Source organism: Martelella sp. FLE1502, from assembly GCF_053484255.1.
Map to the genome: position 1 here is coordinate 1 of NZ_JBAKFQ010000005.1, position 53,962 is coordinate 53,962.

The following is a 53,962-nucleotide window of genomic DNA, read 5'->3' on the forward strand; positions in this document are numbered from 1 at the left end:
GGGGGGTAGCGGGGGGGGCGGGTTTTTTGGGGGGGGGGGGGGGCCGGCGGCCGGGGGGGGGGTTTTTTTTTTTGGGGGGGGGGGGGGGGGGGGGGCCCCCCCCCCCCCCCCCCCCCCCCCCCCGCCCCTTGTTGTCGAAGACCTTTGGAGGTGAGCATGTTTGTGACCCCGGCTTTGGCCCAGACGTCGCATGGTGCAGAAGCACAGCACACGGAAACCACGCTGGCCGAATTGGAGCATCACGAACAGGCGGTGTTCCCGCCCTTCGATTTCGCGACCTTCCCGTCGCAGATTCTCTGGCTGGCCATCACGTTCGGTCTCTTCTATCTGGTAATGAAGAAGGTGATCGTTCCCCGCGTCGGCTCCATTCTGGAAGACCGCCACGATCGCATTGCCCAGGACCTCGACGAGGCGGAACGCCTGCGCAGCGAGGCCGATGCCGCGATCAAGGCCTATGAAAAAGAACTCGCCGAAGCCCGCAACGAGGCCCGCAGCATTTCCGCCGCCGCCGCCGACAAGGCGCGCGCCGAAGCCGATGCCGAACGCGAGCAGCTGGAAGCCGAGCTTGGCAAGAAGCTTGCGGCCGCCAATGAGCGCATCGCCGCGGTTCGTAACGAAGCGCTTCAGGAAGTCGGCGGCATCGCCGAGGAAACAGCCGCTCTGATCGTTACCCAGCTGATCGGCGGCCGGGTCGCCAAGGGCGACATCGAAAGCGCGGTTTCGACCGTCAGGGAGGGCTGAGCCCATGTCTCTCGATGCAACATTCTACGCCTTTGTCGGCCTGATCCTGTTCTTCATCGTCGTTGCCTATTTCAAGGTGCCCGGCATTCTGCTGCGCTCGCTTGATTCGCGCGCCGACGAGATTCGCGACGAGTTGGCGGAAGCCAAGCGCCTGCGCGAGGAAGCCCAGCACGTGCTTGCCGATTATCAGCGCAAGCGCCGCGAGGCCGAGGAAGAGGCCAAGGATATCGTTGCCGCCGCCGAGCGCGACGCAAAAGCGATCAAGGAAGAAGCCCGCCGCAAGACGGAAGAATATGTCGAGCGCCGGACCGCCTTTTCCGAGCAGAAGATCCGTCAGGCCGAGCAGGAAGCCGTTGCAGCCGTGCGCGGCGCTGCCGTCGACGTCGCCGTCGATGCCGCGCGCATCGTTCTGGAAAAGAAGGCGACACCCGCGGTGCGCTCCAAGCTGTTCTCGCAGTCGGTCGACGCGGTCAAATCCCGCCTGAACTGATCCGGCCGGGTTAAGTGTGAAAGACATTGGCAAGCGTTCCGGCGCTTGCCGTTTTTGTTTCTGGCGTCCGGTTGAACGATGGCAGGACGCCTCGGAAGAGGGCTGCAGACATGGCAAAGCGGATAGACGGCAAGGCGATCGCGGCGGATGTGATCGGGAAGGTCACGGCGGCAAGCGCCGCCTTGAAGGCGGAAAAAGACGTCGTGCCGGGACTGGCCGTGGTCATCGTCGGCGACGATCCGGCAAGCCACACCTATGTCGCGGCCAAGGGCCGACGCGCCAAGGAATGCGGGTTCCATTCCGTCCAGGTCACGCTTCCGGCGGAAATCAGCCAGGCGGAACTGGAACAGGTTGTCCGCGAACTGAACGAGGATCCCGCGATCCACGGCATTCTGGTGCAGCTCCCCCTGCCCGGCCATCTCGACGAATTTCCCGTCATCCAGCTGATCCGTCCGGAAAAGGACGTGGACGGGCTTTCGATCGTCAATGCCGGCAAGCTTGCACTCGGCGACACCCAGACAGGCCTGATCTCGTGCACGCCCGCAGGCGCAATGGTGCTGATCCGCACCGTCCACGGCAACGATCTTTCCGGCCTAAACGCCGTCGTGATCGGCCGGTCCAATCTGTTCGGCAAGCCGATGGGCCAATTGCTGCTGCAGGCCAATGCCACTGTCACCATGGCCCATTCGCGCACCGCCGACCTGCCGGAAATCTGCCGCCGCGCCGACATCCTGATCGCCGCAACCGGCCAGGCGGAAATGGTGAAGGCCGATTGGGTGAAACCCGGCGCCACGGTGATCGATGTCGGCATTACCCGGATACCCGCACCCGAGCGCGGCGAGGGCAAGACTCGCCTGATCGGCGATGTCGATTATGCCGCCGTCGAACCTCTCGCCGGCGCCATCACGCCGGTGCCCGGCGGCGTTGGCCCGATGACCATCACCATGCTGATGGCCAACACCATGATCGCCGCCTGCCGCGACAATGGCGTGACCGTTCCCGATTTCTGAGATCCGGGTAGCCCGCACAAAGAGAAAATCAATCCTGTTTTGCAAGCAGCCCCGCGGCCAGCTGTCTGAAGGTCTCGACGGCTTTCGGCAACGCCTCACGCGGGTCATCGCTCGACGCCACCCACAAGGCCGCGTTCAGCGCCGCTCCGTTCAGCAAACGCGATGCCGCTTCGACATCGACGGGTTTCAGGACCTGATCGGCAACCAGCCTGGCGATCTTCTGCCTTGTCTCCTGAAGACAGGCATTCTGGCTCGGCCACTGCGATGGATCGCCAAGAAAGGCGGGACCATCTCGCAGGACAATCCGTTGAACCTCGGGGTTCAACGCGGTTTCGATATAGACTTCCCCCTCGACGAGCAGAGCGTGCCAATCGTCCCTGGCTGAAGCGGCCGCCTCCTTCGCACGCCCCGCCATTTCCCCATCGATCTGATCGACCACGGCGGCCAGAAGCCCCTTCTTGTCGCCGAAATTATGATAGAGCGCGCCGCGGGTCAGGCCGGCATCCGCCGTCAGTTCATCCATCGAGGCTGCAGAAAACCCACTTTCAGCGAACGCTTTGCGCGCGGCGGCGATCAGCCTGACCCGGTTTTCCGCCATCGTATCGACCCGTCGCTTTGCCATAGCTAAATTGCTCCAATTTCAAATACGCGCCGTATGCCAATTGACATACGATCCGTATATTATATGCTCACATACGTTACGTATATAAAGAAGATTGCCCCAATACCATGGCAATCCATCGACATCGTATAATTGCAAACAGGAAGAAATGACTCCCATGCCGACACGTGAAGCTATATTTCCCGCCGATCGCCACGCCCTTTACGAACAGCACGGATACTCGGCCGCGATCCGCTCCGGCGATCTGCTATTCGTTTCGGGCCAAGTCGGCAGCCGCAGCGACGGTTCTCCGGAACCGGATTTCGAAGCGCAGGTAAGGCTGGCTTTCGCCAATCTGGAGGCAACGCTGGCAGCTGGAGGATGCGGTTTCGGCGACATCGTCGACGTGACGTCCTTCCATACCGATCCCGAAAAGCAGTTCAGCACGATCATGGCCGTCAAGAACGGCGTGTTTTCCGAGCCACCCTACCCCAACTGGACCGCCATCGGCGTGAACTGGCTCGCCGGTTTCGACTTCGAGATCAAGGTGATCGCTCGCGTCCCGGACAGAGTTTGACGGGCACACCACGAACACAGTGACCGGATCAGCTAACGCATAGGCCGGCGTCAGCCGGCCTTCAACATCCGCAAATATGGCCTCCGTTCGCCGCGCCTCGGACGGTTTGCGGACGGCTCCGCTTCCGGCCCCTAGCTGAATGCCTTGAACGTCACCAGGGTGAAGGTGTCCTTCACGCCTTCAATTGTCTGCAGGTTGCTGGTGACGAAGTGGCCGATATCGGCATCCTTCGCCAGATAGAACTTCGCCAGCAGATCATAATCGCCGGAGGTCGAATAGATTTCCGAGGTTTCCTCAAGCGTGCGCACCACCAGATCGGCGACGTCATACGCTTGTCCGGGATGGCATTTGAACTGAACGAATATCGTCTGCATCGGCTACTAGATCCTCTTTGCGCATCATCATGGCATCGCCGCTTCGTGTATAGCACCAGCCGGCAGAGGGAGGCCAGATGGTTCGATGCCAGAGATTGACTATCACAAAAATAAAACTTAATTCCATTATACGTTATTTATTACCTCAGGACAAAGGGCGCTTCCGCGAAAGGTGATGTGGATTTGTCGCCGGCGGCATGAGAATCGATGGGAGACGACGCATTTCCGGCACGCCTATCCTGAGCGGCGATAATCTTCGGAACCGGCGCGCCAGAATTTAGTTTGGCGAATGAAACGGCCGGTCTATATGCATTGTGAGCGTCGACCGCGGCCTTTCAGTCACGGGCCGGCAGACGAATGAAACAGGGAGTATACATCATGGCCATCGCAAAAGCGTTATCGGGCAAACTCAAGAAGGCGGACCTCGCCGAGCCGCGCGCCTATATCGCCGGCGAATGGCGTGACAAGGTCGCCAGCGGCAAGACCTTCGATGTCGTGAACCCGGCCAACGGCGAGGTCATCGCCACGCTCCCCGACTGCGGCAAGGAAGAAGTCGAGGAGGCCGTCGCCGCCGCCTATGAGGCCCAGAAGGCCTGGGCGAAGAAGACCGGCAAGGAACGCGCGGCGATCCTGCGCAAGCTCTACGACCTGATGGTCGAGAATGCCGATGACCTTGCGGTGATTCTGACTGCGGAAATGGGCAAGCCGCTTGCCGAGGCGCGCGGCGAAGTCCTCTATGGTGCGGCCTATATCGAATGGTTCGGCGAGGAAGCCAAGCGCGCCTATGGCGACATCATTCCCGGTCATCAAGCCGACAAGCGGATCATGGTGATCCGCCAGCCGGTGGGCGTCGTCGGCGCGATCACGCCGTGGAACTTCCCGAACGCGATGCTGGCCCGCAAGATGGCCCCGGCGCTCGCCGCCGGCTGCTCGATCGTCTCCAAGCCCGCCCAGCAGACGCCGCTTTCGGCGCTGTCCATGGCGCTGCTTGCCGAGCGCGCCGGCCTGCCGAAGGGCCTGCTGTCGGTCGTCACCTCGACAAGTTCGTCCACCGTCGGCAAGGTCTTCAGCGAGGATGACCGGGTGCGCAAGATCACCTTCACCGGCTCCACCGAGGTCGGCCGGATCCTGATGCGCCAGGGCGCCGACCAGATCAAGAAAATGGGTCTCGAACTCGGCGGCAATGCGCCGTTCATCGTGTTTGACGATGCCGATCTCGATGCCGCTGTCGAAGGCGCGATCGCGTCGAAATTCCGCAATGCGGGTCAGACCTGCGTCTGCGCCAACCGCCTTTACGTGCAGGCCGGCGTCTATGACGCATTCGCCGAAAAGCTTTCCAAACGCGTTGCCGGCCTCAAGGTTGGCTCCGGCATGGAAGACGGCGTCGAAATCGGCCCGATGATCGAAAAGGCGGCGGTCGAGAAGGTCGAGGATCACATTTCCGATGCCACCGCCAAGGGAGCCTCGGTCAAGCTCGGCGGCAAGCCGCACGAGCGCGGCGGCCTGTTCTTCGAACCGACGGTGCTGACCGGCGTGACGCCCGACATGAAGTGCGCGCGCGAGGAGACCTTCGGCCCGGTGGCGCCGCTGTTCAAATTCGAGACCGAGGACGATGTCGTCGCCATGGCCAACGACACGGAATTCGGCCTCGCTTCCTATTTTTTCTCGCGCGATGTGGCGAAGATCTTCCGGGTCGCAGAGGCGCTGGAATACGGCATTGTCGGCGTCAATACCGGCCTGATCTCGACCGAAGTCGCCCCGTTTGGCGGCGTCAAGCAGTCCGGCCTCGGCCGCGAGGGCTCCAAGTACGGCCTCGATGACTACACCGAGCTGAAATATATCTGCCTCGGCGGCATCGCCTGAGGGCGGGCAACATTGTTGGAGGGTATTACAGCCTGACCTTTTTACGGACGTCATCCTCGGGCTTGTCCCGAGGATCTAACCACCGCACCACACGAGCGGAGCTGGCGTTTCGCAACGGATTGTATTCAAGCCGAATTTTTGCCCGAGACGCTTGTCGTGTTGATACGTGCTTAGATGCTCGGGACAGGCCCGAGCATGACGGCGGAGAGATGGGCGGGCTTTGTCAACAAATTGGGAGCAAGGCTCCCCGTTGCCATTAACCGCGGCCCCTCACACCGGCGTCGCAATCGACCGGATTGCCGCTTCGACCCGCTCACGTTCGGCCAGAAGCCGCGCCTCGGCCTCGTCCTGGCTGATGCGGACGAAGTGAAACGGCTTACCGGCCGGCATCTGCGCAAGGCGCGGCAGGTCGGCGGAAATCACGGTGGCGATCTTGGGATAGCCGCCGGTCGTCTGCCGCTCCGCCGTCAGCACCGTGGCGATGCCCGAGCCCGGCACCTGGATCGAACCGGCGGGCGTTGCATCGGAAATGATATCGTGGCCGCCGATGGCGCGCAGCAGCGGCCCGTCGAGCAGGCTCGCCATCCGGTCGCGCCGGCTGGAGACGGAAAACGGCTCGGTGAGAAGCAGCGCCCAGGCCCGGGCATCGAAGCGATCGTCCTGCGGCCCGGCGACGATCCGGATCGGCCCCTGCGGATAGTGGAAAATCTCCGTCAGTCTCCGTGGCGGGGCGAGTGCGCTCTCGCCGAGCGGCAGCATATCGCCCTCGGCAAGCACCCTGCCCTCAAACCCGCCCATCGCGTTCCGGACATGGGTGGCGCGCGAGCCGAGCAGTTCCGGCACCGCGATGCCGCCCGAAAAGGCGATATAGCCCCAGACCGCGCCTCTCATCGGGCCGATCTCCAGCGTTTCGCCCGGCCGCAGCGCATGGCTTTCCCAAAGCGGCATGGCGCGCCCGTTGATCGTCACCTGCGCGGCCCCGCCGGTGACGGCCACCATGCAAGGCGCGGTGACGCGATAGCTGCCGCCGAACTGGGCGAATTCCAGCGCGGCCGCGCCATCCTCATTGCCGACAAGCGCCTGCGCAATCCGAAAGGCCGCCTCGTCCATCGGCCCCGAAGGCGAGACGCCGGCAGCGAGATAGCCGGTGCGCGGCCGCGCCTGCACGGAAACCATGAGCCCGGCCCTGACGACCTCCAGCCTGTTCATGCCGCCTCCGGTTCCACAATGGCCTCGCCGGACTCCACGCGACGTTCCAGCGCCGCCATGTCGTCGGCACCGATCTCGAAAAACCGGATCATGTCACCGGCGCGGAAGAAGGAGGGCTCGGCGCGCTCCGGGTCAAAAAGGCGCAGCGGCGTGCGGCCGATATAGCGCCAGCCGCTGGGCCCGGAAACCGAGTTGATCGCCGCCTGCGCGCCGCCAATGCCGACCGCGCCCGCCGCCACCTTCTGGCGCGGTACGGCGAGGCGAGGCGTATGTAGCGCCTCCGGCAGGCCGCCGAGATAGGTGAAGCCGGGCGCAAACCCGATCATGTAGACCCGGTAGTCAGCCCCGGTGTGCAGCGCGATCAGCTCTTCAGGACTGATATTCTTGATTTCGGCAAGGTCTGCGAGATCAAGCGCGTCATCGCCCCGATAGCAGACGGGCACCCGGAAATGCCGGCGGGCGGTGTTTTCCCCGTCCTCGGTGAGATGCTCCACCCGTTCGAAAAGCAGCGGCGCGAGCGCACTCCCGCGAATGCGGCCGGGATCGTAAAAGACGAGCAGCGAGCGATAGGTCGGAACGGTTTCGACAATCCCTTCCACCGGCCGCACCTTCAAAGCGTCGGCAAGCGCGATCACGCGGGCGTTTACGGCCGCGTCGATCCTGTCGTCGAATTCCACGGTCACGGCCTGGTCGCCGGCCGGCTCGATCGTTACCACTGTCCACTGCTCCCGAGCGGCGCCCGCCAGCCGGGCGCGCGCTCAGGCTATCAGCTTTCCACAGTTTCGCGAAAGACCTCGATCGTCCGCCGCGTTCCTTCCACAAGCGAGATTGCCGGCCAGGTTCCGAGAAAGGCGCGCAGCGGGGCGTTGTCCATGATTTCCGGCACGGGGCGCGGATTATCCGCCACGGTGATCGCGGCACCGGGCACGACCGTGCGGATGGCATCGGCGACATCATGCATGGACTCGATCTCGGTCGTCAGGTCGCTGACGACGGGTTCGCTTGCCGGCTTGTCGAGGCAGCGCAGGAATATCTCGGTCACCTCATCCACATGCTGGAAGCACATCTTGCCGGAGAACGGCAGCTCATATGCCTCGCCCCGGGCAGCGGCCTGCATGGCAAGCGTGATCGCGGCGGTCTCGCCGCTGGTGCGGCCGGGACCATAGACGACATTCGGCCTCAGCCCGACCGATCCCAGTCCGTGATCGAGGAAATAAACCTTCGATATTTCCTCGCAGCAATGCTTGAACACGCCATAGAGGTTCGCCGGTGAGGCCAGCGGGCCACGCGGGCGGGCGGCGAGCGAACTGGCATAGACCACGCGGTCTATCCCCGCCTTGACCGCCGCTTCGAGAATATTGATATGGCCGATGACATTGACCTTGGCGCCGAGCACCGGGTTGGAGCGGCAGGCCGGGATGACGAGGGCTGCCAGATGCAGGATGGCATTGATCCCGAAGCGGGCGATCACCGCGTCAATCGCGCTCGACCGGGTGATGTCGCCTTCCACATAGGTAACGCCCGGAAGGCGGGCCTCTTCCGGCGGCAGGTTGAGATCGAACACGATCACCGTGTCGCCGCGCTCAGCCAGCGCATCGGCAAGCGACTGCCCCAGAAAACCCGAGCCGCCCGTGACCAGCACCGTCAGCGGCATGCGCTTTTCGTTGTGCCCGCTCATGACGCCATCCCCTGCCCGCCATTGACGTCCATCAACTGGCCGGTGATGAAGCCGGCCTCATCGGCAGCGAAGAAGGCGACGGCGGCGGCGACATCCTCGACCCTTCCGTTGCGGCGCACGGGAATGCTGTCCACCGCCTTTTGCCGCTCTTCCGGCGACATCCGCTCGCTCAAAAGCCGCTCCACCCGCGGCGTCAGGATCGCGCCGGGGCAGACGGCATTGCAGGTAATGCCATGGGGGCCGAATTCCTGCGCCATCTGCAATGTCATCGACTGGATCGCGCCCTTGGCGGCAACGTAATTCGCGCCGGTGAACAGGCTGCCATAACGCCCGGCCTTGGAGCCGAGATTGATCACCCGGCCGAAGCCTGCCCTGACCATGCCCGGCAGGACATGGCGACTGACGCGCACGGCCGCCGTGACGTTGAGCGCCATCACCCGCTCCCAGTCGTCATCGCTTTCCTCCAGAAAGGCCTTCGGCGTATGCAGCGATCCGCCGGCATTGTTGACAAGGATATCAAATGTCATGCCCTTGTCGGCAAACTCCGCCATCATCCGGGCGATGTCATCGCCATCGGTCAGGTCGCCGGCAATGAAGACGGCGTCGTGCAGTTCCGGGGATTGGCGCGCCTTGTCGATCGCCTCCGGGCTGCGGTCGATGATGCCGATCCGCGCGCCCTCGGCGGCGAGCCTTGCCGCGATCGCCGCGCCCAGCCCGTCCGCAGCACCCGTCACCAGCGCGGTTCTGCCTTTCACCCTTTCCATATATATCCTCCCTTTGGCCATCCCTTTTGAATGAGGGATTGACCCGTATTAAAAATGGTACATAATACCACTATGCAGAACTTTTGGCATTCTGCCAACGGTTTTTGCTTGAGCTCCTGGCGGAGCGCGTGAATATTTGGGAGGAGATTCATGATGAAATCAGCCAAGGGGGGCGCTGGCCGCCTCGCATCCGTAATGGCAGTGGCCGCGACATTTGTCGCCTTCACCGGCGGCGCCGAGGCCCAGTCCAACCGTCCTGTCACGATCGTCGTGCCGTTTGCCGCCGGCGGCGGCACCGACATCACCACCCGCGCCATGCAGGAAGGCATGTCCAATTCACTGGGCGTCAGCGTGGCGGTGAAGAACACCGCAGGCGCCGGCGGCACGATCGGCGTTGGCGAGGTTGCCCGCGCGAGGGCAGACGGCACCACGCTGGGCATGGCCCCGGTCGGCCCGCTGACCACCCAGCCGCATCTGCGCAAACTGCCCTATGACGTCGACAGTTTCGACTATATCTGCCTTGCCTATTCGGCGCCGACGGTGATCGCGGTCGGGAAGGATGCCCCCTTCAACAACCTCGAAGACCTCGTCAAATATGCCAAGGAAAACCCGGAAGGGGTGACATTCGCCGTGCAGGCGATCGGCTCGATCCCGCATATCGCCGGTCTGGCGCTTGAAGATGCCGCCGGCATCAAGATGACCTATCTGCCGGTCGACGGCGACGGTCCCGCGCTGAAGGCGCTGCTGGATGGCACCGCCGACGTGTTCATCCCGCATGTGTCCTTCTACACCAGCAATGCGGACCAGCTGAAATCGCTGGCGCTGCTTGCCAAGGACAAGCTTGCCGAACAGCCGAACCTGGTGACAGCCGCCGAGCAGGGCTACAATCTCGACTTCCCGATCTGGGGCGGTCTGGTTGCGCCGAAGGGGCTTGAGGCCGCCGACATCACCAGGCTGGAAACCTCCTGCAAGGCAGCGATCGATTCCGCGCCCTTCCAGGAACGTATGGAAGCGGTCAAGCAGCCGATCGCCTACATGAATTCGGCCGATTTCGACGCGTTCGTTCACGAAAAATACGAAACCAACCGCAAGCTGCTCGAAAAGGCCGGGCTTCTGGCAAACTGATCGGCTGACGGCTGCCGCCGCTTGCGGCGGCCGTCCCGGAAAGTCCGCAGTTTCTGAAGACGACGAAAATACGGTATCTATTGTTTTGCGGTTCCGGCAGGCCAGCGCCCGCCGGCGCCATCTTTGTCACGTCGAGACAGGCTTGGAGGAAGCATGGACGACCGGCAGATCAGCGACGGCAAGGTGTCACGGGCAGCGCGCCTCAGCGAGGCCGCGGTCATCGGCGCGCTTGCGCTCCTTGTCCTTGTGTTCTTCATCCAGACCTTCGAGGAAATCAGCGCCTTTGCCCGCGCGAGCCAGGGTCGGGGCCCGTTCTTCTTTCCGCGCTTCGTGCTTGGGGTCATGGCGCTGCTGATCGCGCTTTTGATCCTGCTGTTGCCGGGCGCGCGCCATCGCGGTTCGGAACTGCCGGCGCTCAAGCCGGCGCTGCGCATGCTGGCGCTGATGGCGGCAACGGCCGGTTATTGCGCCGCGATGCCGGAGATCGGGTTTCTCGCATCCAGCATCGTCTTCGCGATCGTGGTTCCCGCGATTTTAGGCCGGCGCGATATTCTTGTGCTCGCCGCCGTCGCGGTCAGCTATTCGCTCGCCGTCTGGTTCCTGTTCGAGCGGGTGTTCCTGATCCTTCTGCCCGGCTTTTCATGGCCGTGGTGACCTCGTCAAACCGTTAGCCAGGGACGTTTCATGGACCTCATAGTTTCGGCCGCAACCCAGATCGCGACACCGCTCACGCTTCTGGCCATTATCGCGGGCACGCTGGTGGGCGTGATCGTCGGCGTCCTGCCGGGGCTCGGCTCGGTGATCGGGCTCACCATGGTGCTGCCCTTCACCTTTTCCATGCCGCAGATACCGGCGATCGCGCTGATGCTCGGCGTCTATTGCGGCTCGGTCTATGGCGGCTCGATCACCGCGATCGTGCTCAACACGCCCGGCACGCCGCAATCGGCGGCGACCGCGCTCGAGGGCTTCCCCATGGCCCAGCGCGGCGAGGCCGATCTGGCGATCGGCTGGGTCACGACCGCCTCCACCATTGGCGGGCTGTTCTCGGTTCTGGTCTTCGTGCTGGCCGGCCCCTCGCTTGCCGCCTTTTCCCTGCAGTTCACGCCGATCGAATATTTCGCGCTCGGCCTGTTCGCAATGACCTGCATCGCCGGCGTCTCCTCCGGTAACCTCTTGAAGGGGCTCGCCGCCGGCGCGCTTGGCGTGCTGCTTGCCACCGTCGGCAATGATCCGGTCACCGGCGATCTGCGCTTCACCTTCGACAGTTTCCAGCTCTCCGCCGGCATCGGGCTGATCCCGGTCATCGTCGGCCTGTTCGCCTTTTCCGAAATGTTCATGCGGGTGCTGACGATCGATAATGACGGGCCGCCGCCGGAACAGATGCGGGTCGGCTTCCGCATGCCGCCGCTTGCCGCCTGGAAGGGCCGTCTCGGCATGCTTTTGCGCGGCTCGCTGATCGGCTCCTTCGTCGGCGCGCTGCCGGGGACGGGCGCCGCCACCTCCGCCTTCATCGCCTATTCGGAGGCCCGGCGCGCCTCGAAGCGCAAGGATAATTTCGGCAAGGGCGAACCCGATGGGTTGATTGCCTGCGAAAGCGCCAACAATGCCGTCACCGGCTCGGCGCTGGTGCCCACGCTCTCGCTCGGCATTCCCGGCGATCCGGTGACCGCCGTCATGCTCGGCGCGCTGGTGGTGCAGGGCATTGCGCCGGGCCCGCAGCTCTTCGCCAACCATCTCGACCTGATCTACGCGATCTTCTTCTGCCTGATCATCGTCAATCTGGCGATGTTTGCGATCGGCGCGCTCGGCGCCTCGCTGTTTACCCGGGTGCTGCGCATTCCCGAACCGATCCTGATCGGGCTGATCCTGATCATCGCCACGGTTGGCGCCTATGGCGTTAACGGCAATCCCTTCGATGTCTGGGTGGCATTCATCGCCGGCGTTGTCGGCGTGGTGCTGCGGCATTTCCGCTTCCCCGTCGCCCCGATCGTGATCGGCATGGTGCTGCAGCCGACCATCGAACTATCCCTGCGCCAGGGCCTGATCCTGACCCACGGCAATTTCTGGGCGTTCTTCGAACGCCCGATCGCCGCCATCCTGTTCGTCATCACCGCGCTGACGCTCTGCTGGCCGCTGCTGCGCAAGGGGTATGCCCGTTTCAAAAGCTGAGGCCTGTTACGCCGGCGTTCCTTTCACCGTTGCAGGGCACCGCAATCCGGCAGGCGCTCAATGCCGCGGGCGGCCAGCAGCGCGCCAAACTTCGCGTTCTTCAACAGCGGAACCGCCGGCTCGCCGGGCCGGAGCGTGAGCGCGACATCCACGACCATATCGGAAAGATCCCCGCCGCCATCCACACAGCGCGCCGTAAAGGAAACGGAGAACGCGCCCTTGCCCTCAATGCCGGCCTCTCTGTCCTTCCTGATCTCAGACAACAGTGCCGACATGCGTTCTGCCTCATCGGGCGCAAGCACAAGCTCGACCCTATCGCGACCGGGCGCAGCGTCGAGGCGGCGGGCGACCTGCAGGCCCGCCTGCTCCTCCAGCGCCGCCCGCCCCGGAACGGCCCAACTGAGCGCAAGGGCGAGATCGCCATCGCCCACCCGCAAGGCCTTCGGCTTGGTCAATGCGACGACAAGCGCATCGGGATCGGCGTCGAGCGGCGAAGCTGCCTCGAGCGCTCCCGGTGCAACGCCGCCCATGGTGGAACACGCGGCCGGAAGCGCCAGGACTACACAACAGAAGGCGCGAAGCAAAAAACGTCGAAACATGGCATCCCTCTCGATTGACAGACATTTATTATTGTTTTACGAGAATTTTATATCGTCAATCAAGAGGCATCACGATGAACAATCAAAATTCCCCCGCCATGATCCGGCTATGCAAGCGGATGAAGCTCCTGACGCGGGTTCTTCAGGCCATGCTTGCAGCCGGCCTGATCTACGTGGCCTGGACGGCACTTTTCCGGACTGACGGGCTTGCCGCATGGCTGGCGGACGCTCTTGACCTGAACGTCGCCGTGACCATCACCCCGGCGATCGGCCTTGCCTTCGTCGCCATTGCGGCGATCCTGGCGGGGCTGGCGCTTACGGGATTGCAGACCGTCTGGCAGCTTTTCGACCGGCTCCAGCGCGAGCGCCCGTTTTCCTATGAGGCGGCCGCCCTTTTGCGCCGCGCGGGCCTGATCGCGCTTACCGGCGCGATCGCGGGCATGGCTCTGCGCCCGGTCGCCACGCTGCTTGCAACGCTTGCCAATCCACCGGGCGCGCGGGCGATATCGATCGGTGTCGGCAGCGATCAGCTGATGCTGTTCCTGCTTGCCGGATTCCTGTTCGTGATGGGCCATGTGATGGTTCTCGCCACCGCGATCAACGAAGATTACGAGCGTTTCGTCTGACCCATGCCGATCATTGTCAATCTCGATGTCATGCTCGCCCGCCGCAAGATGCGGGCGAAGGTCCTCGCCGAACATGTCGGCATCACCGAGCAGAATATTTCGCTGTTGCGCTCGGGCAAGGTGAAGGGCGTGCGCTTTGAAACGCTCGAAAGGATCTGCGCCGCGCTTGACTGCCAGCCCGGCGATATCCTCGAATACCAGCCGGAAGAGAGCGGCTGAGGGCGAGCCCTAGAAATTGCTGGCTGAAAGCGCCGAGATTTCCTGGGCGGCGCGCATCAGCATCGGCAGATGGACCGATTTCAGCTTTTCCGGCGGCAGGTTGCGGGCATTGCCGCCAACGCTGAGCGTATAGATGTCGCCGGTCATAGGCGCGCGCAGGACAACGCCGATGGCGTTATGCCCTTGCTTCCATTCGCCGAAGGAATCCGAATAGCCATTGCCCGCCATGCGCGACAATGCCGCCTCGAGCGCGGGCCGCTTTTCGGCTCCCCAGGCATCGCCGTGAATATCGGCCAGCAAGTCAAACGCCTCCGCGCGCTCCTCCTCGCCCATCGCGAAAAAATAGGCCCGGCCCGGCGCGCTTTCGGCCAGCGGAATGCGGGAGCCGACATTGAGGTTGAGCGCCACCGCCGTCGGCCGGCGCACCAGTTCCACGAACATCATCTCGGCGCCGTCACGCACCGACAGCGCCACGACGCAATCGCCTTCGGCGGCCATCTGGTCCATATGGGAACGCACAAGTTCGCCGAAGCCGAAACGGCCGATCGCCGCATAACCGAGCGTTAGCACCTGGTTGGACACGGCGTATTTGCCGTATTCGGGCATGTAGCGCAGATAGCCGAGCTTGGTGAGCGTGCCCAGCAGCCGCGAGACCGTGGTCTTGTGCAGGCCCGTCCGCTCGGCAAGCGCCTGGGTGCCCAGCACCTTGTCGTCCGCCCTGAACGCGCGCAGAATCGAAAGGCCGCGCGCCAGCGAACTGACGAACGGCCGCTCCTCGTTCAGGGCCGCTGCCCCGATATCCTGCCGCGGGCGGCCGCGCCGCCGCACAGGTTGATCATTTGTCTGATTGTCCTCGCTCATGACCCTTATTTAGCCCATCCCGCGCCTGCTTGTCATCGTGTTTGACAGGCGCGGGAAGGACAAAATTCCTATTTGAGCGCTGAGGGGTCCGGCAGATCGTCGTAATCCGAGCAATCGCGGTGGCTTGCCGCCGGATCGACCTTGACGTCGACCACGACCGGACCGCCGCGGCCATGGGCCTCGCGCAGAGCGTCGCCGATCTGGTCGGCCTCCGTCACCGTGATCCCGGAGCCGCCAAGCCCCTCGGCCACCTTGGCGAAGTCATGATCGCCGAAGTCGACGCCGATCGCCTTGTTGCCGAGATTGTCGCGCACCATGCCGAGACCGGCATTGTTGGCGACCACATAGACAACGTCGAGATTGTGCTCGGCCGCCGTGGCAATCGCATCCATGGTCATGACAAAGCCGCCATCGCCGATCACGCCGGTGACGCGCTTTTCCGGGCAGGTCACCTTGGCGCCGGTTGCCGCCGGGGTCGACCAGCCCATGCCGCCGATGCCGCCCGGGGCGACAAGCTGATGCGGCGTTCTGAGCGGCAGCGACGAGGTCGCCCAGATGCGGTTGGTGCCGGCATCGAGCGTCAGCAGGTCGTTTGGCGTCAGGAAGCCGTCAAGCCCGCGCATGATATCGGCATAATGCACCGTGCCGGGGCGGGTCTTGTAATGCGGCAGGTCGCCATAGCGGTTTTCGGCCTTGATCCTGCCGATGAAATCGCTGCGCCTCGCCGCCTGCGCGGCATCGACGCCGATGGCATCGAGCAAATAGCGGATCACATCGGCGGCATCCGCCGTCACCGCCATGTCGACCGGCACGACCCAGCCGGCATTCAGCGGATCGAGATCGACCTGGATGATCGTCTGCTCGCCCGGCCGCATCATTTTCTCGTCACGGAAGCGGGTATATTCCGGGCCGAGGCTGCAACCGAGCACGAGGATGACATCGGCGGCCTGAACCATGCGGTTGGCCGATTTCGCGGCCCAGTTGCCCATCATGCCGACGGCTACCGGCGTGGTTTCATCGATGACGCCCTTGCCGTGATAGCTGGAAGCGACCGCGATCCCCTCGCGATTGGCGAACCGCGACAGCATCTCGCCCGAACGGCTCATATAGACGCCATTGCCGGCGATGATGACGGGGCGTTCGGCAGACTTCAGGGTCTCGGCGATCCTGTGCAACGCATCGCCATCCGGCTTCATTGGCGTCGAACGCAGGTAACCCTCGGTCGGATAAAGTTTGGCGCGCGGATGATCGGGCACCTCCTCCTTGATGATGTTGGTGCGCATCACCACCGCGGCCGGTCCCTGGCGCGGGGTCGAGGCGTGCTTGACCGCAAGCTGGGTGCCGTAGATCGCCTCCGCCGGCGTGGTCGCGTAGGTGGCGTATTTGGTCATGGTCTTCATCACCGCGAAGGCATCGCCCGCGCCGTAATCGCCGGTCATGGTCTGGTAGACGCCGTATTGGGCGAAGCCGTCATAGCATGACGTGTCGGTGAGCACGACCATCGGCGTCGAGGAGAAATAGGCCTCCAGAATGCCGAACGCGCCGGTGGAACTCGCAAACGGCCCCTGTGCCATCAACAGGCCCGGACGGCCGGTGAGCTTGCCGGCGACCTGCGCCATTACCGAGGCCGACTGTTCCGAGCGCGCCAGCACCAGCTCGAACTCGTCCTTGCGATCAAAAAATGCCGGCAGCGACCATGTGATGCCCAAACCCGGCAGCGTGAAGCCGCGCGTGATGCCGGCCTCGATAAACGTCCTGATGACGCCCTCATTGGTTTTCATCGATTTCCTCCATTTTGAGAGGAGGATAATCAATCGCATTAATTCTGCCAAGCGCAATTTTGTAGTGATATGTGGATTTAGTGAATGCGTCAGCCCGACTTTCGCAAACCGTTTTCCCGACCCGCGCAAGAAGTCCTGCAAACGCAAGCAGGGGGCGGATCGCTCCGCCCCCTGCTCAATCTGTCGTAAAGGATGAACCTTCCGGGCCGCTTATTTCCAGTCGCGGATGTCCACGAAATGGCCCTCGATGGCGGCAGCCGCCGCCATGGCCGGGGAGACCAGATGGGTGCGGCCCTTGTAGCCCTGGCGGCCCTCGAAATTGCGGTTCGAGGTCGAGGCGCAGCGCTCCTCCGGCTTCAGACGGTCGTCGTTCATAGCCAGGCACATGGAACAGCCTGGTTCGCGCCATTCGAAACCGGCCTCGAGGAAGATCTTGTCGAGGCCCTCGGCTTCCGCCTGTTCCTTGACGAGCCCGGAGCCCGGCACGATCATGGCGTTGACGGTGCTCGCCACCTTGCGGCCCTTGGCAACGGCGGCAGCAGCGCGCAGGTCCTCTATACGGCCATTGGTGCAGGAACCGATGAAGACGCGGTCGACGGCGACGTCGGTCATCTTGGTGCCGGGCGTCAGCCCCATGTATTTCAGCGCCCGCCACTTGGAGGTGCGTTTGTTCTCGTCCGGAATATCGTCCGGGTTCGGCACTTCGCCGGTAACGGCGATGACATCTTCCGGCGACGAGCCCCAGGAGACGATCGGCGGCAGGTTGGCGGCATCGAGCACCACCACGCGGTCATATTCCGCGCCCTCATCGGTCGTCAGCGATTTCCAGTATTCCACCGCCCGGTCCCAGGCCTCGCCCTCAGGCGCGCGCGGACGGCCCTTGATATATTCGAAGGTCTTTTCGTCCGGCGCGATCAGGCCGGCGCGGGCGCCGCCTTCGATCGTCATGTTGCAGACGGTCATGCGGCCTTCCATGGAAAGGTCGCGGATCGCCTCGCCGGCGAATTCGATGACGTGGCCGGTGCCGCCGGCGGTGCCGATCTCGCCGATGATCGCCAGGATGATATCCTTGGCGGTGACGCCTTCCGGCGCCTTGCCATCGACGCGCACCAGCATGTTCTTGGCCTTGGACTGGATCAGCGTCTGGGTGGCGAGCACATGCTCGACCTCCGACGTGCCGATTCCGTGCGCCAGCGCGCCGAAAGCGCCATGCGTCGAAGTGTGGCTGTCGCCGCACACGATCGTCATGCCCGGCAGCGTAAAGCCCTGCTCGGGGCCAACGATATGGACGATGCCCTGGCGCTTGTCCTTCTCGGAATAATATTCAACGCCGAAATCGGCGGCGTTTTGCGCAAGGGCGGCCACCTGGATGCGGCTTTCCTCGTTCTTGATGCCGTTGACGCGGTCCGGCGTGGTCGGAACGTTGTGGTCGACGACGGCGAGCGTCTTGACCGGCGCATGGACCTTGCGGCCCGCCAGCCGCAGCCCTTCGAACGCCTGCGGACTGGTGACTTCATGCACCAGGTGGCGATCGATGTAGATGAGACAGGTTCCGTCATCCTGGCTGTCGACCAGATGATCGTCCCAGATCTTGTCGTAAAGTGTGCGCGCTTTGCTCATGGTTTCATGACCCATATGTCGAGATAAAAGGAAAAATACGGCGTGAAGCCGACTGCGAGGCTGAAGGCGATCAGCTAAGTCGGGCGTTGAGCGCGCCGGAAATCATCGCAAAGAACCGGCCCGGCAGGCGCTTCCTGTCCTGCAGAACGAAGGGCCGCGGCGAAACGGCCTGATTGCGATGGTCTATGGTCCTCATGGACCGGGTTATTAACAGCTTTCCGCGGGGACGGCAATCATTTCCGGCACGGCGCAAAACCGGCCCAAGCCCGTCATGCCGGCGGGAAAGCGCCCGGCGAGGCGTCGCGCGCAAGCCTGGCCTTCTGCCGCATCCGCCGTTCAATCCCGCGCAGGATCAGCGACAGGCCGATGGTCAGGAGCAGATAGATATAGGCGACGATCGAATAGGTTTCGAAGAAGCGGAACGAGCTTGCCGCATAGACCTTGCCCATCTGGGTGATATCGGCAACGCCGAGCACGGAAACCAGCGAGGAATCCTTCACCATCGACACGAAATCATTGGAAAGCGGCGGGAAGATGGTGCGGATCGCCTGCGGAAACACGATCAGCCGGAACCGCTGAAACCGCGTGAGGCCCAGCGCCTGCGCGGCCTCGATCTGCCCCTCGTCGACCGCCTGAATGCCGGCCCGGAAGATTTCTGCAATGAAGGCCGCATAGCCGATGGTGAGTGCGATGATCGCCCGCCACATCAGCGAGAAATCCCGCACCACGATCCTGTCCATGACGCCGGCATCGATCAGCGGCGTCAGGGCGAAATTGGCGAACGCCACCATGGCCGGCGCGCCAACGAAGGCGACGTAGAACAGCAACACCAGGATCGGGATGCCACGAATTATCTCGACATAGAAACGCGCGATCTGGCGCAACGCCACGTGACCTGAAAGCCCCATCAGCGCGATCAGCATGCCGATGATGGTCGCCAGCGCGAAGGCCACCAGCGTCACGAACACAGTGACGCCGATGCCCTTGGCGACGATGGCGAAGACCTCGGCATAAAGCCCGTTGACGGCGATCGCGATGCCCGCAGCGCCGGCGAGCGCCAGAAAGGCGTAGAGCCACCATGGCCGCTCGCCCGCATTGCCGGCGGGCAGTTTCTGGAAGCTCATGGCCCGCCTACTGGCCCATGGCGTAATCGACGAACCATTTCTGGTTCAGCGCATCGAGCGTGCCGTCGGCTTCCATGTCGGCGATCGCGGCATTGAACGGCGCCACGAGATCGGAGCCGGGCGGGAAGATGAAGCCGAAATCCTCGGCGCCGAGCGGCTCGCCGATCAGCTTCAGCGCGCCGTTGGAAACTTTCACATAGCCGTTGGCGGCCGTGCTGTCGGTCAGCGCCAGATCGACATCGCCGATTCTGAGCGCCTGAATTGCCGCCCCGATGGTTTCGTAAAGCTTGATGCGCGGGTTCTGCTCGTCGCCGTCCAGCACTTCATAAACCGCGGTGTAGAACGGCGTGGTGCCGGGCTGGGAGCCGATCAGACCGTCCTCGAAGGCCGCGAAGCTTTCCGCATCGTCGAAGCGGTCCTCGTCGCCGCGCGCCAGCATCAGCATTTCGGAATGCATATAGGGCTCGGAAAAATCCACCATTTCCTTGCGGTCGTCGCGAATGGTGATGCCGTTCATCGCCATGTCGTACTGGCCGTCATGGATCGCCTGGATCATCGCATCCCAGCTTGTCGTGGTGTATTCGATGTCAAGGTTGAGGCGCTTGGCAATCTCGGCGACGGCGTCATATTCCCAGCCGATCGCCTCACCCGTCTTGGGATCGATGAATTGCAGCGGCGGATAGGTGTTTTCGGAAACGACGGTCACGGTCCGTCCGTCAAGGTCAGGCAGTTCGGCGGCGAAAACCGGGCTTGCAAACGCGCCCAGCGAAACCAGAACCGCGGCGCAAAGGGCGCGTCTCGACAGCATGCTATAACTCCTTGCAGCAGATGATTGCCGCAAGGTGTCACAACCCGGCAGGAAAGCGCAAGGGCGCAGCCGCGCCAAACCGCTCCTTCGCCAGGCCGTCAGGCGATATCAGTGTGCAAGCCCGCCTTGTTTCGGCGTCTCTTCGGCGGGGCGATAGCCGGAAGGGTCCGGATCGTCATCGTCGCGCAGAAACTCGAACACGTCGCGCGTGAGCATTCTGGCGTGGAGGACGGGCGTGGCGATGGTGCCCAGCGTCGGGGCTGCGCCAGCCACTTTGGCGCGTCTCATGAACATTTCTGCTCCGTTTCGCCGGTCGTCTTTCGGCGGCAACCGGCTTTTCGTTTCAAGGACGCCGTAGATAGGAAGCGATTTCGACTTTTTCTTGTCAAGCAAAGCCGCCGCAACCGTGAAACGCAAAAGAGCCGCACGACGGCGGCTCTTTCAAAAACATGTGCCTGACGGAAAGCTTATGCTTCGTTCGCCTTTTCAGCGGCAGCGGCTTCCTTCTCGGCCTTCGCGGCCGCGCGGGCGGCGGCTGCAACTTCGCGGGCTTCGTCGTTCAGGCGGCGCGAACGGACCGAGGTGTTTTCGGCGATACGGGCCGACTTGCCGCGACGGTCGCGCAGGTAGTAAAGCTTGGCGCGGCGAACCTTACCGCGGCGGATCACTTCAACGCCTTCAACCTGCGGCGAATAAACCGGGAATACGCGCTCGACGCCTTCGCCGTAGGAGATCTTGCGAACGGTGAAGTTCTCGTGGATGCCGCCGCCGGAACGGGCGATGCAGACGCCTTCGAAGGCCTGCACGCGGGTACGGGTTCCTTCCGTAACGCGAACATTGACGCGCACTGTGTCGCCGGCTTCGAACGGGGGCAGTTCGCGCAGTTCGTTGATGCGCGCGGTTTCTTCAGCTTCGAGCTGCTCGATGATGTTCATCGGTCTTACCTCTTGTCAGTCTTGCTTCAACAGCCAGAGCGCCCGACAATCATCCTTTGGTCAAAGCCGCCGGATTGGCCGATAAAGGCCGGAGCGTTACGCGGTTCTTCATTTGGGTAACCGGAAACACCGGTCAGGGCGGGCCTATAGCCGATTTTTCGAGGCCTGTCACCCCTTTTCCGCGGTTTCCCACTCCGAGCGCAACAGGCCCATCCAACACGTATCCCAGCGTTCATCCAAAAACCGCGCCGAGGAGCGGCGGATACCCTCCATCTGGAACCCGAGTGCGCGATAGGCGCGGATCGCAGTCTCGTTGAAATCGTAAACGATCAGTTCGACCCGCTCGATTTCAGGCACCTTCAGCGCCTCGTCAATCAGCAGAGAGACGATCGGCCGCGCAAGCCCCCTGCCACGGCAGTCGGGCGCAACCGCGATGCGGCAGAGCCGGGCGATGCCATCGAAATAGTCAAAGCAAATTTCGCAGTGTCCGACCACCGCGTCGCCCTGTTTCGCCGTGAAATAGAGCCATTCGGGTCGCTGGCCGGACGAAAGCGCGAGCAAGGCGCGCATCTGGGAAGCATCAAGCGGAAAGGTCAGCCGGGTGCCGCCCCACTGGGCAAGCGCGCGGGCGTCCGGGAACCAGCCCGCAAGCGTTTCGAAATGCTCCTCGGTAAATGGCACCAGCCGCACCGGTTCAGCCATCGTCATCCTCCAGCAGGTCCGGCCTTCGCTCGCGGGTCAATTCAAGCGCCTGTTCATGCCGCCATTTATCGATCGCGGCATGATTGCCTGAGGTCAGCACCTCTGGAATGCCCTGCCCTTCCCACTCGGCAGGCCGCGTATAATGCGGATGTTCCAGAAGTCCGTTCTCGAAGCTCTCATGCGTGCCCGATTCGGCGTTTCCCATCACCCCCGGCAGAACCCTGACGACCGCATCGAGCAGCGTCAGCGCCGCCGGCTCGCCGCCCGACAGGATATAGTCGCCGATCGAGACTTCCTCGAGATCGCGCCCGTCTATGACGCGCTGGTCGACGCCCTCGAACCGCCCGCAGACGATGACGACGCCCGGACCTTCCGCAAGTTCCCGCACACGGGCCTGCGTCAGCGGCTTTCCGCGCGGGCTCATCAGCAGCCGGGGCCGGGCATCATCGCCGGAGACAGCATCAATGGCTTTACCCAGAATATCGGCGCGCAGCACCATTCCCGCCCCGCCGCCGGCCGGCGTGTCATCGACGCTTCTGTGTCTGTCCTCGGCAAAGTCACGGATATTGACGGCATCAAGCGACCAGTCGCCGCGCTCGGCAGCCTTGCCCGCGAGCGAGAAGCCCAGATGCCCCGGAAACATCTCCGGGTAAAGCGTCAGCACTGTCGCCCTGAAACTCATGGCGCGGCCTTCACGCGCCGCCGGCGCCGGGAAAATCCGGGTTGTCGTCGTCGTCTTCATTGATCAGCCCGGCGGCGACCGGATCGATCAGGATGCGCCCGTCCTCGAAATCCACCTCAAGAACCGCATTCTCGTTGAACGGGATCAGAACCGGGCGGCGGCCGGGGCCTTTCAGTTCCAAGAGATCGCCAGCGCCGAAATCGAACACCGCGCTGACCGCGCCGTAATTGTTGCCGGCGTCGTCGAAGACGTCGAGGCCTTCGAGATCGGCATAGAAATATTCGTCGTCGTCGAGCTCGTCATCGGGCAGGTTTTCGCGTTCGATGTAGAGGTCGAGACCGCGCAAGCCCTCGGCGGCGGTGCGGTCATTGATGCCGCGAAAGCGGATCACCACCATATTGTTCTTGCCCGGCCGGATTTCGAGAATCTCGAAACTGCGGCCGTCTTCGGCATGAAGATGACCGTAATCGCCGACGGAAAGCGGATTGGCGCTGAAGCAGCGCACCCGCACATCGCCGCGCAGCCCCTGCGCCGCGCCAATGCTCGCCATCAATACCGGGTCTTTTAATTTAGTTGGGCCAGCCGACATGACGCCTCAAATCCGAATGCCAGAGAAGTTCCGATGCCAGCCTGTGATTGTCAAATTCGATCAGAACAACCTGCAAGCCAGCAATACGAGCCAGTTTCATGGCCGGTATACAATCCGTATCGCCGGACACAAGGATTAATCGATCAACGCTACGCTCATAGGCAAAATTTGCCATGTCGAGGCCGATACGCATGTCGACGCCTTTTTGCTCGAAGTCCGGCTTGAAATCATCATCGGTGAGCGGTTTCTCGCCTGACGGCACTTTCCGAGGCTTGAACCCACGAAATTTCAACTCACCACGACGAACCGCAAACAGGTTCTTGGCCGCAAGTTCCTTGAGCCAGCCGTCCGAGCCGTTGAAGACAACCTCTTCTCCGGAGACTGGCTTCTTGAGTTTCCCGTTGTAGGGAGCGCAGTCGTAATAAAGGATGCGAAGCGCTGTCTCCTCCTCGCCAACGCAGCCATGGGCAACCTTCTCGATGAAATCGGGGTTGTAGTTGTGTCCGGCGATCCTCGAAATAACCCGCAAATGCCCGCCATCAATCAGAACCGCTACCCGCATGCTGTCCTCCCGAAATGCATAAAGCCTCCGCACCGAAATGCGGAGGCTGCATAATGCCCGCCTACGGGCGTAGCGGATATGCTATATATATAGGCGAAAGTTGCGAGCTTCGCAACTTTCGGCCGGCCGCCCCTTATTCCGAAGCTTCGGCGGTCGCTTCGGCAGCAGCAGCGGCGGCTTCTTCGGCCTTCTGCTTCTTCTCGGCGGCGCGCTCTTCGGCCTTTTTGCCCGGCTTTGCCTTGTTCGGGTTGTTGCGGGCCTTGCGCTCGGCAAGGCCGGCTTCGGCGAGGAAGCGGAGCACGCGGTCGGTCGGCTGGGCGCCGGTGGAAAGCCAGTACTTTACGCGCTCTTCGTCGAAGGTAACGCGCTCTTCGGAATCCTTCGGCAGCATCGGGTTCCAGTGGCCGAGCTTCTCGATGAAGCGGCCATCGCGCGGGGAGCGCTCGTCGGCGGCGACGATGTGATAGTACGGACGCTTCTTGGAGCCGCCGCGGGCGAGACGAATCTTGATTGCCATTTTCTTTTCTCCTTAACGGCCTTCCGGCCTTTCTTACTCTTCGATGCCGCTATGTTGGGCGGCGATCTGCTCATGGTGCCGGATGACTTCCTTGATGATGAAATTCAGGAAAGTCTCGGCAAAGTCGGGATCGAGGTCGGCGCTTTTCGCCAGAGCCCGAAGCCTCGAAATCTGCTGTTCCTCGCGCGCCGGGTCGGCGGGCGGAAGGTCATGCTCGGCCTTCAGGTGCCCCACTGCCTTGGTGCAGCGGAACCGTTCGGCCAGGATATGCACCAGCGCGGCATCGAGATTGTCGATCGACTGGCGGTATTGCAGAAGCTGCTGGCGGATTTCAGGTTCGTTCATCTATTTCTTCCCCTTGCCAAAACCGCCACCAAGGCCGGGCAGCTTCGGGCCGCCGAGACCCGGAAGCCCGCCCGACGGCAGGCCGCCGCCGGGAAGACTGCCGGCCTGCTTCTGCAGTTCGGCAAGCTGGTTGGCATCGAGTTTGGAAAGGTCCGGCATGCCGCCCATTCCGCCGGGCATGCCCCCGCCCATGCCGCCGCCGAGCATGTTCATCATCTGCTTCATCTTGCCTTTGCCCTTGCCGCCCATGGCCTTCATCATGTCGGCCATCTGGCGGTGCATTTTCAAAAGCTTGTTGATGTCGGCGGCAGAGGTGCCGGAGCCCGCGGCAATGCGCTTCTTGCGCGAATTCTTCAAGACATCGGGATGGGCGCGCTCATATTTCGTCATCGACGAGATGATCGCGAGCTGGCGCTTGAACACGCTATCGTCCATGCCGGCCGCGGCCAGCTTGTCCTTCATGCCGCCCATGCCGGGCATCATGCCCATGATGCCGCCCATGCCGCCCATGTTCTGCATCTGCTTGAGCTGCTCGGCCATGTCGTTCAGGTCGAACTTGCCCTTGGCCATCTTCTCGGCCATGGCCTTGGCTTTTTCGGCGTCGATCGTCTCGGCGGCCTTTTCCACCAGCGAAACGATATCGCCCATGCCGAGAATGCGGTCGGCGATGCGCTTGGGGTGAAACTCCTCCAGCGCATCCATCTTTTCGCCGGTACCGATCAGCTTGATCGGCTTGCCGGTGACCGCGCGCATCGAAAGCGCCGCACCACTGCGGCCGTCGCCATCCATACGGGTCAGCACAAGACCGGTAATGCCGACGCGACTGTCGAAGTTGCGCGCCAGATTGACGGCATCCTGACCGGTAAGACTATCGGCCACCAGCAGGATTTCATGCGGGTTCGAGACCTTGCGGATATCCGCCATCTCGACCATCAGCGGCTCGTCGATATGGGTGCGGCCGGCGGTATCGAGGATCACCACGTCATGGCCGCCGAGCTTGGCGGCCTGCACGGCGCGCTTGGCGATCGCGACCGGATCCTGACCTGCGATAATCGGCAGCGTGTCGACCTTGGTCTGCTCGCCGATCTGCTTCAACTGCTCCTGCGCCGCCGGGCGGCGGGTGTCGAGCGAGGCCATCAGCACGCGCTTGCGGTCGCGGTTCGTCAGCCGCGCGGCGATCTTGCCGGTGGTGGTGGTCTTGCCCGAGCCCTGCAGGCCGACCATCATGATCACGACCGGCGACGGCGCGTTGAGATCGATGGTAACGCCCTCGGCGCCCAGCATCTCGACAAGTTCGTCATGCACGATCTTGACGACCATCTGGCCGGGCTTGATCGATTTCAGGACATCCGCGCCAACGGCCTTTTCCTTCACCCTGGCGGTGAAGTCGCGCACCACTTCCAGCGCGACATCGGCCTCCAGCAGGGCGCGCCGAACCTCGCGCAACGCAGCCGAAACATCGGCTTCCGAAAGCGCGCCGCGTCCGGTCAGTCCCTTGAGGACGGAACCAAGGCGGTCCTGGAGGTTTTCAAACATGGCCCATTCCCTTTTCGTTTCGGCTTGTCGTCAGGGCGAAACGTTGGCACAGCAGCCGGCAAATACAAGACGCAAAGCAAAAATCCATCCGAGGGCGCATCGCGCTGTCGGATGTTGACCTCCGGGCTCTCTTTATACCTTCACGGGCCCCGGTCGGCTGCTGAGCGTCTCGCTGTCAGCTGATTGAGGGCGGATAAACAGGAAGATTGCGGCAAAGTCAAGCCTGCCGGGGCAACGCGCCATGGAACTTTCCGCGCTCCGACAGCATATAATGCTATCGGCAACGCTCCCGGGATCGCCCGGCGAAGGAAGGTCAAGCGCTCCATGATTCCGGTCAGATCCGTTTTGCAGTCGAAGAATCGCTATTACACCGGCCCCAAAAGCGATCATTTCGACGGAACCCTGTTTTTCAATCCCGACGGCATGAACCCGCCCGGCTTTCGCGAAGTCATCAAATGGCAGATCAACAACAAGAAGTCGCTCTGGCCGAAAACGGTAGAATGCGCCTTCACGCCGGCGAAGCCGGATGAACGGGTGACGGGCGACGCCATGCGGGTCACCATGGTCGGCCATGCCACACTGCTGATTCAGGTTGCCGGCATCAATATCCTCACCGACCCGATCTATACCGAGCGGGCCAGCCCGTTCGAGGCGGCCGGCCCCAAACGGGTCTGCGCCCCCGGCATTCCCTTCGAAAACCTGCCACCGATCGACGTCGTGCTGGTCACCCACAACCACTACGACCATCTGAGCCTGCCGACGCTCGCCCGGCTGCACAAGATCCACAAGCCGCGCATCGTCACGCCGCTTGGCAATGACACGATCATCCGTTCCAAGGTTCGCGATGCCGATGTCACCGTGCTCGACTGGGGCGCGCAGGCGCCGCTGCCGGGCGGTCTCAGGGTCTTTGCCGAGCCCTGCCACCACTGGTCGGCGCGCGGGGTGGCCGACCGGCGCATGGCGCTCTGGGCCGCCTTCGTGATCGAAACGCCGGCCGGTCTGATCTACCATATCGGCGACACCGGGTTTCACGAGGGCCGCAATTACGAGGCGGCGGCGAAGAAATATGGCGGCTTCCGGCTCGCCAACCTGCCGATCGGCGCCTATGAGCCGCGCTATTTCATGAAGAACGAGCATCAGGATCCGGTCGAGGCCGTGAGCGGCTTCGAGCTCTGCAACGCCGCCCATGCCTGCGGCCACCATTTCGGCACATTCCAGCTTACCGACGAGGGACGGGACGATCCTGTCAAGCTTCTGAAATCGGCGCTTGCGGATGCGGGCATCCCGGAAGGCCGGTTCCGTCCGCTGGAGCCCGGCGAGGCCTTCGACGTTCCGGAGACGCCCTGAGGTCAGGCTTTCAGCCGCGCCACGCGTTTCGGGTCGCTCAGATATTTCACCGCGTCGCGGCCGACCCAGCGCCTCGTCTTGTCGTCCGTTCCCGCCAGCTTTTCGGCCAGCGCGAGGGCGGCGGCATGGCAGGCCCTGTCGCGCCTGCCGATATTGCGCAGCGCCCAGTTGACGGCCTTTTTCACGAAATTGCGGTCGTCGCCGGCATGGGCGTCGATCAGCGGCAGGAAGGCGAGGAAGGTTTCATCCGGCTCGCTCTTGCAGTGAACGGCCGCGCCCGCGATCATGGCGAAGGCCGTGCGGCGCACGAATTCCCGATCGTCGGCGGCAAACCGCGCGATCAGCGCCGGATCGAGCCCGGCCTCCACGAACAGGTCAGCGGCCATGTCGACCATTTCCCAGGAGGTGAAATCACCGGCGAGCGTAAACATCTCGCCGGGCGTCAAGCTGTCGGGATCGAATGTCAGCAGCGCCAGCAGCTTCGCCTCGCGCACCGGGCATTGCCATAGCTGAACGGCCCGCGCGTGATCGACGCCGATCTCGCGGGCGATCTGCCGCAGAGCCGGATTGGAAAGCCCGATGGCCTGTTCCGTCCGGATGCCGACGCGGTCCATGCCGGCGATCAGCGCCGGATCGGCGTTTGCCTTAAGAGCGGCCAGGACGGCATCCGCCGAGGAATCACGTGACAGCATCTGAAAACCTCCGATTCAGATCTCACCTGCCCGCCAGCGAAGCGCCCGTGGTGGACGCGGCGATTTCGCGTTTCTTCAGGGCGTGCTCGCGCCAGATGGTGAAGAAACCGGCGCCGACCACGATCGCGGCCCCCACCAGCATGTTGATCGTCAGCGTCTCGTTGAACAGGAGAACCCCGAAGAGCAGGCCGTAGACGAGTTGCAGATAGATAAAGGACTGCACCGTGACCGCCTCGGTGATCGCAAGCGCGCGGATGAGGCAGTAGTGACCGGCGATCCCGGTAAAGCAGAGCGCCGTCAGCCAGAACCAATCAATCGCCAGCGGGTCCTCCCAGAAGAACGGCCCGATCAGGCTGGTCACCGCCATGCCGACGACGCCGGTATAGAACAGGCTGACATCGGCGCTGTCATAGCGGCCGGCGAGACGCGTCAGCAACGAGTAAAGCGCGAAGACGCAGCAGCTTGACACCGGGATCAGCGTTGCCAGCGAAAACCGTTCGCCGAGCGGATCGATGATGATCATCACGCCCACGAGGCCGCTGATGATCGCCAGCCAGCGCCGCCAGCCGACCCGTTCCCCGAGGATAGGCACGGACAGCAGCGCCACAACCAGCGGGGCCGCCATGAAGATCGCTTGGCTTTGCGCCAGACCGACGATCGCGAAGGAGAAGATCGCGATCAATATCTGGGCGATGAGCAGCAGGCTGCGGGCGATCTGGAGACCGAGATGCTCCGTCCGGATCGCGGCGGCAAAGCCGCCCGGCCGGCGCGCCGCCAGCACCACGACGAAGCCCGCAAACGCCCAGAACCGCACCATGGCGATGAAGAACGGCGAATAAAGCGGGCCGAGATGGCGCGTGATCGCATCCTGCGCGGAAAAGATTGTGACCGCCGCAAAGGCCAGCAGAATGCCCGAGACCCTCATGCCGGCATTCCGGCGCTGCGCCCGGGCGTGTATGCGCAGGCGGTGCGCGCCGGGGCTGGCGGGTTCATCGAACCGGAAGGGCGAATGGGCATGGTGAGTGGACTTTCGAAGGCGGCGCGGCCCGCAATGGCGGCGGAACGCAGCATGTTATCGCCAAACCTAATCATGAAACGTCGCCTTGGCAAAGGCCGGTGACGGCCTATGCGGTTCCGTCTGCGGATTTTTCCGGTCTTCATCGGCAAGACTGGTGACGACGCGCCGATATGCCCATATAAGACCGCGGAACTGACAGGAGTGCCGGGCATGAACCACCGCGAAGACTGGGCGCCGCTGATGCGCATGAACGGGCTTGGCAACAAGATCCTGGTGATCGACATGCGCGGGCGGACCGACAGGGTGACGCCGCAGGCCGCGATCCGCCTCAATGCCCATCCCGACACCGCCTTCGACCAGATCATGGCGATCTACGACCCGCGCGCGGATGCACCCGATGGCTGGATCGACATTCTGAACTCCGACGGATCGATGGCCCAGGCCTGCGGCAACGGCACGCGCTGCGTCGTCGACTATCTGTTTGCCGCCGACGGGCGCAGCCATTTCGATTTTCGCACGATCGCCGGCGCACTTGTCGCCGACCGGTTCGAGGACGGCCGGATTGCGGTGGACATGGGACCGCCGGAATTCGCGTGGGAAAAGATTCCTCTCGCCGGCTCGCCCGGCGACACCAAGCATATCGCGCTCTCCGAACCCTTCGAGCCCGATCCGGCGCTGCAGCGCTTTTCGGCGGCCTCCATGGGCAACCCGCATGCCGTGTTCTTCGTGCCGCGCGATGTCGACAGCTACGATCTCCTCGCCTTCGGCCCGCGCTACGAGCATCATCCGATGTTTCCCGAGCGCGCGAATATCTCGCTGGCGCAGGTGACCTCGCCGTCCTCGCTGTCGCTGAAGACCTTCGAACGCGGCGCCGGCCTGACGCTCGCCTGCGGCTCAGCCGCCTGCGCCGCCGCCGTCACCGCCGCCCGCACCGGCCGCACCAGCCGCAAGATCTCCGTCTATGTGCCGGCCGGCGCGCTCGAGATCGACTGGCGCGAGCACGACAACCACGTGATCATGACCGGACCTGCCGAGCGCGAATGGACCGGCCGGGTTGATCCGGCAACGGGCGAGTGGGAGCGGTAGACCGTATCGTTTACACGCAACCTTGAGTCCTGTACGCTGAATGAAAACAGCAATCGGTTGAGAATGTCGGAAACCCGCGAGACATTTCACAAAGGCGAAGGCGGTCATGAAGGCAATAGCGGGTGGTGGCGCAACCGCGTGATCGCGCCCGCGCGCCGCTTCTACAACGATCCGCCGGATGATCTGAACGCGTTCTTCTGGATCAACTTCGTTCTCCCGGTCGCCTATTTCTATCTGGTCTCGCGCAACCTTTCCGAAATCATCCTGCTGGCTCACAGCTTCATCGCCGCGCCGGGCGGCGGCATACCCGCAGTCGTCTGGGAAAGCGCGCTCATCGGGGCGTTGAGGCTTCTGGCCTTTGCCGGGATACAATATCTGAACCTGCGTGCAGCCAGGCGTTTCAGGACGCGCAGGCGGTTTTTCCTGACCATCTTCTGGCTCAATTTCCTCAGCCTGATCCTGCCGATCCCCGGCGTGATCCCGTGCCTGTTCCTGCTTCCCTCCCTCCCGGCGGTGCTGGGGCAGCTCGTCGAGTTTGCCCGCATCGGTACGTTATCCTTTGAGGGCGTTCTACTGTTCATCCTGACGCGCTCGGTCTACACCTAAAAGAGGTCCTTCCCGGCGTGGCAAGCCCTTCGGAAAAGCTTTCGCACTACCTGAAATCCCGTTGGCAAGCCGGGGCTGAAAGCCGCCGGCTACTGCCCGGAAGGGCGCTGCATGCAGCAAGGCTTCCGGACCCGGCGTTCAGGGCATTCCTCTGGATCAATTTCCTGCTTCCGGTCGTATACACGCTCTACATCAACCGTATCGTCGTCTGGGTTCAGTCCGGCATACTCAACTCCTACTATCCAGCCATCAACAGCGGCGCCATCAGCTATGAAGACATGTATGCCAGGCCCGCGGCGTACTTCATGATCATCTGCTATCCGCTCGAGGTTCTGCTTTTCTGCTTCCTCATCGTCCAGTCGCTGAATATCAGTTGCACCCGCCGCTTTCCCCACCGCAAGCGTCTGTTCTGGAGCATCTTTGGCCTCAACTTCGCAGCGCCCTTCTTGGGATCGATCGGGTTCGCCCTCGCGATACCTGCAATTTTCACCACACTCGCCTACATCATTGCGATAGTGGCCCGGTAAGACAGGCCCTGCCCTTTCATTTTGCGGCCGGTTGCGCCATATAGCGGGCAAACCGGAACCCGAGAGAAATGACCGTCCGTACCCTGACATTCGGCTGCAGGCTGAACACCTATGAGAGCGAAGTCATGCTCAAGGCGGCGACCGAGGCCGGGCTTGAGGATGCGATCCTGGTGAATACCTGCGCGGTGACCGGCGAGGCGGTGCGCCAGGCGCGGCAGGCGATCCGCAGGGCGCGGCGCGAGAATCCGGCCGCGCGCATCGTCGTCACCGGCTGCGCGGCCCAGACCGAGAAGGAGACCTTCGCGAAGATGCCGGAAGTCGACGCGGTGCTTGGCAATGCCGAAAAGCTCGAGGCCCGGCACTATCGCGCGCTGCCCGATTTCGGCGTTTCGGCGGAGGAAAAGCTCGTCGTCAACGACATCATGAGCGTGCGCGACACCGCGCCGCAGATGGTGGAAAGCATTGACGGCCATGTGCGCGCCTTCCTGCAGGTGCAGAACGGCTGCGATCACCGCTGCACCTTCTGCATCATCCCCTATGGTCGCGGCAATTCGCGCTCCGTGCCGATGGGTGCCGTGATCGACCAGGCCCGCAAGCTTTCGGAGCAGGGTTATCGCGAGGTCGTGCTGACGGGCGTCGACGCCACCTCCTATGGCGCGGATCTGCCCGGCGAGCCGACGCTCGGGCTCTTGGCAAAGACGCTACTGAAACAGGTGCCTGAGATCGCCCGCCTCAGGCTGTCCTCGATCGACAGCATCGAGGTCGACCGGCACTTGCTCGATCTTCTCGCCGACGAGCCGCGCTTCATGCCTCATCTGCATCTCTCGCTCCAGCACGGCGACGACCTGATCCTGAAGCGGATGAAGCGGCGGCATTTGTCGGCCGATGCGCTGGCTTTCATCGCAAAGGCGCGGGAACTGCGTCCCGGCATCGCCTTCGGCGCGGATTTCATCGCCGGGTTCCCGACAGAAACCGAGGCGCATTTCGATAATCTCGTGCGCTTTGCCGAGGAGGCCGATATCGCCCAGCTTCACGTGTTCCCCTACAGCCCCCGCCCCGGCACGCCGGCAGCCCGCATGCCGCAACTCGACCGGGCGCTGGTCAAGGAACGGGCGCGGCTTCTGCGCGAAACCGGCGAGCGGCTGAAGGCGCGGCATCTTTCCGGCATGATCGGCAGCACCGCAACCGTGCTCACCGAACGCGGCGGCAATGGCCATACCGAAAATTTCGCCCCGGTCGCCACCCCCGGCCTTGAGCCGGGCCGGTTCGTGACGGCCGGCATCACCGGCCATGACGGCAAGCGGCTGATCGCGGATTTCAGCCCCGTCTGAGAGGGGTTTTGGCCCCCACGCGTTGACAAGCCTCCGCCGCAGCACGGATATAGGGGCAATGCGGGCGCGCCGGCTTGAAACAAACAGGAAAATATTCCCATGGCCCTTGGCTTCATGAAAAACGTCTTCACCTTCGGCAAGAAACAGACCGCCGAGGAGAGCAAGCCGGAAGACGCAATCGCGCCCGACGAAGCGGAAGCAATTGCCGCCGGCGAAGACGCCGAGGCTGCTCCCGCCGCAGAAACGCCCGCAGCGCCGGAAACGCTTGCCGAGGCGAAAAGCGCCGATCCCTGGGACGATGACAGCATTGTCGGCGGCGTGGTCGGCCCGGGCAGCAAGCCCGAGGCCGAGGACGAGCCCGTACCGGTCGCCGAGACGCATGAAGCCGCGCCGGAGCCGCAAGACGCTCCGGACGCGGAGCCGGTGGAGACCGCCCCCGCTGAAGCGCCCGCCGCAGAGGCTGCCGACGCTCCGGCAGCCGCAAGCCCTGCCGAGCTCGAGCCGGTTACAGCGCCCGCTGAACAGCCCGCTGTTCGCAATCAGGGCTTCGAGATCGTCACCGGCAGAACGGTCGAAACCCCTGCCGCGCAGCCGGCAAAGCGGCAGAGCTGGTTCCAGCGCCTGCGCGCCGGCCTGTTCCGCACCTCGCAGCAGCTTTCCGGCCAGATCGCAGCGCTTTTCACCAAGCGCAAGCTTGATGAGGACGCGCTGGAGGAGCTGGAGGACCTCTTGATCCAGGCTGATCTCGGCGTCGAGACCGCCATGCGGATCACCGATACGCTGTCTTCGGAACGCTATGGCAAGGATGTCAGCGGCAACGACGTCGTGCGCATCATGGCCGGCGAGATCACCAAGGTGCTGACGCCAGTCGCCAAACCGCTGCAGCTCGACCTGTCACACAAGCCGCATGTGATCCTTGTGGTCGGCGTCAATGGCACCGGCAAGACCACGACGATCGGCAAGCTCGCCGCCAAGCTGACCCGCGCGGGCCTGAAGGTGACGCTCGGCGCAGGCGACACGTTTCGCGCGGCCGCGATCGAGCAGTTGAAAATCTGGTCGGAGCGCACCGGCGCTGAATTCGTCGGCACCAAGCTGGGGGCGGATGCGGCCGGCCTTGCCTATGACGCCTTCAAGCGCGGCCAGGAAAACGGCTCCGACGTCGTCATCATCGACACCGCCGGAAGGCTTCAAAACAAGGCCGAGCTGATGGATGAGCTTGCCAAGATCGTGCGCGTGCTCGGCAAGCTCGATCCGGACGCCCCGCATACGGTGCTGCAGACGCTCGACGCCACCACCGGCCAGAACGCCATGAACCAGGTCGAAATCTTCCGCAATATCGCCGGCGTTTCAGGCCTCGTCATGACAAAGCTCGACGGCACTGCGCGCGGCGGCATTCTGGTGGCGATCGCCGCCAAGCATAAATTGCCGGTCTATTTCATCGGCGTCGGCGAAGGCATCGACGACCTCGAACCCTTCGAAGCCGCCGAATTCGCCGAGGCAATCGCCGGCCGGCAGGTGGAAGAGCAGGACTAGCGCCGCGGCTTCGGCAAGCCGTCCCAGAAACGCGACGGGAGCAAAAGATGATCCGCACCATTCATTCCCACGAATGCCATCTCGGCTGGGACCGGTCGATCAAGCCGGTGCATTTCGCGAAATCCGGCGAAACCATCGCCTTCGCCTGCCGCGATGCCGGCAACGGCCATTATCATCACGACAGCACCTCAGCCGATATCCTCACCGCCGATCCGGCCAACATCAATCCGCTGACCGGGCCGGTTTATGTGGAAGGGGCCGCGCCCGGCGACGCGCTGAAGGTGACGATCCACGAATTTACGCCCTCGGGCTTTGGCTGGAGCGCGATCATTCCGGGGTTCGGCCTGCTGTCGGATCAGTTCGATCAGCCAAAGCTGAAGCTCTGGGATTATGACACGGCAGCGCAAAAGCCCGCCGTCTTCAACGATATCGCCTCCGTGCCGCTGCGCCCCTTCATCGGCACGATCGGGGTCGCCATGGCTGAAGTCGGCAAACATTCGGTGATCCCGCCGCGCCGCGTCGGCGGCAATATGGACATCCGCGATATCGCGGCCGGCACGACGCTCTATCTGCCGGTGGAGGTCGAGGGCGCGCTGCTGTCGCTCGGCGACACCCACGCCGCCCAGGGCGATGGCGAGGTCTGCGGCACGGCGATCGAAAGCGCGATGGATGTTGCGATCACGGTCGAGGTGGTGAAGGACGCCGCGCCGAAGACCCCGCATTTTTCCACGCCCGGCCCGATCGCCCGCCATCTCGATGCCGCCGGCTACGAGGTAACGACCGGCATCGGCCCGGACCTCATGCAGGCCGCCCGCGACGCCGTCTCGGCGATGATCGACCACCTGTCGAAGAGCCGCAAGCTCTCGCCCGAGGATGCCTACATGCTGTGCTCGGTCGCCGGCGACCTGAAGATCAGCGAGATCGTCGACGCGCCGAACTGGGTGGTGTCGTTCTATTTTCCGAGGATCGTGTTCGGGTAGAGCGCCCGCCCCTCAGGCATGCCCTGCATGATGGGGATGCGCCGGGTCGTCGATGGTTTCGCTTTCAACGTCGGCGGAAAGCTCCTGCTTGGCCTTGCCGGTCGGCTGGCGGGTGAAGCCGGTCATCGGGCCGGACTGCTGGAAGTCGCGCTTGATCTCGACATCGGAGGTCAGATAGGCGGTGATCATTTCCGCGATCGACCGCAGCGCATGCATGTGGATGCGCTCATAGCCATGCGACGCATCGACCCCGAAGGCGACCAGCGCTGTGCGCACATCCGCGCCCGCTTCAACGGCGCTTGCCGAATCCGAACGGTAGTAGCGGAACACGTCCTTCTGATAGCGGATATCGTTCGCCTTGCAGACGTCGACCAGTTTCTTGGTGAGGTGCCAGTCGAACGGGCCGGTCTGGTCCGCCATGGCGATGGTCACGCCGAATTCCGAGGAGTTCTGGCCGGGCGCCGACGTGCCGTTGTCGATCGAGACCAGCGAGGCGACATCGGGCGCGACGATCGAGGATGCGCCAACGCCAACTTCCTCGGCAATGGTGAACAGCCAGTGGCTGGCGACCGGGGTTTCGACGTTTTCATCCTGCATCGCCTTCAGGGCCGCGAGCATCAGCGCCACGCCGGCCTTGTTGTCGAGATGGCGCGACACGATGAAGCCGTTGTCCAGGAATTCCGGCTGCGGGTCGATCGCGACGATATCGCCGATCTCGATACCGAGCCGATCAAGGTCGTTCTCGTCGCGGGTCAGGGCATCGACGCGCATTTCGACATATTGCCAGCCGATCGGCAGTTCGTCGATTTCGTGGTTGTAGGTGTGCCCGGACGCCTTCAGCGGCAAGATGGTGCCGCGATAGGAGCCCTTTTCGGTGAAGATCGTGGCGCGCGCGCCTTCTGCGAACCGCGCCGACCATGTGCCGATCGGCACCAGTTCCAGCCTTCCGTTCGATTTCAGATATTTCACCTGCGCGCCGAGCGTATCCACATGCGAGACCACGGCGCGCGCGCCGCGGCTGTCGACGCCGCGCCGGACGGCGCGGATCGCGCCGCGCCTTGTCAGTTCCACCGAAAGACCGAGCTTTTCCAGCTCTCCGGTGACGAAACGGACGATGGGGTCGGTGTAGCCTGTCGGCGAGGGGATCGCGAGGAGCGATTTGAGAATGTCGGACAGGTAATCGGCGTCAATCGTCAGTCGTTTCATCTGCTACTCGTTCTTGTGGGCCTCGCGCACCGAGTGGCGGACGCCGGCCGGCATTGAAAGCGGGAACAGCAGGTCGACAAACCGTTCGGCCGTCGGCTGCGGCTCGTGATTGGCTAGCCCCGGCCGCTCATTGGCCTCGATAAAGGCATAGTCCGGGTTTTGCGGGGACTTGATCATCAGGTCAATCCCCACCACCGGAATATTGATGGCCCGCGCCGCCGAAATCGCCGCGTCCACCAGCTTCGGGTGAACGATATCGGTGACATCGTGAATGGTGCCGCCGGTGTGCAGGTTGGCAGTTCGCCGCACCCGGATTTCAGTGCCCGCCTCCGGCACGTCGGCGAAGGTGTAGCCGGCATCGCGCACCGTTCGCTCGGTCTCGGCATCGAGCGGGATCGAGGATTCGCCGCCAGTCGCGGCACTGCGCCGCTCGCTCTGGCTCTCGATCAGCTGTTCAATCGTTGATTTGCCGTCGGCCACGATATGGGCCGGGCGGCGCATTGCAGCGGCCACGAGCCGGTAGTTGATCACGATCAGGCGCAGATCCTCGCCTTCCACCATTTCCTCGATCAGCACCGTATCGCAATAGGCCTTGGCCGCCTTCACGGCCTCCTCGAGGTCCTCATAGGTCGTGATGCCGACAGAAATGCCCCTGCCCTGCTCGCCGCGCGCGGGCTTGACCACGAGATGACCGGCATCCTCCAGAAAGCCGCGGATCGCATCCTCGCCGGCATCGGACGTCATCTGGCGCGGCACCTTGACGCCGGCCTCCTCGACGAAACGGCGGGTCACGGATTTGTCGTCGCAGATCGACATCGCCACCGAGGTCGTCAGTTCCGACAGGCTTTCGCGGCAATGGATCGAGCGCCCGCCATAGGACAGCCGGAAGAACCCGCCCCTTGCATCGGTGATCTCGGCCGAAATCCCCCTGCGGCGCGCCTCGGTCACGATCAGCCGGGCATAGGGGTTCAGTTCCTCGTAGTCATCCGCCTCAGGCCCGGTGAAAAGCTTCTCGTTGATCTGGTTCTTGCGCTTGACCGTGAAGAACGGCACCCGCTTGAAGCCGAGCTTTTCATAGAGCCGGATCGCCGGGTCATTGTCGTGCAGCACCGAGAGATCGAGATAGGATGCGCCCCGGGCCAGAAAATGCTCGGCAAGCCGGCGCACCAGCGCCTCGCCGATGCCGCGCTGGCGGGCTTGGGGGTCGCTTGCCAGGCACCAGAGCGACGATCCCTTTTCCGGATCGTTGAAGACGCGGGAATGGTCGATGCCGGTCACCGTGCCGAGAATATTGCCGCTGTGCTCCTCCTCGGCGACGAAATAGGAGATCGAGCGGGCATCGCGCTGCCGCCAGAAGAAATCCGGCCGGACAACCACCATGCCGCGCGCGGCATAGATGCGATTGATCGCCTGGGCGTCGATTTCCGATGTCAGCCGTCGGATAAAGAAGCCCTGCGGCGGCTTGGAGGCCGGGCGGTAGGTGGAAAGCTCCAGCCGGAAGGTGTGCGAGGGGTCAAGAAACACCTCCTGCGGCGCATTTGCCAGAACCACATGCGGGTCGCGGACATAGATCGCGATATCGCGGTGATCGGGCACCTCGGCGCGCAGCGTCTCGATCAGGAGCTTGGTATCGGAAAACGTCTGGCCGAACACCACCCGCCCCCAGCCGCAGTCGATCGAGGCATCCGGCGTCATGCCGCCATGTTCCTCGCCCCCGGGGATCGGCGGTTTCATTCCGTGCGAGCGCATCCGCTTCAGGCGATGCGTATAGGCCTCGCGTGCGCGGTGATCGTCCCTGGAGCCTTTGTCCGAACTCATCGGCTTTTCCTCAGATGTCGTGCGACTGCAGCCACATTTCCAGAAGCGCGACCTGCCACAGTTCCGACCCGCGCAGCGGCGTGATGTGGCCGATCGGATCGAGGAACAGGTCGTCCAGATAGCTCTTCCTGAACAGCCCACGCTCGCTGGAGACCTGGCTGGTCAGCACGTCGCGCACCATGTCCAGATACTCGCCCGAGATGTATTTGAGCTGGGGCACGGGGAAATAACCCTTCTTGCGGTCGATCACCTCGTGGGGAACCACCAGCCTCGCGGCGTCCTTCAGCACGCCCTTGCCGCCGTCATTGAGCTTGAACTCCGGCGGGATCGTGGCCGCGAGCTCGGCGAGTTCATGGTCGAGGAAGGGCACGCGCGCCTCCAGACCCCAGGCCATCGTCATATTGTCCACCCGCTTGACCGGGTCGTCAACCAGCATGACCTGGCTGTCGAGCCTGAGCGCCCGGTCGACCGGTCCTTCCGCGCCGGCGGCCATCAGGTGGCTTTCGACGAAGGCGCGGCTGACATCCTCCTCGGCCAGCCATTCGTCCGAGAGGTGGCGCGAAAGCTTGGCGTGGTCGCGGTCGAAGAAGCCCTTGGCATAGTCGCCTACGACATCGTTGGAGTTTTCAAGCGGCGGATACCAGTGATAGCCGGCGAAGATCTCGTCCGCGCCCTGGCCGGATTGCACCACCTTGATGTGTTTGGAGACCTCGCGCGACAGCAGGAAGAAGCCGATATTGTCGTAGGAGACCATCGGCTCCGACATCGCGTTGATGGTGTCCGGCAGCGCGCTCATCAGTTCGGAAGACGGCACGAAGATCTTGTGATGATCGGTGCCGAAACGTTCGGCGATCAGGTCGGAATAGGTGAACTCGTCGCCCTTTTCGCCATTGGCCTCCTCAAAGCCGATCGAGAAGGTCATCAGGTCCTTCTGGCCTTCTTCTGCCAGAAGTCCGGTAATGATCGAGGAATCGACGCCGCCCGACAGCAGCACGCCGACGGGCACGTCGGAGACCATGCGGCGCTTGACGGCGGTGCGGAGCGCATCGAGCACCCGGTCGCGCCATTCCTCGCGGGTGAGCTTGGCGGTCGCCGCGTCGCGCTCGTGCTTCGGCGACCAGTAGCGGATATCCTCATAGGAGCCGTCCGGCTCGAAGCAGCGGGTCGTCGCCGGCGGCAGCTTGCGCACGCCCTTGACGATGGTGTGCGGCGGCGGCACCACGGCATGGAACGACATGTAGTGATGCAGCGCCACCGGATCGACCGACTTGTCTATGCCGCCGCCCTTCAACAGCGCCGGCAGGGTGGAGGCGAAGCGGATATTGCGTCCGCTCATGGCGTAATAGAACGGCTTGATGCCGAACCGGTCGCGCGCGATCATCGCCTTGCCGCTGTCGCGCTCGACGATGGCGAAGGCGAACATGCCGTGGAAGCGCTTCACGCAATCGCGGCCCCAGGCGTGATAGGCCTTCATGATCACTTCGGTATCGCCGGTGGAGAAGAAGCGGTAGCCCTTGTCCTCCAGTTCGCGCCGGAGTTCCGGATAATTATAGATGCAGCCGTTGAACACGATGGTCAGACCGAGTTCCGGGTCTGTCATCGGCTGGGCGGCCTTTTCGGAAAGGTCGATGATCTTCAGGCGTCGGTGACCGAAGGCGAAACGGCCCTGGGCGAAGATGCCGCTGCCATCCGGCCCGCGCGGCGCAAGCGCCGCGGTAATGCGGGCCACGGCCTCGGAATCTGCAAGGGTTCCATCGAATCTGATCTCTCCGGCAATACCACACATGGTCTGGTCGGTCGCTCCTATCAACTGGCTCCCGGCTCAGCCGGGCGCATAAGGCAAAACGCCGGCGCGGACACCGCGCGGCGCAGACTGTTTTTCATGGCGCGGGCGCAAAGCCCGCATTTCGGGTTCGGTTTTAGTTACAACAGAAATCATTTGAGTTCAAATGATTTCTGTTGTAACTACTTCTTCCGATGATGGACAACAAATCTGATACAACGGTCAACAATGCCGATGCGGTGATGAAGGCGATCCGCCGGATCGCCCATGCGATCGACATCCGCTCAAAACGGATCGGCCGCGAAACGGGGCTGACGATCCCGCAGATCGTTGTGCTGAGGGCAGTTAGCGACCAGGGCGCGCTGACAACGGCGGCGATTTCCAAGCAGGCGGACCTTAGCCCGGCCACCACCGTCACCATTCTCGACAAGCTTGAGGCAAAGGGGTTGATCACCCGTATCCGCTCCACCAGCGATCGGCGCACGGTGCAGGCCAAACTGACCGAGGCGGGCGCGCACACGCTTGAGGCGGCGCCATCGTTGTTCGCCGACGGGTTTGCCGCCGACTTCGCCACTTTCACCGGCAAAGAGCAGGCCGACATCGTCACGGCCTTCAAGATGGTGGCTGACCTTCTGGATCGCAAAGACGCGAAGAACCCCGAGGACATGGCGCGCTGACCCCGTCTCAGTGGTTTCGGATCGCCTTGATCAGCTCTTTCTTGCTCATCTTCGACCGGCCCTCGATACCGATCTCGCGGGCGCGATCGTAAAGATCGTCGCGCGTCCACTCCTCATAGGGCTGCGACTCGCCGCCCTTCTTGGAGGGCTTCATGCTGTCATTGGCCTTTGCATTGGCAATGCGCGCGGCCTTTTCCTTCGAGGCTCCGTCGCGACGCAGCGCCTGATAGGTATCCTCGTCCTTGATCCGGGGCTCATCTTTCGCGGTCGGCATGACATCCATCTCCATCGAATTTACCTGAAAAACGATGGAGGCGGGCTTTTGGTTCCGGGCAATTACCGGTTGGCGCGCGCTTCCGCGCCGTCGACGATCGTGCGGATCGTTTCGGCAACCCGGTATTGGAAGGCAAAGGCCTCGTCCGGCTCGAAGCCCGGATCCTCCTCCTGGCCCTTGACGGTCAACAGCCCGTCAAGCGCGCGGCGGAACACCGAATAGTCCTTGCCTTCCGCAAGCGCCGCGGCCAGCGCGATCAGCACCTCCTGATGCGCTGCCATCTGCGCTTCCAACCGTTCCAAACGTTGTTCCGACATGGTTTCCTCGCTTTGTTGTGTTGGAAAGAAGAGGTACACAGGGTGTTGCGAATTGCAATGCCCAACGCCGCCTGCCGGAACCAAGCCCGGTAAGCGGCGTTTCGAAGTCATCGCCCATTCCTCGAGGAGGCTGGCTTGCCGACCGCATCCCAATCCGAACGCGAATTCCACTCGCTGACGGAGATTGTCGAACGCACTATGGAAGAGGCAGGGGACGGCCATGTTTCGGTGGACCGGCTCATGGTCTCCTTCGGCCATGCCTCATTCGTGCCGCTTCTGATCTTGCCCGCGCTTGTGCTGATCACGCCGCTGAGCGGCGTTCCGGGTCTATCGACGCTGTGCGGCCTAATCATCATGATGATTGCCGCCCAGCAGCTTGTCGGGCATAGCCAGATATGGCTCCCCGGCTGGATCCGCAAAAGGCAGATCGCCTCCGACAAGTTTCGACCCGCCATGAAGAAGGTTCTGCCGCTGACTCGCATGATCGACAGGGCCGCGCGCGAACGCCTGACCTTCCTGTTCAAGCGCCCTCTCAAGTGGCTGCTGCCGCTGGCCTGCGTGATCTTCGGCGCGATCATGCCGCTGATGGAGTTCATCCCGTTCTCCTCCTCCCTCATCGGCGTCGCGGTGACCCTGATCGCCTTCTCGATGCTGACCCGCGACGGCATCTTCGCCCTGCTGGCGCTCGTGCCGCTGGGCGCCGTGGCCTGGGGCGTGACAAGCGTGCTGTCGTCGCTTTGACGATCCACCAAAAGAGCATTGCCGCTGCCTGACGCCGTTGAGGAGAGGCGCGCGCTCTTGACGCGCTCAACCGTCTCGCCCTAATCAAATTCTCGTCTTTCGCGCCGGACCAGCCGGCGCCTCATGTTTCAGGAACAGCTTATCGTGGAGACTACCGCCGGCCGGGTTTCGCGCCCCTTTCAGGTTACGCACCGGCAGGTCTTCACGATCGCGCTGCCGATGATGATCGCGCATTTTTCGACGCCGCTGGTGAGCCTTGCGGCAACCGGCGTGGTCGGACAGTTGCGTGACGAGGTACTGATCGGCGGCGTGGCGCTCGCCGCCGTCATCTTCGATGTCCTGTTCACCACATTCAACTTTCTGCGCGGCGCGACGACGGGCTTTACCGCGCAGGCCGTCGGCGCTCGCGACCGTCGCCAGGAACAGCGCATGCTCCTTGGCGGCATCCTGATCGCGCTTTCGGCGGGCCTGCTCATTCTCGTGCTGCACGTGCCGATCGGCCATCTGGGGCTGGCGGCACTCGATGCCGACGGGCCGGTGGGAGAAGCGGCCTGGACCTATTATGCCTGGCGGGTATGGTCGGCGCCCTTCGCGCTGTTCAATTTCGTGGTGTTCGGCTGGGTGATCGGCCGGGGCGAGGCCGTGACGGCGCTGCTGCTGCAGGTGGTGTTGAACGCACTGAACCTGTTTCTGGCCTTCGCCTTCGTGTTGTGGCTTGGCTACGGGCTGGCGGGCGCGGGTGCGGCAAGTCTGATCGCCGAGGGGCTGACGGCCATCATCGGCGCGGTACTGATCCTGAGACGCACCGACCGCCGGCTTTGGGAATGGCCCGATCTTTCCGCTCTCAAGCGGATGTTCTCGGTCAACCGCGACATGATGATCCGCTCCTTCGCGCTGCTGATCGGGCTTTCCTTCTTCACCCGTCAGTCGGGCGTGCTGGGCACCGATGTCCTGGCCGCCAACACCGTGCTCTTGCGTTACTATTTCTTCGGCGTCGCCTTCCTCGACGGCTTCGCCACCGCCGCCGAACAGCTTGCGGGCCGCGCGGTTGGCGCGTTCTATCGCCCGGCCTTCGATCGCGTCATAAAGCTTACTACGCTCTGGGGCGTGGCCATGGCGCTGGCGGTATCGGCAGTCTTCTTCCTCACCGGCCCCGCCGTCGTGGCGCTGATCGCGCCGATCCCCGAGACGCAGGCGCTCGCCCACACCTACCTGCCCTACGCCGCGATCATGCCGCTCGTCGGCGTCATCGCGTTCCAGATGGACGGCGTGTTCATCGGCGCCACATGGTCGCGCGAGATGCGCACGCTGATGCTGGCGTCGCTGGCCTTTTACTTCGCGGCCTGGGCCGTGCTGCAGCCGCTGTTCGGTAATCACGGTCTCTGGATCGCGATGCTGCTGTTTCAGGGCGCGCGCTCGGTCTTCTTCCGCCTGACGCTGCCGAAGCTTGCGGACCGGACTTTTTCGCCGGCGGGCGCCCAGATCCATTGAACGCCAGAGCGCCCGTTCCGGCGCGAGAACGACCCGTTGCGGGGCGAATACGCAAAAAATCCGGCGAAGGATTCTTCGCCAGACTTCATAAAGGCAAGCGCGTGAGGATGCCTACGCGTTCCAGGCGATCGTCTTCTGGGTCTGCTCGCCGAGGCCTTCGATGCCAAGCCGCATGGTCTGGCCTTCCTTAAGATAGACCGGTTCCGGCTTCTGACCCATGCCGACACCGGGCGGCGTGCCGGTGGAGATGATGTCGCCGGGCTGCAAGCTCATGAACTGCGACAGATAGCTGACGATGTGCTGCACGCCGAAGATCATCGTCTTGGTCGAGCCGTCCTGATAGCGATGGCCGTCGACTTCGAGCCACATGGCAAGGTTCTGCGGATCGGCCACCTCGTCGCGGGTGACGAGCCAGGGACCGATCGGGCCGAACGTGTCGGCGCTCTTGCCCTTAACCCACTGGCCGGAGCGTTCGGTCTGGAATTCGCGCTCGGACATGTCGTTGACGACGCAGTAGCCCGCGACATAGTCCATGGCGTCAGCCTCGTCGACATAACGGGCTTCCTTGCCGATGACGACCCCGAGTTCGACTTCCCAGTCGCTCTTCTTCGAATTGCGCGGAATGCGGACATCGTCGTTGGGGCCGACGATCGCGCTGGTCGCCTTCATGAAGATGATCGGCTCCTCGGGGATTGCAGCACCCGTCTCGGCGGCGTGGTCGGCATAGTTAAGGCCGATGCAGATAAATTTGCCGACCTTGCCGACGCAGGCGCCGATGCGGCTATCGGCCGGCAGAACCGGCAGGCTGTCGATATCGGCAGCCGCGATCTTCGCCAGACCGACCTCGGAAAGCACGTCACCGGCGATGTCTTCAACGACCGAGGAAATATCGCGATAGCTGCCGTCAGTGTGGAGAATGGCGGGACGTTCGGCACCCTTTGCACCAACGCGTAACAATTTCATATTCTTACTCCTTTTTGCGGCTCACGCCGCCGAATGGGCAAAGTTATGAAGCGTTTCCGGCTTCATCTCAATGGAAAAGCCAGGCTTTTCCGGCGGCATGTAGGCCGCGCGTTCGATCCGGCAGGGATCGACGAAGTGCTCGTGAAGGTGATCGACATATTCGATCACGCGGCCGTCCTTGGTGCCGGAGACGACGAGATAGTCGATCATCGACAGATGCTGGACATACTCGCAAAGCCCGACACCGCCGGCATGCGGCCAGACCGGCAGGCCGTATTTCGCGGTCATCAGCAGCACTGACAGCACCTCGTTCAGCCCGCCGATGCGGCAGGCGTCGATCTGCACGATATCGATCGCGCCGCCGGCGATGAACTGCTTGAACAGGATGCGGTTCTGGCACATCTCACCGGTCGCGACCTTCACCGGCGCCACCGCCTCGCGGATTTTGCGATGGCCGGCGACATCGTCGGGGCTCGTCGGCTCCTCGATGAAGAAGGGGCGGAAGGGCGCGAGCGCCCTCACCCAGTCGATCGCCTGATCGACCTCCCAGACCTGATTGGCGTCGATCATCAGCGTGCGATCCTCGCCGATCACCTCGCGCACGATCTTCAGCCGCGCGACATCCTCGTCGCGGTCCTGCCCGACCTTCATCTTGATATGGGTGAAGCCGGCATCGACGGCTTCCTGGGCAAGTCGGCGGAGCTTGTCGTGGCTGTAGCCGAGCCAACCGGCAGACGTGGTGTAGCAGGGATAGCCGTTGGCCTTCAGCTCGGCGATGCGTTCGGCCTTGCCGGTTTCGGCCTTGCGGAAGATTTCGAGCGCTTCTTCCGGCGTGATCGCGTCTGTGAGGTAGCGGAAATCGACGATCGAGACGAGTTGTTCCGGCGTCATGTCGGCGACGAGTTGCCAGACCGGCTTGCCTGCCGCTTTCGCCATCAGGTCCCAGGCGGCGTTGACCACCGCGCCGGTCGCCAGATGCATCGCGCCCTTGTCCGGTCCGATCCAGCGCAGCTGGCTGTCGCCGGTCACGTGCCGCCAGAAGCGGCCAGGGTTTTCCGCAACCCAGTCGAGCGAAAGCCCGGTCATCCGAGCTTCCAGCGCGCGGATCGCGGCGCAGACAACCTCGTTGCCGCGGCCGATGGTAAAGGTCAGGCCGTGGCCCTCCAACCCGTCATCCGTCTTGAGGATCACATAGGCGGCGGAATAGTCCGGATCGGGGTTCATCGCGTCCGAACCGTCGAGCTTGGCCGAGGTCGGGAAACGCAGGTCGTGGACGGAAAGTCCTGTGATGGTGGTCATGTCGTGAACTCTATCTTGCGGCGGCTCAGGCGGTCCAGCCGCCGTCGATGATATGGGCCTGGCCGGTGGTGTAGGTCGCGCCGGCGAGGTAGACGGCGAGATCGGCGATCTCCTCCGGCGTGCCGATGCGGCCGATCGGCTGGCGGGCGATGAACTCGGCCCGCGCCTTTTCGTAGTCGCCCGTCGCCTTCAGCCGTTCCTGCAGCGACGGGCTGTCGACCGTGCCCGGGCAGATCGCGTTGCAGCGGATGCCCTTCGTTACGTAGTCGGCGGCGATCGACTTGGTCAGGCCGAGGACAGCCGCCTTGGTGGTCGAATAGGCGAAGCGATTCGGCACGCCCTTCAGCGAGGAAGCGACCGAGGACATGTTGATGATAACGCCGTATTCGCGCTCGATCATGCCGGGCAGGAAGGCCTGCACCGTGCGCACCATCGCCTTGACGTTGAGATCATAGGCAAAATCGAGATCGCCGTCCTTCATGTCCAGCACCGAACCGTTGTGGACGACGCCGGCGCAATTGAACAGGATATCGACAGCGCCGATTTCAGACGCGGCATTGGCGACGGCCTCGTCCGACAGCACGTCCAGAAGCCGGGTGGTGACGCCTTCCATGCCTTCCAGCTCGGCGAGCTTCCCGGCGTTGATATCGGTCGCGATCACTTTCGCACCGGCCTTTACGAAGGCCTTGACGGAGGCCGCGCCGATGCCTTGCGCGGCGGCGGTGATGAGGCAGGTCTTGCCGGTCAGGTCAGTCATGGGTGTATTCCTTCAAGTAATTGTCTTTTGCGAGCCTTCGACCGCCATGCGGGCGATCGCCTCGAAATCCCAGGCGATGCCGAGACCGGGCTCGTCGGAGGGGACGGCGCGGCCGGCGCGGATGGTCATGCCGGAGAGCGTGATCGCGTCGAGCTGCGGAATATATTCGACCCAGCGTGCATTCGGCACCGCGGCGCAGAGTGACACATGCAACTCCATCAGGAAATGCGGCGCGACCGCGACGTTGAAGCACTCCGCCATATGGGCGACCTTGAGCCATGGCGTAATGCCGCCGATGCGGCCCACGTCGACCTGGACGATCGAGCAGGCGCGACGCTCCAGATATTCGCGGAAATGCGAGGCCGAATAGAGGCTTTCGCCAACCGCGACCGGCACCGATGTGTGGCGGGAGAGCACGGCATGGCCCTCGATATCGTCGGCCGGCAGCGGCTCCTCCAGCCAGCCGATATCAAGCCGCTGGTAGACCGCCGCGCGGCGCACCGCCTCATCGACATTGAAGGCCTGATTGGCATCGGTGAATATCTCGAAGGCCGGACCAACGGCATCGCGCACCGCGCCGATCCGGGCGGCATCTTCGGAAAGCGGTCGGCCGACCTTGAGCTTGCAGCCGGAAAAACCATCCGCCTGGGCCTTCAACGCATCATCGACAAGGGCTTCGGCCTCCAGATGCAGCCAGCCGCCTTCGGTGGTGTAAAGCGGGATGTCCGTCTGCGCGCCGCCTGCAAGGCGGTGGAGCGGCAGGCCGAGCTTTACCGCCTTCAGGTCCCAGAGCGCGGTATCGATTGCGGCAAGTGCAATCGAGGTGATCGCGCCGACCGTGGTCGCGTGGGTGAGGAAGGTGAGATCGCGCCAGATGCGTTCGATTTCGAAGGCTTCGCGGCCGATGATCGCCGGCAGCAGCGTCTTTTCCAGAAGCGCCATCACCGAGGGACCGCCGGTGCCGATCGTGTAGGAGTAGCCCGTGCCGGTGACGCCGTCCGCATCGGTGATGCGCACGATCGGCGTTTCCTGAGAGACGAAGGACTGGATCGCATCGACCCTTTTGACCTTCGGCTTCAGGTCCACCATCACGATTTCTGCGCGGACGATTTTTGCCATGTCAGGCCCTCAGGCTCTTGCCGGTCGTGCCGTCGAAGACGTGCAGGCGGTCGAGATCGAGGGTGAAGGTCAGGTTCTCCCCATCGGTCAGCGGACGCGGATCGAGCATCTTCGCCTGCACTTCCTTGCCGCCGAGCTCGGTGTAGATAATGGTCTCGGTGCCAAGCGGCTCCGAGATCAGAACCGGCAGGTTCACTTCCAGCCAGCGGTCTTCGGCGTGAAGCGAATGGCCCTTCGGGGCGAAGGCGTCCGGGCGGAAGCCGATCACGACCTTGTCGCCAGCGGAGACCTTCGGTGCGATGTCGGCCGGCAGCGGCACGAGCGTGCCGTCGGAAAGCCGTGCGCCGCCGTTCTCGGCCACAGCCTCGAGCTGGTTCATCGGCGGCGAGCCGATGAAGCCGGCAACGAAGGTGTTGGCCGGGTGTTCGAACACTTCGGTCGGCGTGCCGACCTGCTCGACATACCCGTCGCGCATGATCACGATCCGGTCGGCAAGTGTCATCGCCTCGACCTGGTCGTGCGTCACGTAGATGACCGTTGTCTTGACCCGCTGATGCAGCTTCTTGATCTCGACGCGCATCTGGCCGCGCAGCTTGGCATCGAGGTTCGACAGCGGCTCGTCAAACAGGAACACGTCCGGATGGCGCACGATGGCGCGGCCCATGGCGACGCGCTGGCGCTGGCCGCCGGACAGATTGGCCGGAAGGCGGTCCATGAAGGGCTCAAGACCCAGAATTCCGGCGGCCTCGTCGACGCGCGGCTTGATATCCTCCGGCGACATACCCGAAATTTTCAGGCCAAAGCCAAGATTTTCGCGCACGGTCATGTGCGGATAGAGCGCGTAGGACTGGAACACCATGGAGATGTTGCGCGAGCGCGGCGGCAGGGCGTTGACGACGCGGTCGCCGATGCGAAGCTCGCCGCCGGAGATTTCCTCCAGCCCGGCGATCATCCTGAGCGTCGTCGACTTGCCGCAGCCGGACGGGCCGACGAGGACGACAAACTCGTTATGGGCAACATCGAGATCGATGCCGTGGACGACTTCAAGCGAACCGTAGCGCTTGACGATTTTGGAAAGGTGCACTTCGGCCACGGGATTATCCTTTCACGCCGCCGAACGTCAGTCCGGCAATCAGATGCTTTTGTACGATGAAGGTGAGGATCAGCGCCGGGATGATGATCAGCACGGCCATGGCGCTCATCCCGGTCCAGTCGACGGTGAACTGGGCGGTAAAGTCCATCAGCCCGACCGGCATGGTCTTCGACGCGGTGGTGCGGGTGAGCTGGCTTGCGAGCGCAAACTCGTTCCAGGCCGTCAGGAAGGCGAAGATGCCGGCCGATGCCAAACCCGAGCGGGCGAGCGGGAACTCGACCTTCCAGAACGCCTGCCAGCGGGTGCAGCCGTCGATCTGCGCGGCTTCGGACAGATCCGCCGGGATCTGGCGGAAGAAGCCATCGGTCAGCCAGATCGTGAACGGGATGTTGATCGCCATATAGACAAGGATCAGCCCGAACTTGGTATCGATAAGGCCGATACGGCTCCACAGGATGAAGAGCGGCAGCGACAGCGCCACGCCCGGAACCGTGCGCGACAGCATGAAGGACAGGAACAGCGCGCCCTTGCCCTTGAACCGGTAGCGGGCAAAGGCATAGCCGCCCATCATGCCGACCAGGATCGCGACCACGGTGGAGGTCATCGAAATGACCAGCGAGTTGATGAAGTAACGCTCGACCGGCAGACCCTGCTGGCGATCCGGCAGAAGGCCGAAGATGCCGAGGAAGTTGTTCAGCGTCCAGTCCTGCGGGATCCAGACCGGCGGACGCGCCATGACTTCCACATTCGGGCGGAAGGCGGTCATCACCACCCAGGCGCCGGGCACGACAAGGATCATCATCGCGATAAAGAGCGTGATCCGAAGCAGCCAGCGCTGCCAGGGCTTTTCGATGGACATTGCCGCAGCACTCATTGCGCGCCTCCCATGAAGACGCGGGCCTTCGTCAGGTTGCGGTAGAACATGATGGTGAAGGCGATCGAGAGCAGGATCGAGATGTAGCCCATGGCATTCGCCATGCCCATCTGCGAGTTCTGATAGCCGGTGCGCGTCATCAGCGTCCAGATCAGCTCGGTACGGCCTGCAGGCCCGCCATTGGTCATGATCTTGACCATGTCATAGGCGCGCGCGACATCGAGCGAGCGGATCGTCATCGCGATCCAGATGAACGGCATCAGGAAGGGCAGCGTGATGTGGCGGAACACCTGCAGCGCGTTGCAGCCATCGACCTTGGCAGCCTCGATCGGCTCCTTCGGCATGGCCAGCAGCCCGGCCATCAGCAGGATCGCGAAGATCGAGGTCGACATCCACATTTCCGCGACAATGATCGAGAAATTGGCAAGCCAGCCATTGACCAGCCACGGGATCGGCTTGTCGATAAGGTTGAGCGCAAACAGCGCGTTATTCACGAGGCCGACGGAATCGTTGAACAGATATTTGAACTGAAAGCCGACGAGGATCGGCGAGAACATCATCGGGAACATCATGATGGTGCGCAGCGTGCGCTGGCCCCAGGTGATGCGGTTGACGAGCAGCGCCAGACCGAGCCCCAGCAGCATTTCCAGATTGAGCGCGATGGTGATGAACACCACGGTGCGCCCGAACGCCCACCAGAAGTCGTCATTGCCCATAAGGCGCTTGTAGTTGCGCAGGCCAACGAAATTATAGAGCGAGTCCGGCCGCACCAGATTGTAACTGGTGAAGCTCGTCCAGAACGACACGAGCAGCGGCACCAGCACGACCGCCAGAATGACGATGATGGCCGGCAGCAGCAGAAGATAGGGCGTCGCCTGCGGAGACCTGAAGAACTTCATGTCGCGCCTTCGGAAATTTCAAGAAAAACGGAAACTCTGTGCGGCCGAAGCCGATGTCGCCGCCGGCCCTGAAGCCGGCGGCGATATGAAAGGCCACTCAGTAGTAGCCGGCGTCTTCCATGATGTAGGTCGCCTCTTCGGCGGCATCATCAAGCGCGTCCTGCGGGGTCTTCTCGCCAACGATGGCAGCCTGCAGCTCGGGCCACAGCACGTTCGAGACCTGGATCCATTCCGGGATCAGCGGCGGAGTGCGGGCATCAGCCAGCGATTCCTGCCAGACCTGGAACATCTCGGCGAGGTTTTCCTTGCCGTTCTCGTTGAACCAGGCAATCACCTCGTCATAGGTCGCCGTGCGGGTCGGCAGGTTGCCGGCCTTGGCTTCCATGAGTTCGCTTTCGTCATTGGTCATGAACACGGCAAACGAGACGGCGGCATCCTTGTTGTCGCAATCCTCGGTTACCGAGAAGGAGTGCGAACCGGACCAGCCGCCGCGTTTTCCCGACGAGCCGACCGGGGCAACGGCATAGCCGAGGTCATCCGAGATCTTCGAGGAAGACGGGTCCGCGAAGAAGGCGGCAAAGCCCGGCCAGTCGAGATCAAGCGCAAGCTGGCCCGCGGCCATCGCCTGACCGATATCGTCCCAGGTGTAGTTGACAGTACCGGCCGGCACGGCACCAGCGTCATAAACATCGATGAACCACTGCAGGGCGGCAACGCCTTCGGGCGAATTGAAGGTCGGACGGAATTCGTCGTCGAACATGTCGCCGCCATTGGCGCGCAGGATCTCCATGAACCGGCCCGACATGCCCTCGTCCTTGCCGGCGAAAGCCGTGCCGTAGAGGTTCGGCGGATCGGCGAAGAAGATCACCTGGTCGCGGAACTCGTCATAGGTCTTCGGCGGGGCGAGATCGGTGCCGTATTTTTCCTTCCAGGCCTCCTGGTTCGCTGGATCGGCGTACAGGCTCTTGCGATAATAGAGGTTGGAAACGTCGGTGACGCGCGGAAGCTGAACCAGGCGGCCGTCAACCTTGGCCGATTCCAGCGTGCCGGGAACATATTTGTCGAGCTCGGACTGCGGGATGTATTCGGCGAGATCGATATAAAGGCTGCCATATTGCGGGGCGAAGCTGGTGTGGTTGGAACCGACGCACCAGGTAATGTCGCCGGCGGCGATATCCTGCTTGATCTCGCGGTCAAGGTCGAAGTGGTTTTTCGACGAGACGATCTCGACCTTGGCGCCCGTCATCTCTTCCCATTCGGGAATGCGGGTATAGAGCTTTTCATACTGGGTGCCGCCAATCAGTTTCACCTTCAGCGTGTAGTCCGGAAAGCTGCCATAGTCGAAATCATCGGCCTGGGCCGAAGCGGCGAGGCCGCCAACGGCGCAGCAAGCGACAAGCGTCGCCTTCAGAATTCTCATTCGCATCATTCTCCTCCTATCCGTTCAAGCCCAGAAAAGACTTGATCCTCCATATTTGAAAAGTCTATTCGTATATAAGCACCATTTCGACGGAGGCGTCAACGGCGCTCTTGATATTGGTCAGGAACAGCGGCAGGCTCGCTGCGATTTTCGGGTGAGCCCGACCAAGAAGGATCAAGCATGGCAACAGATGAGTCCGACCGCTACCGCGCGCCCGCCCTCGACAAGGGCCTCGACATTTTCGAGCTGCTCGCCGAAACCGACGGCTCGCTGAGCCAGGCGGAAATCGCAAAATCATTGGGACGGACGCCAAACGAGATCTACCGCATGCTCGACCGGCTGGTGCGGCGCGAATATATCCGCCGCACGCCGGAGGACCGCTACGAGATCACACTGAAGATGTTTGAACTGGTCCATGCCCGGCCGCCTCTGCGCCGGCTCGTCAACCAGGCGATGCCGCTCCTACAGCAATTGGCGCAGGAGGCCGGGCAGTCCTGTCATATCGTGGTCTTCGACCGCAATGCCGCCGTCGTGGTCGCGCAGGTCGACGCGCCGAGCTACTGGAGCCTTGCGGTGCGCGTCGGCACGCGTCTGAAACTCGCCTCGACGGGCTCGGGCCTCGTCTTCCTCGCCTTCTCCACACCCGAGAACCGGGCGCTGATGCTGAAGGGCGCGGGCGAGACGATGACGCCTGAAACGAAGGCTCGCCTGGAGACCATTCGCAGCGATGGCTACGTGATGATGCCGAGCGAGCAGATCGCTGGCGTCACCAATCTTTCGGCCCCGGTCATCGGCCCGCTCGGCTCGGTCATGGCGGTTGTCACCTCGCCCTATACCGAACGCCTCGACCGCGCCATCGCCGGCGACCGGGACCGCACGCTGGAACTGGTGCGGTCCGCTGCCGCCAGCCTGTCGAAGGGCCGCGCGGAACCGCAAATATAACACGCGTCGCCGGAGGCGGTCGCGAAGCATCGCCCGCACGGGCAAGGGAGGAACAATGCGCATCATCGATACCCATCTCCACCTCGTTTACAAGGACAGGTTCTCCTATCCCTGGCTGAAGGACGCGCCAGCGCTCGACCATCAGGTGACGGCAGAGGACTATTTCGCCCGCGCCGAAAAACTCGGCATCGACACCGCGCTGCACATGGAGGTGGACGTCGCCGAGAGCGACATGGAGGCCGAGACCGCCTTCATTGTCGGCGCTGATGATAGGATTGCCGGCGCGATCGCGGCCTGCCGGCCGGAGAACCGGGACTTTCCCGCCTATCTTGACCGCATTGCCGCGATCCCCGGCGTTCGCGGCCTGCGGCGCGTGCTGCACATCATGCCGGACGACCTGTCGCAAGCACCGCTTTTTGCCGAAAACATCCGCCGGCTTTCCGCCCACGGTCTGACCTTCGATCTTTGCGTTGCCGCCCGCCAGCTTCCGCTTGCGATCGACCTTGCGAAGAAGTGCCCGGACGTCCAGTTCGTGCTCGACCATTGCGGCGTGCCGGATATCGAGAACGATGCCTATTCGCCGTGGGCAGAGCATATTTCGGAATGCGCGCGGCTCGCCAATATCACCGCCAAGGTTTCCGGCGTCATCGCCTATGCCGGCGCCGACTGGAGCACGGACAAACTGCGCCCCTACGTCTCTCACGTTCTGGATACGTTCAGCTTCGACCGCGTCGTCTGGGGCTCGGATTTTCCGGTCTGCACCATCCACGCAAGCCTTGAGGACTGGGTGGCGAGCATCAAGGACATTGTCGCAGACGCAACGCCGGCCGAACAAGAGAAGCTGTTCTCCGTTAACGCCACGCGCGTCTATCGCCTTTAGATATCAAAAAACCGGAGAAAACCCATGCAGCGCATAGGAATGGTCATCAAGCTCAACGCCGAAAAGGTTGCGGAATACAAGAAGCTGCATGCCGAGGTCTGGCCGGAAGTGCTGGACACGATCAAGCAGTGCAATATCCAGAACTACACCATCTTTCTCCGCGAGCCGGAGAACCTGCTGTT

Annotated in this window: 59 protein-coding genes (1 of these 59 cut by a window edge); 23 read left to right on the forward strand and 36 right to left on the reverse strand. The window is 63.0% G+C overall.

What is annotated here, in order from left to right:
* The first annotated feature begins 156 nt into the window (after window positions 1-156).
* From V6767_RS05960 to folD, 3 genes are all read left to right on the forward strand, one after another.
* Window positions 157-741: a F0F1 ATP synthase subunit B gene (locus V6767_RS05960; RefSeq protein ID WP_448472618.1), complete on the forward strand. Its 585-nt coding sequence runs from the start codon at window positions 157-159 to the stop codon at window positions 739-741.
* Between the two features lie 4 nt (window positions 742-745).
* On the forward strand, window positions 746-1,231 hold the full coding sequence (locus V6767_RS05965) for a F0F1 ATP synthase subunit B (protein WP_230720227.1): 486 nt from the start codon (window positions 746-748) through the stop codon (window positions 1,229-1,231).
* A 110-nt stretch (window positions 1,232-1,341) separates the two neighbouring features.
* On the forward strand, window positions 1,342-2,241 hold the full coding sequence (gene folD, locus V6767_RS05970) for a bifunctional methylenetetrahydrofolate dehydrogenase/methenyltetrahydrofolate cyclohydrolase FolD (RefSeq protein WP_448472619.1): 900 nt from the start codon (window positions 1,342-1,344) through the stop codon (window positions 2,239-2,241).
* A gap of 28 nt (window positions 2,242-2,269) precedes the next feature.
* Here folD and V6767_RS05975 read toward each other — a convergent pair whose 3' ends face one another.
* Window positions 2,270-2,863 (reverse strand): TetR/AcrR family transcriptional regulator, encoded by a 594-nt coding sequence (locus V6767_RS05975; RefSeq protein WP_448472620.1) that lies wholly within the window; start codon window positions 2,861-2,863, stop codon window positions 2,270-2,272.
* A gap of 157 nt (window positions 2,864-3,020) precedes the next feature.
* Here V6767_RS05975 and V6767_RS05980 point away from each other — a divergent pair, with 157 nt between their 5' ends.
* A complete protein-coding gene (locus tag V6767_RS05980; RefSeq protein WP_448472621.1) occupies window positions 3,021-3,419 on the forward strand; it encodes a RidA family protein in 399 nt (132 codons plus the stop codon).
* Between the two features lie 131 nt (window positions 3,420-3,550).
* Here the strand turns inward: V6767_RS05980 and V6767_RS05985 are convergent, their stop codons facing one another.
* Window positions 3,551-3,793, reverse strand: coding sequence for an Lrp/AsnC family transcriptional regulator (locus V6767_RS05985; RefSeq protein WP_230720229.1), 243 nt, complete (start codon window positions 3,791-3,793; stop codon window positions 3,551-3,553).
* 378 nt (window positions 3,794-4,171) lie between these two features.
* Here V6767_RS05985 and V6767_RS05990 point away from each other — a divergent pair, with 378 nt between their 5' ends.
* Window positions 4,172-5,656: an NAD-dependent succinate-semialdehyde dehydrogenase gene (locus V6767_RS05990; protein ID WP_448472622.1), complete on the forward strand. Its 1,485-nt coding sequence runs from the start codon at window positions 4,172-4,174 to the stop codon at window positions 5,654-5,656.
* A gap of 270 nt (window positions 5,657-5,926) precedes the next feature.
* Here the strand turns inward: V6767_RS05990 and V6767_RS05995 are convergent, their stop codons facing one another.
* From V6767_RS05995 to V6767_RS06010, 4 genes are read right to left on the reverse strand one after another with little or no spacing between them, the layout of a single operon-like run.
* Complete coding sequence (locus V6767_RS05995; protein ID WP_448472623.1) at window positions 5,927-6,865, reverse strand: 5-oxoprolinase subunit C family protein; 939 nt, start codon at window positions 6,863-6,865, stop codon at window positions 5,927-5,929.
* Window positions 6,862-7,581 carry a 5-oxoprolinase subunit PxpB gene (pxpB, locus tag V6767_RS06000; protein WP_448472624.1) on the reverse strand — a complete coding sequence of 240 codons (720 nt, stop codon included), beginning with the start codon at window positions 7,579-7,581 and terminating at the stop codon, window positions 6,862-6,864. Before pxpB ends, V6767_RS05995 begins: the two co-directional genes overlap by 4 nt.
* 50 nt (window positions 7,582-7,631) lie before the next feature.
* Window positions 7,632-8,543, reverse strand: coding sequence for an NAD-dependent epimerase/dehydratase family protein (locus tag V6767_RS06005; RefSeq protein WP_448472625.1), 912 nt, complete (start codon window positions 8,541-8,543; stop codon window positions 7,632-7,634).
* Window positions 8,540-9,307, reverse strand: coding sequence for an SDR family NAD(P)-dependent oxidoreductase (locus V6767_RS06010; RefSeq protein WP_448472626.1), 768 nt, complete (start codon window positions 9,305-9,307; stop codon window positions 8,540-8,542). Before V6767_RS06010 ends, V6767_RS06005 begins: the two co-directional genes overlap by 4 nt.
* Before the next feature lie 153 nt (window positions 9,308-9,460).
* Between V6767_RS06010 and V6767_RS06015 the strand changes: the two genes are divergently transcribed.
* The 3 genes from V6767_RS06015 to V6767_RS06025 all read left to right on the forward strand — a co-directional run bounded on the left by V6767_RS06015 (window position 9,461) and on the right by V6767_RS06025 (window position 12,601).
* Window positions 9,461-10,432 carry a Bug family tripartite tricarboxylate transporter substrate binding protein gene (locus tag V6767_RS06015; protein ID WP_448472627.1) on the forward strand — a complete coding sequence of 324 codons (972 nt, stop codon included), beginning with the start codon at window positions 9,461-9,463 and terminating at the stop codon, window positions 10,430-10,432.
* Between the two features lie 153 nt (window positions 10,433-10,585).
* Window positions 10,586-11,086 carry a tripartite tricarboxylate transporter TctB family protein gene (locus V6767_RS06020; RefSeq protein WP_448472628.1) on the forward strand — a complete coding sequence of 167 codons (501 nt, stop codon included), beginning with the start codon at window positions 10,586-10,588 and terminating at the stop codon, window positions 11,084-11,086.
* 30 nt (window positions 11,087-11,116) lie between these two features.
* The gene (locus V6767_RS06025) at window positions 11,117-12,601 is read left to right on the forward strand and encodes a tripartite tricarboxylate transporter permease (RefSeq protein ID WP_448472629.1); all 1,485 of its coding nucleotides are present in this window, start codon (window positions 11,117-11,119) and stop codon (window positions 12,599-12,601) included.
* Between the two features lie 23 nt (window positions 12,602-12,624).
* On the opposite strand, the gene V6767_RS06030 is transcribed toward V6767_RS06025, so the two are convergent.
* Window positions 12,625-13,200 carry a hypothetical protein gene (locus V6767_RS06030; RefSeq protein ID WP_448472630.1) on the reverse strand — a complete coding sequence of 192 codons (576 nt, stop codon included), beginning with the start codon at window positions 13,198-13,200 and terminating at the stop codon, window positions 12,625-12,627.
* A gap of 74 nt (window positions 13,201-13,274) precedes the next feature.
* Here V6767_RS06030 and V6767_RS06035 point away from each other — a divergent pair, with 74 nt between their 5' ends.
* A complete protein-coding gene (locus V6767_RS06035) occupies window positions 13,275-13,826 on the forward strand; it encodes a DUF2975 domain-containing protein (RefSeq protein WP_448472631.1) in 552 nt (183 codons plus the stop codon).
* Between the two features lie 3 nt (window positions 13,827-13,829).
* The gene (locus V6767_RS06040; protein ID WP_448472632.1) at window positions 13,830-14,045 is read left to right on the forward strand and encodes a helix-turn-helix domain-containing protein; all 216 of its coding nucleotides are present in this window, start codon (window positions 13,830-13,832) and stop codon (window positions 14,043-14,045) included.
* 9 nt (window positions 14,046-14,054) lie between these two features.
* On the opposite strand, the gene V6767_RS06045 is transcribed toward V6767_RS06040, so the two are convergent.
* The 14 genes from V6767_RS06045 to ffh form a co-directional block, all read right to left on the reverse strand.
* Window positions 14,055-14,906, reverse strand: a complete 852-nt coding sequence (locus V6767_RS06045; protein ID WP_448472633.1) for an IclR family transcriptional regulator — start codon at window positions 14,904-14,906, stop codon at window positions 14,055-14,057.
* 68 nt (window positions 14,907-14,974) lie between these two features.
* Window positions 14,975-16,687 carry a thiamine pyrophosphate-binding protein gene (locus tag V6767_RS06050; RefSeq protein WP_448472634.1) on the reverse strand — a complete coding sequence of 571 codons (1,713 nt, stop codon included), beginning with the start codon at window positions 16,685-16,687 and terminating at the stop codon, window positions 14,975-14,977.
* A 210-nt stretch (window positions 16,688-16,897) separates the two neighbouring features.
* Window positions 16,898-18,307: a 3-isopropylmalate dehydratase large subunit gene (gene leuC, locus V6767_RS06055; RefSeq protein ID WP_448472635.1), complete on the reverse strand. Its 1,410-nt coding sequence runs from the start codon at window positions 18,305-18,307 to the stop codon at window positions 16,898-16,900.
* A 269-nt stretch (window positions 18,308-18,576) separates the two neighbouring features.
* Window positions 18,577-19,431, reverse strand: coding sequence for an amino acid ABC transporter permease (locus tag V6767_RS06060; RefSeq protein ID WP_448472636.1), 855 nt, complete (start codon window positions 19,429-19,431; stop codon window positions 18,577-18,579).
* Between the two features lie 7 nt (window positions 19,432-19,438).
* A complete protein-coding gene (locus tag V6767_RS06065; protein ID WP_448469601.1) occupies window positions 19,439-20,239 on the reverse strand; it encodes a transporter substrate-binding domain-containing protein in 801 nt (266 codons plus the stop codon).
* Between the two features lie 108 nt (window positions 20,240-20,347).
* Window positions 20,348-20,527, reverse strand: a complete 180-nt coding sequence (locus tag V6767_RS06070; protein ID WP_448472637.1) for a hypothetical protein — start codon at window positions 20,525-20,527, stop codon at window positions 20,348-20,350.
* Between the two features lie 179 nt (window positions 20,528-20,706).
* Window positions 20,707-21,174 carry a 50S ribosomal protein L19 gene (gene rplS, locus V6767_RS06075; RefSeq protein WP_448427027.1) on the reverse strand — a complete coding sequence of 156 codons (468 nt, stop codon included), beginning with the start codon at window positions 21,172-21,174 and terminating at the stop codon, window positions 20,707-20,709.
* 168 nt (window positions 21,175-21,342) lie between these two features.
* Complete coding sequence (locus V6767_RS06080) at window positions 21,343-21,876, reverse strand: GNAT family N-acetyltransferase (protein WP_448472638.1); 534 nt, start codon at window positions 21,874-21,876, stop codon at window positions 21,343-21,345.
* A complete protein-coding gene (gene trmD, locus V6767_RS06085) occupies window positions 21,869-22,558 on the reverse strand; it encodes a tRNA (guanosine(37)-N1)-methyltransferase TrmD (RefSeq protein WP_448472807.1) in 690 nt (229 codons plus the stop codon). Before trmD ends, V6767_RS06080 begins: the two co-directional genes overlap by 8 nt.
* A gap of 10 nt (window positions 22,559-22,568) precedes the next feature.
* Window positions 22,569-23,108 carry a ribosome maturation factor RimM gene (gene rimM / locus V6767_RS06090; RefSeq protein ID WP_448472639.1) on the reverse strand — a complete coding sequence of 180 codons (540 nt, stop codon included), beginning with the start codon at window positions 23,106-23,108 and terminating at the stop codon, window positions 22,569-22,571.
* Window positions 23,109-23,127: 19 nt separating this feature from the next.
* Window positions 23,128-23,709, reverse strand: a complete 582-nt coding sequence (locus V6767_RS06095; RefSeq protein WP_448472640.1) for an NYN domain-containing protein — start codon at window positions 23,707-23,709, stop codon at window positions 23,128-23,130.
* 133 nt (window positions 23,710-23,842) lie between these two features.
* Complete coding sequence (gene rpsP, locus V6767_RS06100) at window positions 23,843-24,226, reverse strand: 30S ribosomal protein S16 (protein ID WP_448472641.1); 384 nt, start codon at window positions 24,224-24,226, stop codon at window positions 23,843-23,845.
* A 33-nt stretch (window positions 24,227-24,259) separates the two neighbouring features.
* Window positions 24,260-24,571: a chorismate mutase gene (locus V6767_RS06105; protein ID WP_448469616.1), complete on the reverse strand. Its 312-nt coding sequence runs from the start codon at window positions 24,569-24,571 to the stop codon at window positions 24,260-24,262.
* On the reverse strand, window positions 24,572-26,107 hold the full coding sequence (gene ffh / locus V6767_RS06110) for a signal recognition particle protein (RefSeq protein ID WP_448472642.1): 1,536 nt from the start codon (window positions 26,105-26,107) through the stop codon (window positions 24,572-24,574).
* A gap of 324 nt (window positions 26,108-26,431) precedes the next feature.
* Between ffh and V6767_RS06115 the strand changes: the two genes are divergently transcribed.
* The gene (locus V6767_RS06115; protein ID WP_448472643.1) at window positions 26,432-27,454 is read left to right on the forward strand and encodes an MBL fold metallo-hydrolase; all 1,023 of its coding nucleotides are present in this window, start codon (window positions 26,432-26,434) and stop codon (window positions 27,452-27,454) included.
* Between the two features lie 2 nt (window positions 27,455-27,456).
* Here the strand turns inward: V6767_RS06115 and V6767_RS06120 are convergent, their stop codons facing one another.
* Complete coding sequence (locus V6767_RS06120) at window positions 27,457-28,146, reverse strand: DNA alkylation repair protein (protein ID WP_448472644.1); 690 nt, start codon at window positions 28,144-28,146, stop codon at window positions 27,457-27,459.
* Between the two features lie 22 nt (window positions 28,147-28,168).
* A complete protein-coding gene (locus V6767_RS06125) occupies window positions 28,169-29,071 on the reverse strand; it encodes a DMT family transporter (RefSeq protein WP_448472645.1) in 903 nt (300 codons plus the stop codon).
* A 303-nt stretch (window positions 29,072-29,374) separates the two neighbouring features.
* Here V6767_RS06125 and dapF point away from each other — a divergent pair, with 303 nt between their 5' ends.
* The 6 genes from dapF to V6767_RS06155 all read left to right on the forward strand — a co-directional run bounded on the left by dapF (window position 29,375) and on the right by V6767_RS06155 (window position 35,227).
* Window positions 29,375-30,250 (forward strand): diaminopimelate epimerase, encoded by an 876-nt coding sequence (gene dapF, locus V6767_RS06130; protein WP_448472646.1) that lies wholly within the window; start codon window positions 29,375-29,377, stop codon window positions 30,248-30,250.
* A gap of 63 nt (window positions 30,251-30,313) precedes the next feature.
* Window positions 30,314-30,856 (forward strand): hypothetical protein, encoded by a 543-nt coding sequence (locus tag V6767_RS06135; protein ID WP_448472647.1) that lies wholly within the window; start codon window positions 30,314-30,316, stop codon window positions 30,854-30,856.
* Window positions 30,857-30,873: 17 nt separating this feature from the next.
* Window positions 30,874-31,383, forward strand: a complete 510-nt coding sequence (locus tag V6767_RS06140; RefSeq protein WP_448472648.1) for a hypothetical protein — start codon at window positions 30,874-30,876, stop codon at window positions 31,381-31,383.
* A gap of 68 nt (window positions 31,384-31,451) precedes the next feature.
* Complete coding sequence (gene mtaB / locus V6767_RS06145) at window positions 31,452-32,714, forward strand: tRNA (N(6)-L-threonylcarbamoyladenosine(37)-C(2))-methylthiotransferase MtaB (protein WP_448472649.1); 1,263 nt, start codon at window positions 31,452-31,454, stop codon at window positions 32,712-32,714.
* Between the two features lie 99 nt (window positions 32,715-32,813).
* A complete protein-coding gene (ftsY, locus tag V6767_RS06150; protein ID WP_448472650.1) occupies window positions 32,814-34,247 on the forward strand; it encodes a signal recognition particle-docking protein FtsY in 1,434 nt (477 codons plus the stop codon).
* A 47-nt stretch (window positions 34,248-34,294) separates the two neighbouring features.
* On the forward strand, window positions 34,295-35,227 hold the full coding sequence (locus V6767_RS06155) for an acetamidase/formamidase family protein (protein ID WP_448472651.1): 933 nt from the start codon (window positions 34,295-34,297) through the stop codon (window positions 35,225-35,227).
* A gap of 12 nt (window positions 35,228-35,239) precedes the next feature.
* On the opposite strand, the gene V6767_RS06160 is transcribed toward V6767_RS06155, so the two are convergent.
* Genes V6767_RS06160 through V6767_RS06170 form a run of 3 tightly spaced genes read right to left on the reverse strand, consistent with a single transcriptional unit; the run spans window position 35,240 to window position 40,037 of the window.
* Complete coding sequence (locus V6767_RS06160; protein ID WP_448472652.1) at window positions 35,240-36,433, reverse strand: osmoprotectant NAGGN system M42 family peptidase; 1,194 nt, start codon at window positions 36,431-36,433, stop codon at window positions 35,240-35,242.
* Between the two features lie 3 nt (window positions 36,434-36,436).
* Window positions 36,437-38,251: an N-acetylglutaminylglutamine synthetase gene (gene ngg, locus V6767_RS06165; RefSeq protein ID WP_448472653.1), complete on the reverse strand. Its 1,815-nt coding sequence runs from the start codon at window positions 38,249-38,251 to the stop codon at window positions 36,437-36,439.
* A 10-nt stretch (window positions 38,252-38,261) separates the two neighbouring features.
* The gene (locus V6767_RS06170; protein WP_448472808.1) at window positions 38,262-40,037 is read right to left on the reverse strand and encodes an N-acetylglutaminylglutamine amidotransferase; all 1,776 of its coding nucleotides are present in this window, start codon (window positions 40,035-40,037) and stop codon (window positions 38,262-38,264) included.
* Between the two features lie 191 nt (window positions 40,038-40,228).
* On the opposite strand from V6767_RS06170, the gene V6767_RS06175 reads away from it, so the two are divergent.
* Entirely contained in the window at window positions 40,229-40,711 is a 483-nt protein-coding gene (locus V6767_RS06175) for a MarR family winged helix-turn-helix transcriptional regulator (protein ID WP_448472654.1), read from the forward strand.
* Window positions 40,712-40,718: 7 nt separating this feature from the next.
* On the opposite strand, the gene V6767_RS06180 is transcribed toward V6767_RS06175, so the two are convergent.
* The gene (locus V6767_RS06180; protein WP_448472655.1) at window positions 40,719-40,985 is read right to left on the reverse strand and encodes a DUF7218 family protein; all 267 of its coding nucleotides are present in this window, start codon (window positions 40,983-40,985) and stop codon (window positions 40,719-40,721) included.
* A 62-nt stretch (window positions 40,986-41,047) separates the two neighbouring features.
* Window positions 41,048-41,266, reverse strand: coding sequence for a hypothetical protein (locus V6767_RS06185; RefSeq protein ID WP_033409625.1), 219 nt, complete (start codon window positions 41,264-41,266; stop codon window positions 41,048-41,050).
* Window positions 41,267-41,437: 171 nt separating this feature from the next.
* On the opposite strand from V6767_RS06185, the gene V6767_RS06190 reads away from it, so the two are divergent.
* Both V6767_RS06190 and V6767_RS06195 read left to right on the forward strand, forming a co-directional pair.
* Window positions 41,438-42,043, forward strand: coding sequence for an exopolysaccharide biosynthesis protein (locus V6767_RS06190; protein WP_448472656.1), 606 nt, complete (start codon window positions 41,438-41,440; stop codon window positions 42,041-42,043).
* Between the two features lie 144 nt (window positions 42,044-42,187).
* On the forward strand, window positions 42,188-43,534 hold the full coding sequence (locus V6767_RS06195; RefSeq protein WP_448472657.1) for an MATE family efflux transporter: 1,347 nt from the start codon (window positions 42,188-42,190) through the stop codon (window positions 43,532-43,534).
* 111 nt (window positions 43,535-43,645) lie between these two features.
* On the opposite strand, the gene V6767_RS06200 is transcribed toward V6767_RS06195, so the two are convergent.
* The 8 genes from V6767_RS06200 to V6767_RS06235 form a co-directional block, all read right to left on the reverse strand.
* Window positions 43,646-44,497 (reverse strand): fumarylacetoacetate hydrolase family protein, encoded by an 852-nt coding sequence (locus V6767_RS06200; protein WP_448472658.1) that lies wholly within the window; start codon window positions 44,495-44,497, stop codon window positions 43,646-43,648.
* 21 nt (window positions 44,498-44,518) lie between these two features.
* Window positions 44,519-45,796, reverse strand: a complete 1,278-nt coding sequence (locus V6767_RS06205; protein ID WP_448472659.1) for an L-fuconate dehydratase — start codon at window positions 45,794-45,796, stop codon at window positions 44,519-44,521.
* 25 nt (window positions 45,797-45,821) lie between these two features.
* Window positions 45,822-46,553, reverse strand: a complete 732-nt coding sequence (locus V6767_RS06210; protein ID WP_448472660.1) for an SDR family oxidoreductase — start codon at window positions 46,551-46,553, stop codon at window positions 45,822-45,824.
* Window positions 46,554-46,565: 12 nt separating this feature from the next.
* Window positions 46,566-47,672: a mandelate racemase/muconate lactonizing enzyme family protein gene (locus tag V6767_RS06215; RefSeq protein WP_448472661.1), complete on the reverse strand. Its 1,107-nt coding sequence runs from the start codon at window positions 47,670-47,672 to the stop codon at window positions 46,566-46,568.
* 1 nt (window position 47,673) lies between these two features.
* Window positions 47,674-48,765 (reverse strand): ABC transporter ATP-binding protein, encoded by a 1,092-nt coding sequence (locus V6767_RS06220; RefSeq protein WP_448472662.1) that lies wholly within the window; start codon window positions 48,763-48,765, stop codon window positions 47,674-47,676.
* A gap of 4 nt (window positions 48,766-48,769) precedes the next feature.
* Entirely contained in the window at window positions 48,770-49,639 is an 870-nt protein-coding gene (locus tag V6767_RS06225; RefSeq protein WP_448472663.1) for a carbohydrate ABC transporter permease, read from the reverse strand.
* Complete coding sequence (locus V6767_RS06230) at window positions 49,636-50,538, reverse strand: carbohydrate ABC transporter permease (RefSeq protein WP_448472664.1); 903 nt, start codon at window positions 50,536-50,538, stop codon at window positions 49,636-49,638. Before V6767_RS06230 ends, V6767_RS06225 begins: the two co-directional genes overlap by 4 nt.
* 97 nt (window positions 50,539-50,635) lie before the next feature.
* Window positions 50,636-51,958 carry an ABC transporter substrate-binding protein gene (locus V6767_RS06235; RefSeq protein ID WP_448472665.1) on the reverse strand — a complete coding sequence of 441 codons (1,323 nt, stop codon included), beginning with the start codon at window positions 51,956-51,958 and terminating at the stop codon, window positions 50,636-50,638.
* Window positions 51,959-52,138: 180 nt separating this feature from the next.
* On the opposite strand from V6767_RS06235, the gene V6767_RS06240 reads away from it, so the two are divergent.
* The 3 genes in view from V6767_RS06240 to V6767_RS06250 are tightly spaced (at most 55 nt apart) and all read left to right on the forward strand, a layout consistent with a single transcriptional unit that may run on beyond the window.
* Window positions 52,139-52,900, forward strand: coding sequence for an IclR family transcriptional regulator (locus tag V6767_RS06240; RefSeq protein ID WP_448472666.1), 762 nt, complete (start codon window positions 52,139-52,141; stop codon window positions 52,898-52,900).
* Between the two features lie 55 nt (window positions 52,901-52,955).
* Complete coding sequence (locus V6767_RS06245; protein ID WP_448472667.1) at window positions 52,956-53,780, forward strand: amidohydrolase family protein; 825 nt, start codon at window positions 52,956-52,958, stop codon at window positions 53,778-53,780.
* Window positions 53,781-53,804: 24 nt separating this feature from the next.
* A protein-coding gene (locus V6767_RS06250; RefSeq protein ID WP_448472668.1) for an L-rhamnose mutarotase crosses the window boundary here: on the forward strand, window positions 53,805-53,962 show its start. It continues 172 nt past the right edge of the window; 158 of the gene's 330 nt are visible here — the first part of the coding sequence; the start codon lies at window positions 53,805-53,807; the stop codon falls past the right edge of the window.

What these genes read in the sequence shown, in the direction of transcription:
- V6767_RS06200 (WP_448472658.1), bottom strand. Translation starts at nt 44,497, where the DNA reads ATGAAATTGTTACGCGTTGGTGCAAAGGGTGCCGAACGTCCCGCCATT.
- V6767_RS06010 (WP_448472626.1), bottom strand. Translation starts at nt 9,307, where the DNA reads ATGGAAAGGGTGAAAGGCAGAACCGCGCTGGTGACGGGTGCTGCGGAC.
- V6767_RS06035 (WP_448472631.1), top strand. Translation starts at nt 13,275, where the DNA reads ATGAACAATCAAAATTCCCCCGCCATGATCCGGCTATGCAAGCGGATG.
- ftsY (WP_448472650.1), top strand. Translation starts at nt 32,814, where the DNA reads ATGGCCCTTGGCTTCATGAAAAACGTCTTCACCTTCGGCAAGAAACAG.
- V6767_RS06135 (WP_448472647.1), top strand. Translation starts at nt 30,314, where the DNA reads ATGTCGGAAACCCGCGAGACATTTCACAAAGGCGAAGGCGGTCATGAA.
- V6767_RS06120 (WP_448472644.1), bottom strand. Translation starts at nt 28,146, where the DNA reads ATGCTGTCACGTGATTCCTCGGCGGATGCCGTCCTGGCCGCTCTTAAG.
- folD (WP_448472619.1), top strand. Translation starts at nt 1,342, where the DNA reads ATGGCAAAGCGGATAGACGGCAAGGCGATCGCGGCGGATGTGATCGGG.
- V6767_RS05975 (WP_448472620.1), bottom strand. Translation starts at nt 2,863, where the DNA reads ATGGCAAAGCGACGGGTCGATACGATGGCGGAAAACCGGGTCAGGCTG.
- V6767_RS06020 (WP_448472628.1), top strand. Translation starts at nt 10,586, where the DNA reads ATGGACGACCGGCAGATCAGCGACGGCAAGGTGTCACGGGCAGCGCGC.
- rimM (WP_448472639.1), bottom strand. Translation starts at nt 23,108, where the DNA reads ATGGCGAGCATTGGCGCGGCGCAGGGGCTGCGCGGCGATGTGCGGGTG.
- V6767_RS06040 (WP_448472632.1), top strand. Translation starts at nt 13,830, where the DNA reads ATGCCGATCATTGTCAATCTCGATGTCATGCTCGCCCGCCGCAAGATG.
- rplS (WP_448427027.1), bottom strand. Translation starts at nt 21,174, where the DNA reads ATGAACATCATCGAGCAGCTCGAAGCTGAAGAAACCGCGCGCATCAAC.
- ngg (WP_448472653.1), bottom strand. Translation starts at nt 38,251, where the DNA reads ATGAGTTCGGACAAAGGCTCCAGGGACGATCACCGCGCACGCGAGGCC.
- V6767_RS06050 (WP_448472634.1), bottom strand. Translation starts at nt 16,687, where the DNA reads ATGAAAACCAATGAGGGCGTCATCAGGACGTTTATCGAGGCCGGCATC.
- V6767_RS06155 (WP_448472651.1), top strand. Translation starts at nt 34,295, where the DNA reads ATGATCCGCACCATTCATTCCCACGAATGCCATCTCGGCTGGGACCGG.
- V6767_RS06210 (WP_448472660.1), bottom strand. Translation starts at nt 46,553, where the DNA reads ATGACTGACCTGACCGGCAAGACCTGCCTCATCACCGCCGCCGCGCAA.
- V6767_RS05995 (WP_448472623.1), bottom strand. Translation starts at nt 6,865, where the DNA reads ATGAACAGGCTGGAGGTCGTCAGGGCCGGGCTCATGGTTTCCGTGCAG.
- V6767_RS06230 (WP_448472664.1), bottom strand. Translation starts at nt 50,538, where the DNA reads ATGAAGTTCTTCAGGTCTCCGCAGGCGACGCCCTATCTTCTGCTGCTG.
- V6767_RS06160 (WP_448472652.1), bottom strand. Translation starts at nt 36,433, where the DNA reads ATGAAACGACTGACGATTGACGCCGATTACCTGTCCGACATTCTCAAA.
- V6767_RS06060 (WP_448472636.1), bottom strand. Translation starts at nt 19,431, where the DNA reads ATGAGCTTCCAGAAACTGCCCGCCGGCAATGCGGGCGAGCGGCCATGG.
- V6767_RS06045 (WP_448472633.1), bottom strand. Translation starts at nt 14,906, where the DNA reads ATGAGCGAGGACAATCAGACAAATGATCAACCTGTGCGGCGGCGCGGC.
- V6767_RS06115 (WP_448472643.1), top strand. Translation starts at nt 26,432, where the DNA reads ATGATTCCGGTCAGATCCGTTTTGCAGTCGAAGAATCGCTATTACACC.
- V6767_RS06005 (WP_448472625.1), bottom strand. Translation starts at nt 8,543, where the DNA reads ATGAGCGGGCACAACGAAAAGCGCATGCCGCTGACGGTGCTGGTCACG.
- V6767_RS06025 (WP_448472629.1), top strand. Translation starts at nt 11,117, where the DNA reads ATGGACCTCATAGTTTCGGCCGCAACCCAGATCGCGACACCGCTCACG.
- V6767_RS05965 (WP_230720227.1), top strand. Translation starts at nt 746, where the DNA reads ATGTCTCTCGATGCAACATTCTACGCCTTTGTCGGCCTGATCCTGTTC.
- V6767_RS06015 (WP_448472627.1), top strand. Translation starts at nt 9,461, where the DNA reads ATGAAATCAGCCAAGGGGGGCGCTGGCCGCCTCGCATCCGTAATGGCA.
- V6767_RS06105 (WP_448469616.1), bottom strand. Translation starts at nt 24,571, where the DNA reads ATGAACGAACCTGAAATCCGCCAGCAGCTTCTGCAATACCGCCAGTCG.
- leuC (WP_448472635.1), bottom strand. Translation starts at nt 18,307, where the DNA reads ATGAGCAAAGCGCGCACACTTTACGACAAGATCTGGGACGATCATCTG.
- dapF (WP_448472646.1), top strand. Translation starts at nt 29,375, where the DNA reads ATGAACCACCGCGAAGACTGGGCGCCGCTGATGCGCATGAACGGGCTT.
- V6767_RS06170 (WP_448472808.1), bottom strand. Translation starts at nt 40,037, where the DNA reads ATGTGTGGTATTGCCGGAGAGATCAGATTCGATGGAACCCTTGCAGAT.
- mtaB (WP_448472649.1), top strand. Translation starts at nt 31,452, where the DNA reads ATGACCGTCCGTACCCTGACATTCGGCTGCAGGCTGAACACCTATGAG.
- V6767_RS06245 (WP_448472667.1), top strand. Translation starts at nt 52,956, where the DNA reads ATGCGCATCATCGATACCCATCTCCACCTCGTTTACAAGGACAGGTTC.
- V6767_RS06240 (WP_448472666.1), top strand. Translation starts at nt 52,139, where the DNA reads ATGGCAACAGATGAGTCCGACCGCTACCGCGCGCCCGCCCTCGACAAG.
- V6767_RS06030 (WP_448472630.1), bottom strand. Translation starts at nt 13,200, where the DNA reads ATGTTTCGACGTTTTTTGCTTCGCGCCTTCTGTTGTGTAGTCCTGGCG.
- V6767_RS06065 (WP_448469601.1), bottom strand. Translation starts at nt 20,239, where the DNA reads ATGCTGTCGAGACGCGCCCTTTGCGCCGCGGTTCTGGTTTCGCTGGGC.
- V6767_RS06080 (WP_448472638.1), bottom strand. Translation starts at nt 21,876, where the DNA reads ATGGCTGAACCGGTGCGGCTGGTGCCATTTACCGAGGAGCATTTCGAA.
- V6767_RS06125 (WP_448472645.1), bottom strand. Translation starts at nt 29,071, where the DNA reads ATGAGGGTCTCGGGCATTCTGCTGGCCTTTGCGGCGGTCACAATCTTT.
- V6767_RS05990 (WP_448472622.1), top strand. Translation starts at nt 4,172, where the DNA reads ATGGCCATCGCAAAAGCGTTATCGGGCAAACTCAAGAAGGCGGACCTC.
- V6767_RS06225 (WP_448472663.1), bottom strand. Translation starts at nt 49,639, where the DNA reads ATGAGTGCTGCGGCAATGTCCATCGAAAAGCCCTGGCAGCGCTGGCTG.
- V6767_RS05980 (WP_448472621.1), top strand. Translation starts at nt 3,021, where the DNA reads ATGCCGACACGTGAAGCTATATTTCCCGCCGATCGCCACGCCCTTTAC.
- V6767_RS06205 (WP_448472659.1), bottom strand. Translation starts at nt 45,796, where the DNA reads ATGACCACCATCACAGGACTTTCCGTCCACGACCTGCGTTTCCCGACC.
- ffh (WP_448472642.1), bottom strand. Translation starts at nt 26,107, where the DNA reads ATGTTTGAAAACCTCCAGGACCGCCTTGGTTCCGTCCTCAAGGGACTG.
- V6767_RS06095 (WP_448472640.1), bottom strand. Translation starts at nt 23,709, where the DNA reads ATGCGGGTAGCGGTTCTGATTGATGGCGGGCATTTGCGGGTTATTTCG.
- V6767_RS06215 (WP_448472661.1), bottom strand. Translation starts at nt 47,672, where the DNA reads ATGGCAAAAATCGTCCGCGCAGAAATCGTGATGGTGGACCTGAAGCCG.
- V6767_RS06185 (WP_033409625.1), bottom strand. Translation starts at nt 41,266, where the DNA reads ATGGCAGCGCATCAGGAGGTGCTGATCGCGCTGGCCGCGGCGCTTGCG.
- rpsP (WP_448472641.1), bottom strand. Translation starts at nt 24,226, where the DNA reads ATGGCAATCAAGATTCGTCTCGCCCGCGGCGGCTCCAAGAAGCGTCCG.
- V6767_RS06070 (WP_448472637.1), bottom strand. Translation starts at nt 20,527, where the DNA reads ATGAGACGCGCCAAAGTGGCTGGCGCAGCCCCGACGCTGGGCACCATC.
- V6767_RS06180 (WP_448472655.1), bottom strand. Translation starts at nt 40,985, where the DNA reads ATGCCGACCGCGAAAGATGAGCCCCGGATCAAGGACGAGGATACCTAT.
- V6767_RS05985 (WP_230720229.1), bottom strand. Translation starts at nt 3,793, where the DNA reads ATGCAGACGATATTCGTTCAGTTCAAATGCCATCCCGGACAAGCGTAT.
- trmD (WP_448472807.1), bottom strand. Translation starts at nt 22,558, where the DNA reads ATGAGTTTCAGGGCGACAGTGCTGACGCTTTACCCGGAGATGTTTCCG.
- V6767_RS06235 (WP_448472665.1), bottom strand. Translation starts at nt 51,958, where the DNA reads ATGAGAATTCTGAAGGCGACGCTTGTCGCTTGCTGCGCCGTTGGCGGC.
- V6767_RS06175 (WP_448472654.1), top strand. Translation starts at nt 40,229, where the DNA reads ATGATGGACAACAAATCTGATACAACGGTCAACAATGCCGATGCGGTG.
- V6767_RS05960 (WP_448472618.1), top strand. Translation starts at nt 157, where the DNA reads ATGTTTGTGACCCCGGCTTTGGCCCAGACGTCGCATGGTGCAGAAGCA.